Source organism: Belnapia sp. (assembly GCF_059504005.1).
In genome coordinates this window covers 1-54,534 of the sequence record NZ_JCACHU010000147.1, presented here as the reverse complement: position 1 = coordinate 54,534, position 54,534 = coordinate 1, and the positions used below count along the sequence as shown (strand labels likewise).

The 54,534-nt window shown below is 70.6% G+C and carries 56 protein-coding genes (1 of these 56 only partly in view); 25 read left to right on the top strand and 31 right to left on the bottom strand.

Annotated features, from left to right (window positions below; all coding sequences use genetic code 11):
• Both AC5JJ1_RS21215 and AC5JJ1_RS21210 read left to right on the top strand, forming a co-directional pair.
• On the top strand, positions 1–953 hold the 3' portion of the coding sequence (locus AC5JJ1_RS21215) for an ABC transporter substrate-binding protein (protein WP_495787104.1). Its footprint begins 625 nt before the window's first position; the window shows 953 of its 1,578 coding nt (coding positions 626–1,578); its start codon lies beyond the left edge, outside the window; it ends in the stop codon at positions 951–953.
• Between the two features lie 67 nt (positions 954–1,020).
• Positions 1,021–1,446, top strand: coding sequence for an ElaB/YgaM/YqjD family protein (locus tag AC5JJ1_RS21210; protein ID WP_495787103.1), 426 nt, complete (start codon positions 1,021–1,023; stop codon positions 1,444–1,446).
• Positions 1,447–1,509: 63 nt separating this feature from the next.
• On the opposite strand, the gene AC5JJ1_RS21205 is transcribed toward AC5JJ1_RS21210, so the two are convergent.
• Genes AC5JJ1_RS21205 through AC5JJ1_RS21195 form a run of 3 tightly spaced genes read right to left on the bottom strand, consistent with a single transcriptional unit; the run spans position 1,510 to position 4,110 of the window.
• On the bottom strand, positions 1,510–2,340 hold the full coding sequence (locus AC5JJ1_RS21205; protein ID WP_495787102.1) for a type 1 glutamine amidotransferase: 831 nt from the start codon (positions 2,338–2,340) through the stop codon (positions 1,510–1,512).
• An 8-nt stretch (positions 2,341–2,348) separates the two neighbouring features.
• Positions 2,349–3,119, bottom strand: coding sequence for a class II aldolase/adducin family protein (locus tag AC5JJ1_RS21200; protein ID WP_495787101.1), 771 nt, complete (start codon positions 3,117–3,119; stop codon positions 2,349–2,351).
• 1 nt (position 3,120) lies between these two features.
• Complete coding sequence (locus tag AC5JJ1_RS21195) at positions 3,121–4,110, bottom strand: 2-hydroxyacid dehydrogenase (RefSeq protein ID WP_495787100.1); 990 nt, start codon at positions 4,108–4,110, stop codon at positions 3,121–3,123.
• Positions 4,111–4,176: 66 nt separating this feature from the next.
• Here AC5JJ1_RS21195 and AC5JJ1_RS21190 point away from each other — a divergent pair, with 66 nt between their 5' ends.
• Both AC5JJ1_RS21190 and queE read left to right on the top strand, forming a co-directional pair.
• Positions 4,177–5,496 carry an NAD(P)/FAD-dependent oxidoreductase gene (locus tag AC5JJ1_RS21190; RefSeq protein WP_495787099.1) on the top strand — a complete coding sequence of 440 codons (1,320 nt, stop codon included), beginning with the start codon at positions 4,177–4,179 and terminating at the stop codon, positions 5,494–5,496.
• 224 nt (positions 5,497–5,720) lie between these two features.
• Positions 5,721–6,335 (top strand): 7-carboxy-7-deazaguanine synthase, encoded by a 615-nt coding sequence (queE, locus tag AC5JJ1_RS21185; RefSeq protein ID WP_495787098.1) that lies wholly within the window; start codon positions 5,721–5,723, stop codon positions 6,333–6,335.
• Between the two features lie 9 nt (positions 6,336–6,344).
• Here queE and parC read toward each other — a convergent pair whose 3' ends face one another.
• From parC to AC5JJ1_RS21165, 4 genes are all read right to left on the bottom strand, one after another.
• Positions 6,345–8,585 (bottom strand): DNA topoisomerase IV subunit A, encoded by a 2,241-nt coding sequence (gene parC / locus AC5JJ1_RS21180; protein WP_495787097.1) that lies wholly within the window; start codon positions 8,583–8,585, stop codon positions 6,345–6,347.
• Between the two features lie 36 nt (positions 8,586–8,621).
• Entirely contained in the window at positions 8,622–9,365 is a 744-nt protein-coding gene (recO, locus tag AC5JJ1_RS21175; protein WP_495787096.1) for a DNA repair protein RecO, read from the bottom strand.
• A gap of 68 nt (positions 9,366–9,433) precedes the next feature.
• The gene (gene htpG, locus AC5JJ1_RS21170) at positions 9,434–11,257 is read right to left on the bottom strand and encodes a molecular chaperone HtpG (RefSeq protein ID WP_495787095.1); all 1,824 of its coding nucleotides are present in this window, start codon (positions 11,255–11,257) and stop codon (positions 9,434–9,436) included.
• Between the two features lie 86 nt (positions 11,258–11,343).
• Positions 11,344–12,345 (bottom strand): LLM class flavin-dependent oxidoreductase, encoded by a 1,002-nt coding sequence (locus AC5JJ1_RS21165; protein ID WP_495787094.1) that lies wholly within the window; start codon positions 12,343–12,345, stop codon positions 11,344–11,346.
• A 285-nt stretch (positions 12,346–12,630) separates the two neighbouring features.
• On the opposite strand from AC5JJ1_RS21165, the gene AC5JJ1_RS21160 reads away from it, so the two are divergent.
• The 4 genes from AC5JJ1_RS21160 (at position 12,631) to AC5JJ1_RS21145 (ending at position 14,029) form a co-directional block, all read left to right on the top strand.
• Complete coding sequence (locus tag AC5JJ1_RS21160) at positions 12,631–12,954, top strand: hypothetical protein (RefSeq protein ID WP_495787093.1); 324 nt, start codon at positions 12,631–12,633, stop codon at positions 12,952–12,954.
• A complete protein-coding gene (locus tag AC5JJ1_RS21155) occupies positions 12,951–13,271 on the top strand; it encodes a DUF1488 family protein (protein WP_495750233.1) in 321 nt (106 codons plus the stop codon). Before AC5JJ1_RS21160 ends, AC5JJ1_RS21155 begins: the two co-directional genes overlap by 4 nt.
• Before the next feature lie 28 nt (positions 13,272–13,299).
• Positions 13,300–13,422, top strand: a complete 123-nt coding sequence (locus AC5JJ1_RS21150) for a hypothetical protein (RefSeq protein ID WP_495787092.1) — start codon at positions 13,300–13,302, stop codon at positions 13,420–13,422.
• A 475-nt stretch (positions 13,423–13,897) separates the two neighbouring features.
• Complete coding sequence (locus tag AC5JJ1_RS21145; RefSeq protein WP_495787091.1) at positions 13,898–14,029, top strand: hypothetical protein; 132 nt, start codon at positions 13,898–13,900, stop codon at positions 14,027–14,029.
• A gap of 56 nt (positions 14,030–14,085) precedes the next feature.
• On the opposite strand, the gene AC5JJ1_RS21140 is transcribed toward AC5JJ1_RS21145, so the two are convergent.
• Complete coding sequence (locus tag AC5JJ1_RS21140; RefSeq protein ID WP_495787090.1) at positions 14,086–15,324, bottom strand: MFS transporter; 1,239 nt, start codon at positions 15,322–15,324, stop codon at positions 14,086–14,088.
• A gap of 115 nt (positions 15,325–15,439) precedes the next feature.
• Here AC5JJ1_RS21140 and AC5JJ1_RS21135 point away from each other — a divergent pair, with 115 nt between their 5' ends.
• Positions 15,440–16,372, top strand: a complete 933-nt coding sequence (locus AC5JJ1_RS21135) for a hypothetical protein (protein ID WP_495787089.1) — start codon at positions 15,440–15,442, stop codon at positions 16,370–16,372.
• Positions 16,369–17,565: a CaiB/BaiF CoA transferase family protein gene (locus AC5JJ1_RS21130; RefSeq protein WP_495787088.1), complete on the top strand. Its 1,197-nt coding sequence runs from the start codon at positions 16,369–16,371 to the stop codon at positions 17,563–17,565. Before AC5JJ1_RS21135 ends, AC5JJ1_RS21130 begins: the two co-directional genes overlap by 4 nt.
• On the opposite strand, the gene AC5JJ1_RS21125 is transcribed toward AC5JJ1_RS21130, so the two are convergent.
• The 7 genes from AC5JJ1_RS21125 to AC5JJ1_RS21095 all read right to left on the bottom strand — a co-directional run bounded on the left by AC5JJ1_RS21125 (position 17,558) and on the right by AC5JJ1_RS21095 (position 24,976).
• The gene (locus tag AC5JJ1_RS21125; RefSeq protein ID WP_495787087.1) at positions 17,558–18,793 is read right to left on the bottom strand and encodes an MFS transporter; all 1,236 of its coding nucleotides are present in this window, start codon (positions 18,791–18,793) and stop codon (positions 17,558–17,560) included. The two genes, AC5JJ1_RS21130 and AC5JJ1_RS21125, sit on opposite strands and share 8 nt — an antisense overlap.
• A 177-nt stretch (positions 18,794–18,970) precedes the next feature.
• Positions 18,971–19,882 (bottom strand): GTPase Era, encoded by a 912-nt coding sequence (gene era, locus AC5JJ1_RS21120; RefSeq protein WP_495787086.1) that lies wholly within the window; start codon positions 19,880–19,882, stop codon positions 18,971–18,973.
• The gene (gene rnc / locus AC5JJ1_RS21115; RefSeq protein WP_495787085.1) at positions 19,879–20,568 is read right to left on the bottom strand and encodes a ribonuclease III; all 690 of its coding nucleotides are present in this window, start codon (positions 20,566–20,568) and stop codon (positions 19,879–19,881) included. Before rnc ends, era begins: the two co-directional genes overlap by 4 nt.
• Positions 20,569–20,572: 4 nt before the next feature.
• Positions 20,573–21,349: a signal peptidase I gene (lepB, locus tag AC5JJ1_RS21110; RefSeq protein WP_495787084.1), complete on the bottom strand. Its 777-nt coding sequence runs from the start codon at positions 21,347–21,349 to the stop codon at positions 20,573–20,575.
• 110 nt (positions 21,350–21,459) lie between these two features.
• On the bottom strand, positions 21,460–22,221 hold the full coding sequence (locus tag AC5JJ1_RS21105) for an SDR family oxidoreductase (RefSeq protein ID WP_495787083.1): 762 nt from the start codon (positions 22,219–22,221) through the stop codon (positions 21,460–21,462).
• Complete coding sequence (locus AC5JJ1_RS21100; protein ID WP_495787082.1) at positions 22,218–23,249, bottom strand: zinc-dependent alcohol dehydrogenase; 1,032 nt, start codon at positions 23,247–23,249, stop codon at positions 22,218–22,220. Before AC5JJ1_RS21100 ends, AC5JJ1_RS21105 begins: the two co-directional genes overlap by 4 nt.
• A complete protein-coding gene (locus AC5JJ1_RS21095; protein ID WP_495787081.1) occupies positions 23,249–24,976 on the bottom strand; it encodes an acetolactate synthase catalytic subunit in 1,728 nt (575 codons plus the stop codon). Before AC5JJ1_RS21095 ends, AC5JJ1_RS21100 begins: the two co-directional genes overlap by 1 nt.
• A 197-nt stretch (positions 24,977–25,173) precedes the next feature.
• Between AC5JJ1_RS21095 and AC5JJ1_RS21090 the strand changes: the two genes are divergently transcribed.
• Positions 25,174–25,368, top strand: coding sequence for a hypothetical protein (locus tag AC5JJ1_RS21090; RefSeq protein ID WP_495787080.1), 195 nt, complete (start codon positions 25,174–25,176; stop codon positions 25,366–25,368).
• A 29-nt stretch (positions 25,369–25,397) separates the two neighbouring features.
• On the opposite strand, the gene AC5JJ1_RS21085 is transcribed toward AC5JJ1_RS21090, so the two are convergent.
• The 4 genes from AC5JJ1_RS21085 to AC5JJ1_RS21070 are packed head-to-tail and all read right to left on the bottom strand — an operon-like array spanning position 25,398 to position 28,170.
• Positions 25,398–26,045 carry an NrsF family protein gene (locus tag AC5JJ1_RS21085; RefSeq protein WP_495787079.1) on the bottom strand — a complete coding sequence of 216 codons (648 nt, stop codon included), beginning with the start codon at positions 26,043–26,045 and terminating at the stop codon, positions 25,398–25,400.
• Entirely contained in the window at positions 26,046–26,597 is a 552-nt protein-coding gene (locus AC5JJ1_RS21080; RefSeq protein ID WP_495787078.1) for an RNA polymerase sigma factor, read from the bottom strand.
• Positions 26,594–27,979: an amidase gene (locus AC5JJ1_RS21075; RefSeq protein ID WP_495787077.1), complete on the bottom strand. Its 1,386-nt coding sequence runs from the start codon at positions 27,977–27,979 to the stop codon at positions 26,594–26,596. The genes AC5JJ1_RS21080 and AC5JJ1_RS21075 overlap by 4 nt, the downstream gene beginning before the upstream one ends.
• Complete coding sequence (locus tag AC5JJ1_RS21070) at positions 27,976–28,170, bottom strand: hypothetical protein (protein ID WP_495787076.1); 195 nt, start codon at positions 28,168–28,170, stop codon at positions 27,976–27,978. Before AC5JJ1_RS21070 ends, AC5JJ1_RS21075 begins: the two co-directional genes overlap by 4 nt.
• A gap of 197 nt (positions 28,171–28,367) precedes the next feature.
• Between AC5JJ1_RS21070 and AC5JJ1_RS21065 the strand changes: the two genes are divergently transcribed.
• The 5 genes from AC5JJ1_RS21065 to AC5JJ1_RS21045 are packed head-to-tail and all read left to right on the top strand — an operon-like array spanning position 28,368 to position 34,341.
• Positions 28,368–29,993: a thiamine pyrophosphate-requiring protein gene (locus AC5JJ1_RS21065; RefSeq protein WP_495787075.1), complete on the top strand. Its 1,626-nt coding sequence runs from the start codon at positions 28,368–28,370 to the stop codon at positions 29,991–29,993.
• A gap of 32 nt (positions 29,994–30,025) precedes the next feature.
• Positions 30,026–31,075, top strand: a complete 1,050-nt coding sequence (locus AC5JJ1_RS21060; protein WP_495787074.1) for an ABC transporter ATP-binding protein — start codon at positions 30,026–30,028, stop codon at positions 31,073–31,075.
• A gap of 29 nt (positions 31,076–31,104) precedes the next feature.
• Positions 31,105–32,433 carry an ABC transporter substrate-binding protein gene (locus tag AC5JJ1_RS21055; RefSeq protein ID WP_495787073.1) on the top strand — a complete coding sequence of 443 codons (1,329 nt, stop codon included), beginning with the start codon at positions 31,105–31,107 and terminating at the stop codon, positions 32,431–32,433.
• A gap of 50 nt (positions 32,434–32,483) precedes the next feature.
• Positions 32,484–33,440, top strand: a complete 957-nt coding sequence (locus AC5JJ1_RS21050; RefSeq protein WP_495787072.1) for a carbohydrate ABC transporter permease — start codon at positions 32,484–32,486, stop codon at positions 33,438–33,440.
• The gene (locus tag AC5JJ1_RS21045) at positions 33,433–34,341 is read left to right on the top strand and encodes a carbohydrate ABC transporter permease (protein ID WP_495787071.1); all 909 of its coding nucleotides are present in this window, start codon (positions 33,433–33,435) and stop codon (positions 34,339–34,341) included. The genes AC5JJ1_RS21050 and AC5JJ1_RS21045 overlap by 8 nt, the downstream gene beginning before the upstream one ends.
• Positions 34,342–34,442: 101 nt before the next feature.
• Here the strand turns inward: AC5JJ1_RS21045 and AC5JJ1_RS21040 are convergent, their stop codons facing one another.
• A complete protein-coding gene (locus AC5JJ1_RS21040; RefSeq protein WP_495787070.1) occupies positions 34,443–35,204 on the bottom strand; it encodes an SDR family oxidoreductase in 762 nt (253 codons plus the stop codon).
• 101 nt (positions 35,205–35,305) lie between these two features.
• Here AC5JJ1_RS21040 and AC5JJ1_RS21035 point away from each other — a divergent pair, with 101 nt between their 5' ends.
• The 3 genes from AC5JJ1_RS21035 to AC5JJ1_RS21025 all read left to right on the top strand — a co-directional run bounded on the left by AC5JJ1_RS21035 (position 35,306) and on the right by AC5JJ1_RS21025 (position 38,356).
• Complete coding sequence (locus AC5JJ1_RS21035) at positions 35,306–36,478, top strand: mandelate racemase/muconate lactonizing enzyme family protein (protein WP_495787069.1); 1,173 nt, start codon at positions 35,306–35,308, stop codon at positions 36,476–36,478.
• A 66-nt stretch (positions 36,479–36,544) separates the two neighbouring features.
• The gene (locus AC5JJ1_RS21030; RefSeq protein WP_495787068.1) at positions 36,545–37,591 is read left to right on the top strand and encodes a C-terminal binding protein; all 1,047 of its coding nucleotides are present in this window, start codon (positions 36,545–36,547) and stop codon (positions 37,589–37,591) included.
• Positions 37,592–37,603: 12 nt separating this feature from the next.
• A complete protein-coding gene (locus tag AC5JJ1_RS21025) occupies positions 37,604–38,356 on the top strand; it encodes an SDR family oxidoreductase (protein WP_495787067.1) in 753 nt (250 codons plus the stop codon).
• 3 nt (positions 38,357–38,359) lie between these two features.
• Here the strand turns inward: AC5JJ1_RS21025 and AC5JJ1_RS21020 are convergent, their stop codons facing one another.
• A complete protein-coding gene (locus tag AC5JJ1_RS21020) occupies positions 38,360–40,864 on the bottom strand; it encodes a hybrid sensor histidine kinase/response regulator (protein WP_495787066.1) in 2,505 nt (834 codons plus the stop codon).
• Positions 40,865–40,988: 124 nt separating this feature from the next.
• On the opposite strand from AC5JJ1_RS21020, the gene AC5JJ1_RS21015 reads away from it, so the two are divergent.
• Entirely contained in the window at positions 40,989–41,843 is an 855-nt protein-coding gene (locus tag AC5JJ1_RS21015) for a substrate-binding periplasmic protein (protein WP_495787065.1), read from the top strand.
• A 91-nt stretch (positions 41,844–41,934) separates the two neighbouring features.
• On the opposite strand, the gene AC5JJ1_RS21010 is transcribed toward AC5JJ1_RS21015, so the two are convergent.
• Complete coding sequence (locus AC5JJ1_RS21010) at positions 41,935–42,249, bottom strand: Hpt domain-containing protein (protein ID WP_495787064.1); 315 nt, start codon at positions 42,247–42,249, stop codon at positions 41,935–41,937.
• Positions 42,250–42,608: 359 nt separating this feature from the next.
• On the opposite strand from AC5JJ1_RS21010, the gene AC5JJ1_RS21005 reads away from it, so the two are divergent.
• Together AC5JJ1_RS21005 and AC5JJ1_RS21000 are read left to right on the top strand one after the other, a co-directional pair.
• Complete coding sequence (locus tag AC5JJ1_RS21005) at positions 42,609–43,820, top strand: NADP-dependent isocitrate dehydrogenase (protein WP_495787063.1); 1,212 nt, start codon at positions 42,609–42,611, stop codon at positions 43,818–43,820.
• A 70-nt stretch (positions 43,821–43,890) separates the two neighbouring features.
• Positions 43,891–44,568, top strand: coding sequence for a DUF599 domain-containing protein (locus AC5JJ1_RS21000; protein WP_495787062.1), 678 nt, complete (start codon positions 43,891–43,893; stop codon positions 44,566–44,568).
• A gap of 63 nt (positions 44,569–44,631) precedes the next feature.
• On the opposite strand, the gene alaS is transcribed toward AC5JJ1_RS21000, so the two are convergent.
• The 9 genes from alaS to AC5JJ1_RS20955 form a co-directional block, all read right to left on the bottom strand.
• The gene (gene alaS, locus AC5JJ1_RS20995) at positions 44,632–47,280 is read right to left on the bottom strand and encodes an alanine--tRNA ligase (protein WP_495787061.1); all 2,649 of its coding nucleotides are present in this window, start codon (positions 47,278–47,280) and stop codon (positions 44,632–44,634) included.
• Positions 47,281–47,377: 97 nt separating this feature from the next.
• Complete coding sequence (gene recA / locus AC5JJ1_RS20990) at positions 47,378–48,433, bottom strand: recombinase RecA (RefSeq protein WP_495787060.1); 1,056 nt, start codon at positions 48,431–48,433, stop codon at positions 47,378–47,380.
• 156 nt (positions 48,434–48,589) lie between these two features.
• Entirely contained in the window at positions 48,590–50,005 is a 1,416-nt protein-coding gene (locus AC5JJ1_RS20985) for a hybrid sensor histidine kinase/response regulator (protein WP_495787059.1), read from the bottom strand.
• Positions 49,998–51,047, bottom strand: coding sequence for an EscU/YscU/HrcU family type III secretion system export apparatus switch protein (locus AC5JJ1_RS20980; RefSeq protein WP_495787058.1), 1,050 nt, complete (start codon positions 51,045–51,047; stop codon positions 49,998–50,000). The genes AC5JJ1_RS20985 and AC5JJ1_RS20980 overlap by 8 nt, the downstream gene beginning before the upstream one ends.
• 3 nt (positions 51,048–51,050) lie before the next feature.
• Positions 51,051–51,806, bottom strand: a complete 756-nt coding sequence (locus AC5JJ1_RS20975; protein ID WP_495787057.1) for a flagellar biosynthetic protein FliR — start codon at positions 51,804–51,806, stop codon at positions 51,051–51,053.
• On the bottom strand, positions 51,803–52,075 hold the full coding sequence (locus tag AC5JJ1_RS20970) for a flagellar biosynthetic protein FliQ (protein WP_495787056.1): 273 nt from the start codon (positions 52,073–52,075) through the stop codon (positions 51,803–51,805). Before AC5JJ1_RS20970 ends, AC5JJ1_RS20975 begins: the two co-directional genes overlap by 4 nt.
• A 16-nt stretch (positions 52,076–52,091) precedes the next feature.
• The gene (gene fliE, locus AC5JJ1_RS20965) at positions 52,092–52,331 is read right to left on the bottom strand and encodes a flagellar hook-basal body complex protein FliE (protein ID WP_495787055.1); all 240 of its coding nucleotides are present in this window, start codon (positions 52,329–52,331) and stop codon (positions 52,092–52,094) included.
• A 50-nt stretch (positions 52,332–52,381) separates the two neighbouring features.
• On the bottom strand, positions 52,382–52,789 hold the full coding sequence (gene flgC, locus AC5JJ1_RS20960; RefSeq protein ID WP_495787054.1) for a flagellar basal body rod protein FlgC: 408 nt from the start codon (positions 52,787–52,789) through the stop codon (positions 52,382–52,384).
• Between the two features lie 20 nt (positions 52,790–52,809).
• Entirely contained in the window at positions 52,810–53,121 is a 312-nt protein-coding gene (locus AC5JJ1_RS20955; RefSeq protein ID WP_495787053.1) for a flagellar basal body protein, read from the bottom strand.
• Positions 53,122–53,278: 157 nt separating this feature from the next.
• Here AC5JJ1_RS20955 and AC5JJ1_RS20950 point away from each other — a divergent pair, with 157 nt between their 5' ends.
• The 3 genes from AC5JJ1_RS20950 to fliP are packed head-to-tail and all read left to right on the top strand — an operon-like array spanning position 53,279 to position 54,507.
• Positions 53,279–53,512 (top strand): hypothetical protein, encoded by a 234-nt coding sequence (locus tag AC5JJ1_RS20950; protein ID WP_495787052.1) that lies wholly within the window; start codon positions 53,279–53,281, stop codon positions 53,510–53,512.
• A 24-nt stretch (positions 53,513–53,536) separates the two neighbouring features.
• Complete coding sequence (locus AC5JJ1_RS20945) at positions 53,537–53,803, top strand: hypothetical protein (protein WP_495787051.1); 267 nt, start codon at positions 53,537–53,539, stop codon at positions 53,801–53,803.
• Positions 53,800–54,507: a flagellar type III secretion system pore protein FliP gene (gene fliP, locus AC5JJ1_RS20940; protein ID WP_495787050.1), complete on the top strand. Its 708-nt coding sequence runs from the start codon at positions 53,800–53,802 to the stop codon at positions 54,505–54,507. Before AC5JJ1_RS20945 ends, fliP begins: the two co-directional genes overlap by 4 nt.
• Positions 54,508–54,534 lie beyond the last annotated feature (27 nt).

Below are 54,534 nucleotides of genomic sequence, written 5' to 3'. Positions count from 1 at the left end.
ATCGCCCGCGGCCCGAGCCGGCCGACGGCCTCGCTGGCGGCAAGCGCGTGCTGGTCGAGCGCCTGGAATGGCTCGCCATGCCGGACCCGGCCACCGCCGCCGCCGCGCTTCAGTCCGGCGAGATCGACTTCCTCGAGAACCCCTCGCCCGACCTCATCCCGACGCTCGAGCGCAACCGCGCCATCCGCCTCTTCGCCCTCAACCCGGTCGGCTCGGTGGTCTGGCTCCGCCTCAACCACGCCCAGCCGCCCTTCAACGACCCGCGCGCTCGCCGCGCCCTGCTCCACCTCGTCAACCAGCAGGAGAACCTGCAGGCGATCGGCATCCGGTCCAGCGAACAAATCCCCTACTGCCCCGCCTATTTCCTCTGCGGCACGCCGCTGGAGAGCGCCGCCGGCGCCGAGGGCCTGCGCGAGGCCGACCCGGAACGCGCCCGCGCCCTGCTCCGCGAGGCCGGCTATGACAGCCGCCGGGTCATCTTCCTCAACGCCACCGACAGCCCCGCCAACAACGCGGTGACGCTGACCATGGCCGAGTCCTTCCGCCGCGCCGGCCTGAACATGGACGTCCCCGCCATGGACTGGGCAACCCTCACCCAGCGCCGCAACCGGCGCGAGCCGCCAGACCAGGGCGGCTGGAACCTCTTCGTCACCATCGCCAACGTCCTCGACGCCCAGAACCCGCTGACCAACCTCTATCTGGCGAGCCCCTGCGAGGGCGGCCTCGCCGGCTGGCCCTGCGACGAGGAGCTGGAGCGCCTCCGCCGCGCTTGGTGGGAGGAGCCGGACGCGACGAAGCGCCACGCCCTGCTCGAGCAGGTCCATGCCCGCGCCTACCAGGTCCTGCCCTACATCAATGCCGGCCAGTACCGCACGCTGAGCGCCCGCCGCGCCAATATCGAGGGCATCCGCCCCACCACCATCCCGGTCTTCTGGGGCGTCGAGAAGAAGTAGGCCGTCGCCAGGGCACCCTTCGCCGCTTCCCGCGTTTCATGCCGGAACGGAAGAGGAGACCACAGGCATGAGCGAGAACCGGATGGAAGGCAGCGGCGCCGCCGCCGTCGGCGCCCACAGCAAGGATGCGATGCAGTCCGGCAACATGCCGGGCGGCCGCCCCCAGGGCGTTGACCCCTCGGCGGTCGGCCACCGGCCGGCCGGCTCCGACGACACCATGCAGAAGGCCCGCGAGATGGCCGGCGAGGCCAAGGGCTTCGCCGACGACACCGTCTCCACCGCCCGCGGCATGGCGCAGGACTACGGCGCCCAGGCCGGGCAGATCGCCCGCCAGGCCGGCGACAGCCTCTCCGAGGCCGGCAGCCAGGCCTACCGCCAGAGCCAGCAGGCGGCCGACTACCTCAACGACCGCGTGCGGGAGGAGCCGCTTCTTGCCCTGCTTGGAGCCGGCGCGGTTGGGTTTGCCTTGGGACTTCTTATCGCAAGGCGTTGAGGAGGGCGTCGCCCTCCTCAAACTCCTCCCACCAAAGGCCGAAAGGCCCTTGGAAACCGGGAGCTAGCGGCGAGGCGGGACGTAGGCGCGGAGCCAGTTGCCGAGCTCCGCGGTGTGGCGGCGGCGGTCGAGCACTTCGGGGCCGATGCCGTAGCGCCAGGCGAGATCCTTCCGGCCCGGATCGGCCTCCAGCGCCAGCAGGTCGGCGGCATAGGTTTCGACATCGCCGAACCCATCCGCCGCCAACGCGGCCGCTTGCGTCCGCATCAGCGCCGCGACGCAGCCGAAGGTCATCTCGGGGTGGTACTGCACGCCGTGGAAGCTCCCGCCCCCTGGCGTCCGCACCGCCATTCCCTGCACCGCGCTCATCGCATTGCCGGCGAGCACCTCCGCCCCCGGCGGCGGCACCTCCACCTCATCGAGATGGGTGCACAGCGCCTCGAACACCGCCGGCCGCACGGCCATCACCGGATGCCGCTGCCCGGCCTCGGTCAGCGCGATCCCCCGCGCCACGCCCATCTCCCGCCCCCGCGGATTGACCCGCACCAGCCCGCCGAGCGCCGCCGCGGCTAGCTGCAAGCCCCAGCAGCTCCCCCAGACCGGCCGGTCCGTGGCGAAGAGCGCCCGCGCGAACTCGATCTGCCGCTCCACCTCCGGCCCGCCCGCCGGCACATGCAGCGGCGAGCCGGTCAGCACCACCCCGTCCGCATCGCCGGGCGTCATGCCGAGCGGCAGCGCCTCGCCATCCGCCAGGTTGAATTCGAGGCACCGTACATCCGGCGCGTGCAGCCGGAGCCCCGCCTCGAACATCTGCACATTGGAAGGCCCGCCCAGCGCCCGGTAGGCCTCGCCCCCGGCCGAGGGCGAGCAATCGGCGATCAGGATATGCCGCATGGTCCCGCTCAATCCTTGTAATCCGGCTGCTCCCGGTCGAGCTTCCGCTTGAGCGCCTGCCAGGGCAGCCAGCCCTTGGTCGGCCCCGTGCTGAACTGCGCCCGCGTCCGCGCCACGGTCTCCGCCGAGGGCAGCGCCAGGGGCACGCCGGAAGCCTGCGCCGCGAGCTGGATGCGGCAGCTCTGCTCCAGGTACCACATCCAGTAGAAGGCCTCCCGCACCGTCCGCCCGACCGTCATCAGCCCATGATGCCTGAGGATCATGCACGGCTTGTTGCCGAGGTCGCGCACCAGCCGCTCCCGCTCGGAAAGGTTGTCGTCGGCGGCCACCCCCTCATAGGCGTGGAAGGCGACGCGGCCATCGAACTCCATGCTGATCTGGTTGAGCGGGAGCAAGCCTCCCTGCTGCGCCGCGACGGCCATCCCGGCCAGCGTATGCGTATGCATCACGCATTGCGCATCCGGCTGGCCGAGATGCACCGCTGAATGGATGACGAAGCCCGCCGGGTTGACCGGCCAGTCCGTCTTCTGCGCCGGCTCCCCTTCGGCATCCACGACGACGAGGGAGGAGGCCGTGATCTCCTCGAAGAGCAGCCCATAGGGATTGACCAGGAACCGGTGCCCCTCCCCGGGCACCCGCACCGAGAGATGCGTGAAGACCAAGTCCGTCATCCCGAAGAGCGCGATCAGCCGGTAGGCGGCGGCGAGGTCCTCGCGGAGCTCCCGCTCATCGGGCACATGGTCCGGATCGGGCCGGACGGGCGGCGGCGGCAACGGCATCTCAATAACCCTTCTCATGGTCGAACAGGTTGGGCAGCCCCTCGCCCCGCTCGAAGCCGGCGATGGCGCGGGCGACGGCCGCCGCCCGCTCCGCCCGGCTCGGCAGGCTGGCGACATGCGCGGTGACGGTCGCCCGCGGATGGCCCCAGAGCGGATGGTCGGCCGGCAGCGGCTCCGGCTCGAAGACGTCGATCACCGCGCCGGAGAGCTGCCCGCCGTCCAGCGCCGCGACGATGTCCTCCAGCCGCTGCTGCATCCCCCGCCCCACGCCGACATAGCCCGCCCCGCGCGGCAGCCGCGCGAGGGTTTCCGCATTGATGATGCCCCTTGTCTCCGCCGTCGCCGGCAGCAGGCAGACGAGGATATCGCTCCCCCCGAGGAAGGCGTCCATCTCTCCGGGCCCGGCATGGCTCTCCACCCCCGGCAGCGCCTTCCGCCCCTTGGACCAGCCGATGACGCGGAAGCCGATGCCCCGCAGCATCAGCGCCGCCCGGCTGCCCATGCTGCCGAGCCCCATGATCCCGACCGTCCGCTGGCTCGCCCGGTAGGGCGGCTCGAAATCATCCCAGCGCCGCTCCGCCTGGGCGATCGCCATCCTTCGCGCATCCTTCAGCAGCGAGAGCGCAGCCCAGCAGACGAACTCCCCCATCCGCTCCGTCGCCTCGGGGATGCTCATCCGCACCAGCGGCACATGCCGCGGATAGGACGGGTCGGCCACGATGCCATCTACCCCCGCCCCGGAGCCGAAGACCACGCGCAGGTTAGGCATGGCGGCAAGCCGCCCCGGCTCCGGATCCCAGACCAGGGCGTAGCGCACCTCCTCCGGCCTGAGCCCCGGCTCCTCCCAGTAGCGGATGTCGAGCCCCGGCGCGCAGGCGGCGAAGCCCTCGCGCCATTCCGCCATGGCGGCCTCGCCCCCCGACTTCACCACCAGCACCGCCATCCGCCCTCGCCCCCTGAGTCGCCGCTGGCCGAGCATAATCCAGGCCATCCCCCTTGCACCCCCAGGCCCGAGGCCCGACCCTGGCCCGCCCGTCACCAGCCCGGGAGCCGCGCCATGCCCCACCCCGTCTTCGCCCCCGGCTTCAAGCTGAGGCCATGGTGGTGGGAGGCCGCCGAGCCGCCCCAGCGCGCCAACCCGCTGCCCGACCATGCCGCCATCGCCGTCATCGGCGGCGGCTATGCCGGGCTGTCGGCAGCCCTGACCCTCCGCCGCCTGGGCCAGCGCGTCACGGTGCTGGACGCCGAGCGCATCGGCTGGGGCGCCTCCTCGCGCAACGGCGGGATGGTCTCGGGTGGGCTGAAGATCGTCGGCCCGGCCCTCGAGGCAGCCCATGGCAGGGAGCGCGGCCGCGCCATCGCCCTCGCCGCCGCCGCCAGCCTCCCCTTCATCGAGGACACCATCGCCCGCGAGGGCATCGATTGCGACTACATCCGCTGCGGCCGCTTCGCCGCCGCCTGGTCGCCCCGGCACTACGACGCCATGGCGCGGAAGGCCGAGCTGCTGGAGGAGGTCACCGGCCTCCCCGCCCGCATGCTGCCAAAGTCCCGCCAGCGCGAGGCCCTCGGCAGCGACCACTATCATGGCGGCATGCTCGCCGCCGCGACCGGCAGCCTCCACCCCGGCAAGTATGCCCGCGGCCTGGCGGCGGCAGCTGAGCGCGCCGGCGCCCTTCTCGTCGACGGCGTCCGCGTCCAGAAGATCCGGGAGGAGGGCAGCGGCTTCCGCATCGCCACCGACCGCGGCGAGCTCCGCGCCGATGCCGTCCTCGTCACCACCAACGGCTATTCGCTCGACAAGCGCGGCACGGCCAGCCCCTGGCTCGCCCGCCGCCTGGTGCCGCTCAACAGCTACATCATCGCCACCGAGGAACTGGGCGAGGCCGAGATCGACCGCCTCTTCCCCGGCCGCCGGATGATCTCCGACAGCAAGCGCGTGCTGAACTATTTCCGCCCCTCGCCGGACGGCAAGCGCATCCTCTGGGGCGGCCGCGCCAGCTTCCGCGCTGCGACGGCGGAGGACACCGCCCCCGCCCTCCACGGCTACATGACCGAATGCTTCTCCGAGCTGGTGGGGGTGAAGATCACCCATGCCTGGACCGGCAACGTCGCCTTCACCTTCGACAGCCTGCCGCATATCGGCGTCGAGCGCGGCATCCACTATGCCGCCGGCTGCCAGGGCAGCGGCGTGGCGATGGCGACCTGGCTCGGCCACAATGTCGCGCTGAAGCTCGCCGGCGCGGCCAACGAGCCCTTCCCGCTCGACGGCCTCCCCTTCCCGACCCGCCCGCTCTACTCGGGCAACCCGAATTGGGTCCTGCCCTTCATCGGCGGCTGGTACCGCCTGCGCGACCGGATCGACCGCCGGGTCGCATAGGCCTTGCTTCGGGGCGGCCGTCGCGCTAGAGGAAAAATTGCCTAGGGCCTACCCGCGCCCGGCGGGAAAATGGGCCCTTCAAACCCTCAATCCTTCAAATCCCAGGCCGGAACCATTGCCCATCAACGGCTTGGGCATGGGCGGCTTGAAGCCTTCAAGGCCCCTCGGGCATTGACACCGCGCGGCCCCTGCCCGAAGGGACGGCCCGCACCGGAACCCCAGCCGTGTCCTACACCGTCCACGAGATCTTCCTGACCGCTCAGGGCGAGGGCGCCAATCTCGGCCGCACCGCCGTCTTCATCCGCTTCGCCGGCTGCAACCTCTGGTCCGGCCGTGATGAGGACCGCGCCGATGCCGTCTGCCGCTTCTGCGACACCGAATTCCGCGGCGGCACCCGCCACGACCGCGCCGGCCTGGTCGCCGCGGCCACAGCCCTCTGGCCAACCGGCGCCCCCGGCCGCTTCTGCGTCCTCACCGGCGGCGAGCCGCTGCTGCAGGTCGACGCGCCCTTGCTGGCGGCCCTGCGCACCGCCGGCTTCGCCATCGCCATCGAGACCAACGGCACCCAGCCCCTCCCCGGCCCGATCGACTGGGTCTGCGTCAGCCCCAAGGCCGGCGCGCCCCTCGCCCTGGCCGAGGCCGACGAGCTGAAGCTGGTCTATCCCCAGGCCGGCATGGACCCTGCCGAGTTCCGCGCCTTCCCGGCCCGGCAGCGCTGGCTCTCGCCGATGGACGGGCCCGCCCTCGCCGAGAACACCGCGGCGGCGGCGGCCTATTGCCTCCGCCACCCGGACTGGCGCCTCAACATTCAGGCCCACAAGGCCTGGGGCATCCGCTGAGGCCCGCCCCTATTCGAAGCGATTGGACTTCGGGAAGCCGTTCGGCGGCAGCTTGCCCGCCCCCGCCCGATTGCCGCGCCAGGCCGTGACATCCTGCTCCACCCGCACCCGGTCGCCGAGCCGCCAGCTCAGCCCCTCGCGCCGGGTGAAGACCTTGGCATCCGCGAGCCCGCCATCCTTGTAGGATTGCAGCTGCACGCCGCGCCCACGCGCCATCTCCGGCACCTGGTCGAGCGGGAAGAGCAGCAGCTTCCGGTTTTCGCCGATGACGGCGACCATGTCGCCCTCGGCCGGGACGCAGACCGCGGCCTCGCGGCCCGGCTCCAGCACCAGCACCTGCTTGCCCGTGCGCTTCTCCGCCAGCAGCTCGGCGCCGGGGACGATGAAGCCCCGCCCGTCCTGGCTCGCCACCAGGTAACGCAGGCCGTCTGCGGGGACGAAGAGCTCCAGCACCGCATCCTCGTTGGTCAGCTCGACCATGAGGCGCACCGGCTGCCCATCCCCCCGCCCGCGCGGGATGGCGTCCGCCTTGAGGGTGTAGGCCCGCCCATTGGTGGCGAAGAGGATCAGCCGGTCCGTGCTCTGCGCATGCACCATGCGAAAGAGCTCGTCGCCCTCCTTGAAGCGCAGCTCGGTCTCCGGCGGCAGATGCCCCTTCTGCGCCCGAATCCAGCCCTTCTCGGAGAGGATGACGGTGATCGGCTCCCTCTCGACGAAGGCCGCCTCATCCACCGTGACCGCCGGCAGCGCCCCGCCCGAGACCGTCCGCCGCGCCCCGAGCGCGCCCTCGCCGAAGGCCTTGCGCACCTCCTCGATTTCGGCCGCGATCGCGTTCCAGCGCCGCGCCTCGGAACCCATCAACCCCTGCAGCGCCTTCTGCTCCTTGGTGAGCTTGGTGTGCTCCCGCCGGATCTCCATCTCCTCGAGCTTGCGCAGCGCGCGCAGCCGCATGTCGAGGATGGCATTCGCCTGCATGTCGGTCAGCCCGAAGGCGGCCATCAGCGCCTCCTTCGGCTTGTCCTCCTCGCGGACGATGCGGATGACCTCGTCGAGGTTGAGATAGACGATGAGGTAACCATCGAGGATCTCGAGCCGCCGCGCGATCGCCGCCAGCCGGTGCTCGGTCCGCCGGACCAGCACCACATGCCGGTGGTCGAGCCAGGCGCGCAGCACCTCGCGCAGGCTCATCACCCGCGGCGTGCGGTCCGCATCCAGGACGTTGAGGTTGAGCGGGATGCGGTTCTCCAGCTGCGTCGCGCGGAACAGCGTCTCCATCAGCATCGCCGCATCGACGTTGCGCGTCTTCGGCTCGATGACGATGCGCACCTTGTCCGTGCTCTCGTCGCGGATGTCGCCGAGCAGCGGCAGCTTCTTCTCCTCCAGCAGCTGGGCGATCTGCTCGATCAGCTTCGCCTTGGCGACCTGGTAGGGAATCTCCTCGATGATGATCTGGTAGGCGCCAAGCTTGCCCTCCTCGCGCCGCCACCGCGCCCGCACGCGGAAGCCGCCGCGGCCGGTCTCATAGGCCTCGCGCAGCGCCTCGGCGCTCTCCACCAGCACGCCGCCGGTCGGGAAGTCCGGCCCCTGCACATGCCGCAGCAGGTCGTCGGTCCCGGCCTGCGGGTTGCGGATCAGCTCCAGCGCCGCGCCACAGAGCTCGCCCGCATTGTGCGGCGGGATGCTGGTCGCCATGCCGACGGCGATGCCCGTCGCGCCATTGGCCAGCAGGTTCGGGAAGGCCGCCGGCAGCACCACCGGCTCCTGCTCCTCGCCGTCATAGGTCTGGCGGAAGTCGACGGCATTCTCGTCGATGCCCTGCAGCAGCGCCTCGGCGACGATGGTGAGCCGCGCCTCCGTGTAGCGCATGGCCGCGGCGTTATCGCCGTCGATATTGCCGAAATTGCCCTGGCCATCGACCAGCGGGTAGCGCGCGGCGAAGTCCTGCGCCTGGCGCACCAGCGCCTCGTAGATCGAGGCGTCGCCATGCGGGTGGTACTTGCCCATCACGTCGCCGACGATGCGGGCGCATTTCTTGAACCCCGCCGCCGGGTCGAGCTTCAGCTGGTGCATCGCCCAGAGCAGGCGGCGGTGGACCGGCTTCAGCCCGTCCCGCACGTCCGGCAGGGAGCGGGACATGATGGTGGAGAGCGCATAGGCCAGGTAGCGTTCCGACAGCGCATCGGCGAGGCCGGTATCGCGCATGCCGCCGCCATCCGGGCCGGGGGGCAGGGTCTTGATGTCGTCGGGCATGTCTCGCCGTTTTCGTGCTTTGTTCTCGCCGGCAGTCTAGCCCAGACCGGCCGCCAAGGCCACCCGATCCTGCAGCATCCCACGCGCCGGCGGCATTCCGCCCGGACGGTGGCCGAAGGCGTCGCGGGCCAGGAAATGCCCGGTCAGCCGCAGCCCCGCCAGGCATTCCGCCGCCCCCACCGGCCCCGACTGGCCGAGCAGGAAGCGGGGCAGCGGCAGCAGCCGGTCGGCCCAGGGCCCGGCTGCCGCGGCGCTCACCGCCCGCCCGCTGCGGGGGGAAACCCAGGTGAGGTCCTCCGCCCCGCCCGTCACCGCGCAGCGGGCGAGGTCGAGCCCGTAGCCGAGCTCCGTCAGCAGCTCCGTCTCCCATTGCACATAGTCGGGCAGCGCCGCCAGCGCCCCCGCCGGCAGCCGGGCGATCAGCGCAACGAGCCCCTGGAAGCAGTGCGGATGCGGCTCCCGCTCCGGCAGCGCCCCCTCGGCGACCGAGCAGGCCGCCGAGAGCAGGGCGAGGCCGAGCGGGTCCTCCAGCGCCAGCGCTGCCGCCGGATGCACTAACTCGCCGGAGAGCGCGCCCAATTGGTCCGGCAGCCGCGCCACCCAGCGCGCCTCCACCAGATTCCCCTGCAGCCAGAGGGAGGACTGCGCCCGCGAGGCCCCGCCCTTGGCGAGGCCCGCATGCCGGCCCAGCGCCTCCGTCAGAAGGGTCACCACGGCGCCCGATTCGCCATGCGGCCGGGCGCCGAGGACGATGGCCGGGCCTTGCCACTCGGTGCTCATGTCGAGGGAGATGGTGCCGGGCCGTTGCGATGTCGAGGGAAAGGCGGTGCCTCTCCCTCACCCGCCGGTCATAGGCCGGCGGCGAGCATCCCCGCCACCTGCCGGGCGAAGCCGGCCGGGTCGCGCGGCACGTCCCCGTCCTGCAGCCGGGCGAGGTCGAGCAGCGTCCCCGCCTCGGACTTCAGCTCGCCCTCCATCCCGGCGAGCTTGCGGATGAGCGGATGGCGCGCGTTGATCTCGAGCACCGGCAGGCCGGCGCCGAAGCTCCGGCCGGCGCGGCGCAGCAGTCGCTGCATCTGCAGGTCCGGCCCGCCCTCGGGCGCGGCCAGCACCACGGCGCTGTCGACCAGCCGGTCCGTCGCCCGCACCTCGGAGACCTCGCCCTCCAGCGCCGCCTTCAGCAGCGGCAGGAGCCTCGCCACATCCGCGACCTCGCCCTCGGCCTCGGCGCCCGCGATCTTGGAGAGGTCGACCGCGCCCTGGGTGATGCTGCGGATCGGCTTGTCCTCGAAGCGGTCGAGCCGCTCCGGCCAGAAGGCATCCACCTGGTCGGAGAGGAGCAGCACCTCGACGCCGCGGGCGCGGAAGCCCTCGAGCTGGCTCGACTTCGCCAGCGCCTCGGCATCGTCGCCGACCAGGATGTAGATGGCCTCCTGCCCCTCCTTCATCCGGGAGACGTAGTCGGGCAGCGAGGTCCAGCCCTCGACGGCGGAGGAGCGGAAGCGCAGCAGGGGCGCGAGGTCCTTCCGGTACTCGCTGTCCTCCCAGACGCCCTCCTTCAGCACCTGGCCGAAATTCTCGAAGAAGCCGGCATAGGACTCGGCATCCTTGGCCTTCGCCTTCAGCTCCGACAGCACGCGGCCGGTGACGGCCTTGCGGATGCGGGCCAGCGCCGGCGTCGATTGCAGCATCTCGCGCGAGACGTTGAGCGGCAGGTCCTCGGTATCGACGACGCCCTGGATGAAGCGCAGCCAGGGCGGCAGCAGCCCTGCCTCCTCGGTGATGAACATGCGGCGGACATGCAGGCGGACGCGGCTCTCGCGCTCGCCCTCCACCGGCATGAATGGCTTCATCCCGGGGATGAAGAGGAGGGCCGCGAATTCCGTCGTGCCCTCGGCCCGCCAGTGCAGCGTCGCCCAGGGCTTGTCGAAGGCATGGGCGACGTGGCGGTAGAACTCGGCGTACTGCTCCTCGGTCACCTCGGCCTTGGGCTTCCGCCAGAGCGCGGTGCCCTCGTTGGCCGGCTCATCCTTGCCGTCCTGGGCGATGGTGATGGGGAGGGTAATGTGGTCCGCCCACTTCCGGATGATGGTCTGGAGGCGGATCGGCTCCAGGAACTCCTCCGCATCTGGCTTGATGTGGAGGGTGATGGTGGTGCCCGGCTCCTCGCGGCTTGCGAGGGCCAGGGTGAAGTCGCCCTGCCCGGCGGAGGCCCAGGCCCAGGCCTCCTCGGCGCCGGCGCGGCGGGAGACGACCTCGACCCGCTCGGCGACCATGAAGGCCGAGTAGAAGCCGACGCCGAACTGCCCGATCAGGCTCGGCCGCTCGCCCGGCTTGGCATCGGCCAGCGACTGGGTGAAGGCCCGGGTGCCGGAGCGGGCGATGGTGCCGAGATTCTTCGCCAGCTCCTCCTTCGCCATGCCGATGCCCTGGTCGCTGAGCGTCAGCGTCCGGGCTGCCTTGTCGGGCAGGATGCGGATGGCGGCGCCCTCGGGCAGGGCGGGGACCGACTGGGTTAGCGCCTCGAAGCGCCGCCGGTCCATCGCATCGGCGGCATTGGCCACCAGCTCGCGCAGGAAGATCTCGCGGTCCGAGTAAAGCGCATGGACAACCAGATCCAGCAGGCGCCCCACCTCGGCGCCGAATTCATGCCGCTCGACAGTCTCGCTCAAGCCTGGCTCGCTCACGCCTGATCCTCCGGGAAGGGATGCCTATCCGGCGGGGCGATATGCAAAAGCCGGGGCCGGGAATCAAGGGCTCAAGCGGCGGCCGCCATCTCCTGGTGCAGCCCGGCGAGGATCGTGAAGCTCCGCTTCCGCGCCTCATGGTCGTGGATCGCGGCCGTGACCATCAGCTCATCCGCCCCGGTCTCGGCGATGAAGTCCCGCAGGCCCTGCCGCACTGCCTCCGGCCCGCCGACGATCGAGCAGGCCAGCGCGTGCTCCAGCATCGCCCGCCCATGCGGGTCGAGCCGGGCCTCCATGTCCTCGACCGGCCGCGGCAGCTTGCCCGGCCGCCCGCGGCGGAGGTTGAGGAAGCTTTGCTGCAGCGAGGTGAAGAGGAAGCGCGCCTCCGCATCCGTCGGCGCCGCGAAGATATTGACCCCGAGCATCACATGCGGCCTAGCCAGCCGCGCCGAGGGCTTGAAGCGCTCCCGGTAGATCGCCATCGCCTCGCGCATCTGCGCCGGGGCGAAATGCGAGGCGAAGGCGTAAGGAAGGCCGAGCGCCGCGGCGAGCTGCGCCCCATAGGTCGAGGAACCGAGAATCCAGACCGGGACATCGAGCCCCTCCCCTGGCACCGCGCGGAGCGCCTGACCGGGCTGCGCGGGCTCGAAATAGGCCATCAGCTCCATTACGTCGCGCGGGAAGTCGTCCACCTCGCCGGCGAGATTCCGCCGGATCGCCATTGCCGCCCGCTGGTCGGAGCCCGGCGCCCGGCCGAGGCCGAGATCGACCCGGCCGGGATGCAGCGCGGCCAGCGTGCCGAACTGTTCGGCAACCATGATCGGCGCGTGGTTCGGCAGCATGATCCCGCCGGCGCCGATGCGGATGGTGCTGGTCGCCGCCGCGACATGCGCCAGCGCCACCGCCGTCGCCGCACTGGCGATGCCCGGCATGTTGTGGTGCTCGGCCATCCAGTAGCGGTTGTAGCCGAGCGCCTCCGCATGACGGGCGAGGTCGGCCGAGTTGCGCAACGCCTGGCCGGCCTCGCTGCCCTCGGGGATAGGGGAAAGGTCGAGGATGGAGAGCGGGATCATGCTGGTCATATGGGTCGGCCCGGGGACGCCTGGAACCCCACCTGCGCTCACCGCCGCAGGCCCTGGCGATCCGGCGGCCGGCAGCGGCCATCCCGGCAAGGTGCCGCCACCGTGATGATGGTTCCGACGCCAGCACAACCATCTCATACACCGAGAAGGTCTCAGCCCTGCTGCTGAGGATGGCCCGGCCACCCCTTCCGCCGGAGTAACGCTGCCGCCGAACGCACGGGAAGGACATGTCCTGACGTGGGCGCGCAGGCTTCGTCCCGATCCCGGAGGCCTTCAATGCTTATTCACGCACAACGGTCGGCGGCTATCTTCGCCAAGCCGTCCAATCCGGAAAAGGAGACGTTTTGGCGGTCTGGCCGGATCCATCCGCCGGAGCTCTGGCAGCGTGTGCCTGAGGCCCGCTCGATGCCGGCAGACCAGCGGGCCGGCATGGCCGTCGCTCCGATGCCGATGTCCGAGGACATGTCCGCCCATGGGCCGAGCGCCGCCGCTGCCGACAGCACCGCCCTCCATGACGCCGGTTTCGATGGCGACGTCGGTCGCGCCCTGTCGTGCGAGACGGCGGATGGCGGGCCGACGCGCCAGGACCGGCGCTCATGACGGACGGCGACATGAGCGGGATCGCCCCGGATGCCCGATGGGACGGCCGGCGCGTGCTCTTCGACGTGCAGCACGACATGCAGGTAGTGCTATGCGCCGTGTCACCTCTCGTCCTGCGCGAGCTGGTCCCCGGGCCATGCTTCAAGACGGAGGACGTGCTGAAACGCTTTAAGGCGGCCCGCATCCAGATCGAGGCCGCCGTGCACAGCAAGCTCCAGCGGCGGGTCTCGCCATGTCCGACGCCGCTCACGGTCTGGTCGAGTGACCTCGAGGACCATGCTGCCGCGATGCGTTCCGCGGCCAGGCTTGATTCATGAGGCGCTTTCCAAGGGACATTGCATTCAGATGACGATGACGCTCAGCTTGGTTGCGCTGATCCTGGTGCTCGGGGCGACATCGCTGGCCGCAGCCATGCGCCAGGCCCGGCGGGCGTCGCTGGTCCGGGCCGGCGAGGGCAGAAGCCGATGACGCCGGAGGCGCCCCCCATCCGTCCTTGCGCCGATGTGCCTGCAAGGCGCCCATGCTGGGGCTGATCAGGCGTAGACTCCGCGTCCTGCGGTACCGTCGCCGATGGAGCGAGCTCGCCGCAGCCGCCGCCAACCGGATGGACCGCGCGACCGCGCTGCATGAGAGGAACACGCCGGCGCAAGCCAGGGTCGGATCCCGGCCTCCGCCCCGTCGCCATCGCTTCTTCTGGTGAGCTTCGCGGTGGCGAAGGAAGACGACCCCGCCCGGTCTCGCCTCGGCCACCGCATGCTGGCTCGCCGAGCCCGCGAAACAAGGAACCCCGCAAATGCCAGTACAGGCCTATAGGGCATCGGCCGCTTATGCGGGCGCGCATATCGCCGCCAACAGATGGCTTTGGATCATTGCCTCCGCGGTCATCACGGCAGTGCTATGGGTACTGAATTGGAGGGACCCACAGTCGGGCATATGGTCCCACTTGGTGGTGCTCGCCGCCTTGGTTTGCAGTACGTTGGTGATGATTCAGAGCCAGGTGGGCTACGTGTCGCCCTATGCACCCAAGGATGATGAGGACGACGTCGTCGCCACCCCTCCCATCCCACGCGCCTGACGCCCAGGCCCGGCCTCCGCCTGTTCCGCAGCCTCCCGGCTTGGAGCGGGCCGGGATCAAGATTGCCAGATGGGCCGGGTCGGCGGCCTCCGGAGTTCCGCTCCCCCTCGCCAGACAAGCCAGGCCGCGATCGCCATGGTGACCGCGTTCCAAGCCAGCCCGTTGATCACCGCCATCCGGTAGGAAGCCGTGGCGTCGAAGATCGCCCCCGACATCCAGCCGCCCAGCGCCATTCCCACCAGGGTCGAGGACAGCACCAGCCCGACCCGCAGCCCGGCCTCCTTCGCCGGGAAGCTCTCCCGCACGATGATGGCGTAGCTCGGCACGATCCCGCCCTGGAACAGGCCGAACACGGCCGAGATGGCATAGAGCGAGGACAGCCCGTCGAAGGGCAGGAAGAGCGACAGGGCGACGGCCTGGAGCGTCGCCCCGAGCAGCAGCGTCTCCCGGCTGCCGATCCGGTCGAGGATCCAGCCGGAGGCGAGGCGGCTGACCACGCCGCAGGCGAGCATGAGCGAGAGCATCTCCGCCCCGCGCGCCGCGCCATAGCCAAGATCGACGCAATAGGCGACGATATGCACCTGCGGCATCGCCATCGCCACGCAGCAGGAGATGCCGGCGAACATCAGCAGCGCCTGCAGCGCATTCGGCGGCAGGCCGAAGGTGCCGCGGGTGCCGGCCGGCGCCGCGACCGGCACGGCCTGGGCCGGCGGCCGGCGCCGCAGCACGAGCGCCAGCGGCAGCATGGTGACGAGGCAGAGGATGCCGATGCCGATATGCGCCTGCCGCCAGCCCACGGTCTCGATGAAGTGCTGCAGCACCGGCGGCCAGAAGGCGCCCGCGAAGTAGTTGCCGCTGGCACAGAGCGAGACCGCCAGCCCCCGCCGCCGCGCGAACCAGAGCGAGGTATCGGCCACCAGCGGCCCGAAGGTGGCGCAGGAGCCGAGCAGCCCGATCAACAGGCCATATATGACCGCGAACTGCCCCATGCTGGCGGCGAAGGCGCTCGCCACGTAGCCGGCCGAGAGCGCCAGCGTGCCGAAGATCACCGGCACCATGACCCCGAACCGGTCCGCCGCCCGCCCCATCAGCACCCCGCCAATAGCGAAGCCGATGGTCGTCAGCGTGTAGGGCAGCGAGGCGTCGGCGCGCAGCGTGCCGAACTCCGCCTGCACCGCCGGCAACGCCACGACGATCGACCAGAGCCCGACCCCGCCCAGCGTGCTGAGCGCCACCGAGACGCCGAGCCGCATCCAGGCATAGCGCGAGTCCACGCCATCCGCCGTCGCAGCCATGCAGTTTCCTCCTGACATTCCACCCAGCATGCCAGGGACGCAGGCGCCAGGCGAGGCCCCGCGCTTGACCCGGGCTGCCCTGGGCTTAGCCTCACCCTCCAAGAGGAGACGAACCATGACCGCGGAGATCGACCGGGCGATGGGCTTCGCGCCCGACTACGACAGCCCCGTCCCCTATATGCAGCGCACCCGCGAGTATTACCGGGCGATCGGCTACGACCCCTATCGCTGGGCGCATTACCGCGAGGTGCCCTTCTCCCCGCTGCGCAGGCCGCTGACGGAGAGCCGCGTGACGCTCATCACCACCGCCGCCCCCTTCGACCCGGCCAAGGGCGACCAGGGCCCCGGCGCGCCCTACAATTCCTCCGCCAAATTCTACCAGGCCTATTCCGGCCGGATGGATGAGGAGCACGACCTCCGCATCTCGCACATCGCCTATGACCGGAAGCACAGCCCGGCGACCGACATGCGCGCCTGGTTCCCGCTCCAGGCGCTGCGCGATGCCGCCGCGGCCGGGCGCATCGGCGGGCTGACCGAGCATTTCCACGGCGCGCCTACCAACCGCAGCCACCGCCACACGGTGGAGACCGATTGCCCTGAGATCCTCGCCCGCTGCCTGCGCGACGGGGCGGAGGTCGCGGTGCTCGTTCCCAACTGCCCGGTCTGCCACCAGACCGTCAGCCTGACGGCGCGCTACCTGGAGCAGCACGGCATCCCGACCGTGGTGATGGGCTGCGCCAAGGACATCGTCGAACATTGCGGCGTGCCGCGCTTCCTGTTCGGCGACTTCCCGCTCGGCAATGCCGCCGGCCGCCCGCACGACCCGGCGAGCCAGGCGGCGACGCTGGAGCTTGCGCTGCGCCTGCTCGAGACCGCCATCGCCCCCCGCACCACCCTGCAATCGCCGCAGCGCTGGGACGAGACGGGGGAGTGGAAGCTCGACTACCTCAACCTCGAGCAGATCGGGCCGGAGGAGCTGGCGCGACGTAAGGAGGAGTTCCTCCGCCAGAAGGCCATCGCCCGCGACCTGCGCGAGAAGGCGGCATGAGCGCGCGCCCCTTCGAGGGCGTCCGCATCCTCGACTTCACGCAGGTCTTGGCCGGCCCCTTCGCCAGCTACCAGCTCGCCCTGCTCGGCGCCGATGTGGTGAAGGTCGAGCGCCGCGAGGGCGAGGACATGCGCCGCACCCCGCTCGCCCGCGATTGGGCGGAGCGCGGCATGGCCCCCGCCTGGCAGGCGGTGAACGGCAACAAGCGCAGCCTCACCCTCGACCTGCAGCGGCCGGAGGCGCGGGAGATCCTGCTCCGACTCGCCGCCGAGGCGGATGTGGTGATGGAGAATTTCCGCCCCGGCGTAATGGACCGGCTCGGCATCGGCTACGAGGCGCTGGCGGAGGTCAACCCGCGGCTCATCTTCTGCAGCGTCTCCGCCTTCGGCCAGACCGGGCCCGACCGGCTGGAGGCGGGCTATGACGGCCGCATCCAGGCCATGTCCGGCATCATGGCGATGACCGGCCATCCGGGCGGCGAGCCGCTGCGCGCCGGCTTCGCCGTCTGCGACCAGCTCTCCGGCATGACGGCGGCCTTCGCCGTCGCCTCGGCGCTGTTCCAGCGGACGCATACCGGCTGGGGCCAGCGGGTCGATGTGTCGATGCTGGAATCGACCCTCGCCTTCCTCGGCGGCCAGGTGGCGGACTGGACCGTCGCCGGCCACAGGCAGCAGCCCTGGGGCAACCAGGCGGTCAGCCGGCGCGCGACGGCCAACCTCTTCCGCGCCCGCGACGGGCACCTCCTCCTCGCCGTCAACACCGACCGGCAGTACGAGGCGCTCATGCGCGCCATCGGCCGCGCCGAGGCGCTGGAGGAGCCGCGCCTGGCCGACTGGTTCCTCCGCCTCGAGAACGCCGCCCTGCTGCGGGAGGTGATCGAGGGCGCGCTCACCGCCGCCGACGCCTCCGAGTGGGAGCGGCGGCTGAACGAGGCCGGCGCCCCCTGCGCCCGCATCTGGCGCGTCGACGAGGTGATCGACCATCGCCAGATCCGCGCCCGCGACGCCCTGCAGGAGGTGGAGACGCCCTGGGGCCGGCTGCGCTTCGCCACCACCGGCTTCCGCCTCGCCCATGGCGCGGCGCGGCTGGACCGGCCGGCGCCTGCGCTCGGCGCCGATGCCGAGGCGGTACTGGCGGCGGCGGGCTACGACCCGGCGCGGATCGCCGCCTTCCGCGAGGCGGGCGTCATCTAGCCCGCCGCCCCATCAGCACCACCCAGGCCGCGGCGAGCTGGATCACCGCCGCGGCGATGAAGAGCCAGGAGTCCCCCACCGTCCGAAGCAGCCCGAAGGCGGCTGGGGCGAAGGCATAGACCGCCTGGTTGCAGGCCGTGACCAGCGCCACCGCTCGCGCCGTATCGGCGGGCGCGAAATCCTGCTGCGCGATCAGCGGCGGCAGCGAGGCGGCATTGCCGAGCCCGAGCCCGAACAGCACGACTCCCAGCAGCAGCAGCGGCACCGCCGTCCCGCCTGCCGCCAGCAGCGCCAGCGACCCCACGACCTGCAGCGCGGAATTCGCCGCCGCCACCCGCCGGCGGTCCGCCTCCGGCGGCAGCAGCCAGCCGAACACCGTCCGCCCGGCGATGGCGCAGGCGGTCGCCAGCCCGGCCGCGAAGCCCGCCCCCTGCGCCCCCATCGCCGGCAGCAGCAGCGAGAAGAGATGCGCGATCAGCCCGATCTGGGCGAAGAGGACGAGCGAGGCCGCCACCGCCAGAGTAATGAAGCGCCGGTCCCGCCAGAGGGCCTGGCCCGGCAGCATCGCCGGCCCGGCCGGCACCACGGGGCCCGCCGCCCCGCCATCCGGGCGCTGGCCGAGCGAGGCCGGCGTCGGCGCGAAGTAGCGCCCCGACAGCCACCACAGCGCCAGCACCATCGCCCCGCCCACCAGCGCCGCGGCGCCCGTGAAGCCGAAGGCCGCGATCAGCGCCACCCAGAGCGGCGACATCAGGATGCCGCCGACACTCGCCCCGTTATAGGCCAGGCTCAGCGCGGCCGAGCGCCGCCGCGCGAACCAGGGCGAGACCATCGCATTGATCGCGGCGCCGCCGGTTGCCGCCCAGCCGAAGCCGCTCACCAGCGTCGCGGCGAAGAGCTGCCAAGGCTCCGCCGCCAGCGCCCAGCCGAGGAAGCCGAGCGCGGTCGCCACCGCCGCCACCCGCGTCACCGCGACGATGCCGAAGCGCCCGTGCAGCGCGGCCAGGTTGGCGACGACGACGGCGCCCAGAAGGAAATGGCTGGTCACGGCGGCCGAGACCAGCGCCACCGACCAGCCCCGCTTTGCCTGGATGGCATGCAGGAAGATCGGCGGCCCGTAGAAGCTCATCCCCCAGCCGAAGACCGCGACGGTGAAGGCCGCCCAGGCCACGCGCCAGCCGAAGAAGGACGGCTCCTGCGGGATGGCGGGCGTGGCGGCGAGCGACATCAGGTCTTCTCCAAGGGCGGCTGGCACACCCTGCCCGTCCCCGCCGGTGCCATGCTTCGCCGCCTTGCGAAGCCTGGAGCGCGCTCCGTTCGCGCCGGCTCACGGAACTCGCTCCAGGCTGTTGTTCTGGCGAGCAACTTACTCCGATCGGATGACTCCATCCGATCGGAGTTTGCTCTAGCCATCATCCTCCAGGCCCAGCGCCCGCAGCCGCCCACGCTCCTCGTCCCAGCCCGGCCGGTCCTTCACGTTGAGGAAGAGATGGACCCGCCGCTCCAGCAGCCCCTCCAGCTCGCGCCGCGCGCTCTGGCCGATCGCCTTGATGCGCGCCCCGCCATCGCCGATCAGGATTGCCTTCTGCGTCGCTCGGCCGACATAGACGGTGCAGTCAACCCGGACGCTGCCATCCTTCCGCTCCTGCCAGTTCTCGGTCTCGACCGTCGCATGGTGCGGCACCTCCTCATGGGTCTGGCGGAGGATCTGCTCGCGGACGATCTCGGCGACCAGCATGCGGTTGGGCAGGTCGGAGAGTTCGTCCTCCGGGAAGAGGTAGGGGCCGGGCGGCATGGCCTCGGCCAGGCGGTCGAGCAGGCGGTCGAGCCCCCTCGCCTTCTCGGCCGAGATCATGAAGGTCTCCTCGACCGCGAGCAGCGCGTTCAGCTCCTGCGCGAGCGGCAACAGCCGCGGCGGGTCGATCAGGTCCACCTTGTTGAGGGCCAGCCAAATCGGCCGCCGGTCTCTGGCCAGCCGCTCGACGATGGCGCGGACGGCATCCGTCAGGCCGGCGCGCGCATCGACGATCAGCAGCGTGCGGTCGGCATCCTGCGCCCCGCCCCAGGCGGCGGCGACCATCGCCCGGTCCAGCCGCCGCCTCGGGGCGAAGATGCCCGGCGTGTCGACCAGGACGATCTGTGCGCCCCGGTGCATCACCACCGCGCGGATGCGGAAGCGCGTGGTCTGCGGCTTCGGCGAGACGATGGTGACCTTGGCCCCGGCCAGCGCATTCACCAGCGTCGACTTGCCGGCATTCGGCGCGCCGACCACGGCCACCAGGCCGCAGCGGGGCCCCTCCTGCACGCTCTCGCTCATTCCTGCTCCAATTGGGCGAGCCAGGCCTCGGCCGCCACCTGCTCCGCCGCGCGCTTCGACTCCCCCATCCCCTCGGCCTCCCGCCCCGCCGCGCTCACCGCGACGACGAAGATCGGCTGGTGCGACGGGCCGGTCGAGGAGACCAGCCGGTATTCCGGCAGGCCGAGCCCCCGCCCGAGCGTGTATTCCTGCAGCCGGCTCTTGGCCGACATGGGCGGGCGCGGGTCGGCGCCCATCTGCGCCTCCCATTCCCGCCGCACCAGGGCGCGCGCCACGGGCAGCCCGCCATCGAGGTAGAGCGCGCCGAGCAGCGCCTCCATCGCATCGGCCAGCACATTGGCCCGCTCGCGCAGGCCGGCCCGCCCCTCCGATTGCGGCACCCGGAGCACGCCGGCGAGGCCGAGCCCCTCAGCGATGCGGGTCAGCGTGTCGCGCGCCACCAGCACGCCGAGCCGCTTGCCGAGGTCGCCCTCGCGCTCCTCGGGGAAGCGCTCGGAGAGCCATTCGGCGATCAGCAGGGCCAGTACCCGGTCGCCGAGGAATTCCAACCGCTCGTTGCTGTCGAGCTGGGCGCGCTTCGGGTCGGCGGCGGAGCGATGGGTGAGCGCCTGGGTCAGCAGCGCCGGCCGGGCAAATTGATGGCCGAGCCGGAGGGCGAAGGCCGTGAGGTCCCCCCCCGTCGTCATGCGATCAGCGGACCGCGGAGATCAGCCTGGACCAGCGGATAGCGAAGGGCCATGCCCAAACCTCCCACCAGGCGGCGGAGCCGTCGACCGAGAAGAAGATGAATTCCGCGCGGCCGACCAGGTTGTCGACCGGGATGAAGCCGACCGCATTCTGCACCCGGCTGTCCAGGCTGTTGTCGCGGTTGTCGCCCATGGCGAAGACATGGCCCTCGGGCACACGGTACTCGGTGGTGTTGTCGAGCGGCCCGTCATCCGACTGCTCGATGATCGGGTGCGTCCGCTCCGGCCCGCCCGCCGCGCCCGGCAGGGTCTCGCGGTAGAGGCGCACCGTCATCCGCGGCCCGTCGCCCTCGACCACATAGGGCCCGACCGCCTCGCGCTTGACGGCGGTGCCGTTGATGTAGAGCAGGCCGGCCCTCACCTGGATGCGGTCGCCGGGCAGGCCGATGATGCGCTTGATGTAGTCCTGGCTGGTATCGCGCGGCAGCTTGAAGACGGCGACGTCGCCCCGCGCCGGCAGGCTGCCGAAGATGCGGCCCTGGAACAGGTTCGGGCCGAAGGGCATCGAATAGCGCGAATAGCCGTAGGAATACTTCGAGACGAAGAGGTAGTCGCCCACCAGCAGCGTCGGGATCATGGAGCCGGAGGGAATGTTGAACGGCTCGAAGGCGACGGTACGGATGCCGACGGCGATCAGCCCGGCATAGACGACGGTCTTGATGCTCTCAAGCCAGCCGCCGCTCTTCTTCTTCGCCATGGAGGTGCTCAAGCTCTGACCCATCGGTGCAGGAGGGGGTTCGCCCGCGGGTCGGGTCCCCGGAAGCTGGGGATACGGCATCAGGCGGCGGGGATGAAGCCTGCCGGGGGGTGGGGTGTCAAGGAAGGCGCCGGTTACGGCATGTAGCTGCCGCCGCCGACATCGATGGTCGCGCCAGTCAGGTAGCCGGCCGCCTCGGAGGCGAGGAAAGCCGCCACTTCCGCCACATCCTCCGGCGTCCCCAGTCGACCGAGCGGGATATTGGCGGCGAAGGCGGCATTCGCGGCATCGGTGGTGCCGCGGGCCATCGGCGTGTCGATGCGGCCCGGGGCGATGCTGTTCACCGTGATTCCATCCGGGCCCAGCTCGGTCGCGAGGCTGCGCGCGAAGCCCATCAGCCCGGACTTGGCCGCGGTGTAGTGGGCGCCGGCGATCTGGCTCCTGGCCCGCGCCGCCTGACTGGTCAGCATGATGATCCGCCCCCAGCGCCGGGCCCGCAGCGGCGGCAGGCAGGCCTGGGAGACGAGGAAGGCGCCGGTGAGGTTCACGGCCAGCACCCGCCGCCACTCCTCGGCCGGCATCTCGCGGATGGGCCGCGCGCGGCCGTCTGGCCCCTTGGGCGAGATGCCCGCATTGTTGACGAGGATGCCGAGCCGCTCCCACCAGTCGCCGAGCGCCGCGGGCAGGCCGGCGGCGGCCGCCTCGTCCGCCACGTCAAGGGCGATGGCCCGCGCCTGGCCGCCCGCCGCGCCGATGGCCCCGGCCACCGCCTCCCGCTCCTCCAGCACATCGGCGACGACCACCGGGTGGCCGAGCGCCGCCAGCTTGTGGGCGATGGCCGCGCCGATGCCGCGCGCCGCGCCGGTGACCAGCGCCACCTTGTCCCCGTTGCTCATGGCGCGAGGATCACCTTGCTGGCCGCCCGCTGCTGGGCGAGCTCGAAGCCCTCGATCCCGCGCTCCAGCGGGAGGCGATGGGTGATCATCGGGCGGAAGGCCTCCGGCTCGGCGGCGAGATGCGCCATCACCCGGTCCCAGGTCTGCCGCGCGGCGCCATGGGTGGCGCGGAGCTGGTGGCGCATGCGGACGAATTCCGTCAGCGGCAGGGTCAGCGCCCCGGCATGGATGCCGGCGGCAACGATCACGCCCCCTTTCCGCAGCACCGACAGCCCCTCGTTGAGGCTCGCCGGCACGCCCGTCGCCTCCAGTACCACATCGACGGGGCGGCCGCCGGTCAGCGCCATCACCTGCTCCGCCAGCGGCGCCTCCGCTACATCGACCGTCTCGGTGAAGCCGAGCGCATGGAGCACCGCGAAGCGCGGCCCATCCGCCCGTCCGGCGACGATCACCCGCGCCGCGCCGGCCCGCCGCGCCATCAGCGCGATCGCCTGGCCGATGGTCCCCGGCCCCAGCACCAGCACCGTCTCGCCGAGCCCGACTTCGCCGGTCAGCACCGCCTCGGCGCCGACGCCGAGCGGCTCGGCCAGCGCGGCCAGCTCCGCATCCACCTCATCGGGCACCGCGACGCAGCACCGGGCGGGGATGCGGACGGTACGGGCGAAGCCGCCATCGCGCGTCAGCCCGATGCCCTCGCGCCGGGTGCAGTTGCGGGCGTCGTTCGCCTGGCAAGCGGCGCAATGGCCGCAGGCGACAAAGGGGATGACGGCGACCCGCACCCCCTCCGCCCAGCCGGAGCCGGTGCCGGCCCGCACCACCTGCCCCGCGAATTCATGGCCGAGGGTGAGCGGCATGTGCGGGGTCATGAACTCGTAGCCCCCCGTCCACTCATAGGCATGGACGTCGGAGCCGCAGATGCCGGCCGCCTCGACCTCGACCACCACCTCGCCGGGGCCCGGCGGCGGCGCCTCCGGCACCTCCTGGAATTCGAGGCCGAAGCCGGCCCCTGCCTTGCGCAGCGCCAGCATCAGAAGGGCTCCGGATAGTGGCCGGCATAGAAGGAAATGGGCGGCTTCGCATCCGGGTCGGTGAGGACATCGAGCAGCACCGGCCGCCGCGCCGCCAGCGCCTCAGCCAGCGCCGGGCCGATCTCGCCGCCCCGCGCGACCTGCCGGCCTTCCACCCCGCAGGCGCGGGCGATGGCGGCATGGTCGACCGAAGCGAAGAAGACGGCCTTGGTATGCTCGCCGAATTTCACCTCCTCGGCATGCTTCTGGTAGCCGAGGATGCCGTTGTTCAGCACCAGGGTGACGATCGGCAGCTCCATCCGCCGCAGCGTCTCGAGCTCCGCCCAGCTATGGGCGAAGCCGCCATCGCCGCAGAGGCAGACGACGCGCGCCTCGGGCGCCGCGATCTGCGCGCCGATCGCCATCGGCAGCCCCCAGCCCAGGCCGGCGATGCCGCGCGGCGTCAGGAAGCGCTGCCCCGGCCGCCGCGCCGTCAGGTAGTTGGCGATCCAGATGGAGGAGTAGGAGGCATCGGCGACGACGATGTCCTCCGGCGCGATCAGCCGGTCGAGCTCCGCCATCAGCCGCTCCGGCCGGCAGGGCGCGGCGTCGCGCGTGATGACGCCGTCGATGGTGCGGCGCCAGTCCGCGACCGCCCCGGCGATCTCCGCCTCGATCACCGGCCGGGCGGCGGCGCGGGCGGAGAGGTCGCGCCTCTCCAGCGCCTCGGTCAGCGCGGCGAGGGTGAGCTTGGCGTCGCCCACCAGCCGCATCGCCTCGTAGTTGCGCCCGACCTCCATCGGATCGGCATCGAGGTGGATGAAGCGCGTCTCCGGGCCGAAGAGTGTCCAGCTATCCGTGCCGTTCTGGTTCGTCCTGCTGCCGACCAGCAGCACTAGGTCGGCCCGCTCCACCATCGGGCGGAGCGCCGCCGTCCGCGCGCCCTGCCCCATGACGTAGCCGATGATGCCGAGCGTCAGCGGATAGGTCTCGTCCGCCGCGCCCTTGCCCATGACGGTGGTGGCGACCGGCAGGTGCGCCCGTTCCTGCAGCGCCGCCAGCTCCGCCGCCGCGCCGGAGAGATGCATCCCGCCCCCCGCGACCACCAGCGGATGCCGGGCCATCGCCAGCGCCTCCGCCGCCGCAGCGATGGCCGCCGGGTCGGCGAGGCTGCGGTCGAGCGGCACCTCGCCGAGCGAGAGGCGGCGCGGGCGCAGCGAGGCGAGCGGCGCCGCCTCGGTCAGCAGATCGGCCGGCACCAGCAGCACCGCCGGCCCCGGCCGGCCGGAGCAGGCGGCGGTGAAGGCCATGTCGACATAGTCGTCCAGCCGGTCCGCCCGGTCGAGGCGGCGGACCCACTTCGCCACCGGGGCGAAGAGGTTCATGTGGTCGAGCTCCTGGAAGGCGTTGCGGTCCGTCGCATCCCGCGTCACCTCCTGCACCAGGGCGAGGATAGGGATGCTGGCCTTCAGCGCCTCAGCCAGCGGCGCCACCAGCAGGGTCGCGGCCGGCCCGTTCTGCGCAGTGACGACGCCGACCTTGCGGGCGATCCGCGCATAGCCATCCGCCATGGCGCCGCCGGCATTCTCCTGGCGATAGACCTTCTGGTCGATGCCCGCATGCGGCGCGGCCAGGTGGAATGCGGAAGGCAGGCTCTGGCCGAAAGTCAGAGTCACCCCATGCCGGGCGAAGGCCTCCGCAAGGCGCAGGGCGACGGTGGCGTTCGCGGCGCTGGCATGGTCCGGCATGGTGCTTCCCCCTGTGGCCCTGTCGCGGGCTCGTGGCGGGATTGGATGGCCGAGGGCGGAGGGGCGTCAAGCCGGAGGCCGGACCGCGGGGCCCTGCCGACGCAAAACCCCCGCTTCTCCCAGGACCGGCCCGCTCGGCCCTCGGCCGCTCGCCCGTCGGGACGGGCACCTATGGCCGCCAGGCCCCACGGCCGCCGATGCTGCGGAGGGCGGCCATCGCCAGCCATGCCAGCCCCCATGGCGGCGACGACCGCGCCGTGATCGAGCTCGGCCATGGCGACGGCGTCCGGCTCAAAGGCGTGGTCGACAGCGTCCTGCCGGCAGCGGACCTCCTCTTGCGCATCATCGCCGGAAGCCTGAAGCATGCGACACGACAACACGCTCACGCATGACCCGTGATCCTGCGACCGCGGATCGTGCCCTAGGCCTGATGCCGTATGAAGAGCGGGCGCCCCAGCAAGGCCCCCGCCAGCACCAGCAGCAGCATGGCCCCGCCATGCCAGAGCAGCACCATCACCGCCGCATCCAGGTGGTGGAAGAGGCTGAGCCCCGCCGAGCAGAGCGCGGCCGAGGCGAGGCCGCCCAGCAGCAGCACCGGCACCGGCCGCACCGGCCCGGCATGCCGCAGCAGCCAGAACTGCGCCGCGGCCAGCGGTAGCCCGAGCGCCAGGATGAAGCGCAGGCAGCCCCAGCTCGTCCCGATCTGCCCGGACATGGGCCCAAGCCGCTCAAGATCCGCCAGGCACCCCCAGCCGAGGCTGCCGAGCCAGGCGAGCAGCGCCGGCACCGGCAGCAGCACCCAGCGCCAGCTTCGGTCCGGCCGGGCCAGCATCGCCGCCGCCACCGCCGCCAGCATGCCGGCGAGCACGGAAGCGAGCCATTGCCCGACCTCCTGCGGCATCAGCATCCGCTCATGCAGGTCGTGCCGCAGCCCATTCACCAGCACAGCAAGCGTGACCGCCCCGGCCGCCAGGCCAAGCCAGAGTGCCGCCTGCCGCGCGGGCGAGGCCATCCGCCGCACCGGCCGCAGCCCGGCCGCCAGCTCGCCGATCAGCTCCTCGCTCCGCACCTATTCCTCCACGCCCAGACGCCGCCGCAGGACCTTCATCGCCCGATGCGTCGCCACCTTCAGTGCGCCGACGGACATGCCGGACCGGGCGCTGGCCTCGGCCAGCGACAGGTCCTCCAGCTTGGCGAGGCGGAGCGCCGTCCGCTGCGCCGGGCTCAGCTCGGCGACCGCGGCCCGCAATTCGGTCGAAGCCACTCGTTCCTCCCCACGGTTCGCCGCAGGGGCCGCCAAGGTTTCCTCGAAATCCTCGAGCGGCGCCTCGCGCCCGCCGCGGCGCCCCTGCCGGCGCAGCCGGTCGATCGCCCGCCGCTCGCAGATGGCGACCAGCCAGGGCCGGATCGGCCGCGCCGGCTCGTAGGCGTGGCGGAGCCGGTGGATGGTGAGCAGCGCGTCCTGCACCGCATCCTCCGCCTCTGCCGGGTTGGCGATGCGCCGGCGCGCCACCGCCCGCAGCAGCGGCAGTGCCGCCCGCAGCAGCCGGTCATAGGCGGCGGCGTCGCCAGCCTGCGCCGCCGCCATCCAGGCCTCCCATTCCCCCTCCGTCCGGGTCACGCGGCCAGGGCGGGGCGCGTCGCACGCCAGGCATGGGCCGCCTCATAGGCATGGGCGGCGCGGAAGAGCAGCGGCTCGGCGAAAGGCTTGGCCACCAGCTGGAGGGCGACCGGCAGGCCGCCCTCGCCGAAGCCGGCCGGCACGGCGATGCCGGGCCAGCCGGTGACGTTGAAGGGGATGGTGAAATTGGGCCGCTCGAGGAAACCCCATTTCGGCACCTCCTCGATCCGCGGCGCCTCGCCCTGCGCGGCCGCGGTCAGCAGCAGGTCGCACCCTGCCGCGGCCGCCTCGGTCGCCGCGACCAGCGCGCGCCGCCGCTTCTGCGCTTGCAGGTAGTCGGCGCCCGAGAGCAGCCCGCCCAGCACCAGGCGGTCGCGCAGCAGCTCGCCATAGAGGTTCGGGTCCCGCCGCATCCAGGTCTCGTGCACGGCGAAGGCCTCGGCCAGCAGGATGATCCAGCCGCAGGCATTGAACTCGGCGAGCGAGGGCAGCGTCACGTCCCCCACCTCCGCCCCCTCGGCGCGGAAGAAGGCGGCCGCGCCCTCGATGCCGGCCAGCGTCGCCGGGCTCACCGGGAGGTCCGCCTCGTGGAAGTGCCGGATGACGCCGACGCGCAGCCCCCTCACGCCGCGGCCGAGCTCGCCACGGAAGTGCGGCACCGGCCGGTCGGCGCTGGCCGGGTCGGCCGGGTCGTGGCCGGCCATGGCCTGGAGCAGGATGGCGCAATCCTCCACAGTCCAGGCCATCGGCCCGGCATGGTCGAGGCTCTGCGCCAGCGGCAGGATGCCGGCGCGGGAGCAGAGCCCGTAGGTTGGCTTGATCCCGGTGATGCCGCAGAGCGCCGCCGGCCCGCGGATCGAGCCGCCGGTATCCGACCCCGTCCCGCCCAGCACCATCCCCGCGGCCACCGCCGCCCCAGTGCCGCTCGAGGAGCCGGCGGTGAAGTGCGCGGTGTTCCACGGGTTGCGCGCCGGGGGCCAGGGCAGGTCGAAGCTGGGGCCGCCGAAGGCGAATTCATGCGTCGCCAGCTTGCCGAAGGGGACGATGCCCGCCGCCGCCAGCTTGGCGACCGTCGTCGCATCGGCGCCGGGCACATGATCCTGCAGCACCCGCGAATGCGCCGTCGTCGGGATGCCAGCCGTGCCGTAGATGTCCTTGTGCGCGAAGGGGATGCCGTCCAGCGGCCCGCGCGGCCCGTCGCGCATGATCCGGGCCTCGGCCGCCCGCGCCGCCGCCCGCGCCTCCTCCGGCATCGGCCGGATGAAGGCATGGAGCTGCCCCTCGAGCCGCTCCACGCGCGCGAGGCAGGCCTCCGCCAGCTCCACCGGCGAGAGTTTGCGCGCGGCGATCAGCGCCGCCGCCTCGGCGATGCTGGGGATCACCGGCCCGTCCCCGCGGCGAAGGTCGTCGCCGGCTCGGCCTCCGCCTCCGGCAGGGGCGAGCGGATCAGCGCCTGCATGGCCGCCAGCCCCGGCAGCGCCGGTAGAATGCCCATCCGTTGCTCCGGGCTGAGCGGGATGCCGGCGCGTGCGAGCATCGCCTCCAGCTCGGCATCGGTGATCGGCTGCGGCATGCCTCGTCCTCCTCGACGGGATGTGACCCCCGAGTATGCCGCGATTCCGCGGCGCGGAAACCACCCCGCACAAGCCCCGGAGGCCCGGTTGCGCATCCGGCCCGGCGGGGGCTAGGCTGCCGCCCGGAGAACGAAAGCGGGGTCGGATGCCGGCGCCGCCATAAGGGCTGAACGCCCATCTCGGGGAGGATGACCCAATGAAGCTCGGCGACGCGATCGCAGAGATCATGAGGCGCGAGGGGATCGAGATCCTCACCGGCTACCCGGTGAACCATCTCATCGAGCACGCCGCCGCCCGGGACATCCGCCCCGTCATGGTCCGGCAGGAGCGGATCGGCCTGCACATGGCGGATGCCATCTCGCGCGTCACTTCCGGCCGCAAGCTCGGCGCCTTCTGCATGCAGCACGGGCCGGGCAGCGAGAATGCCTATGGCGGCGTCGCCCAGGCCTATGGCGAGAGCGTGCCGATCCTGGTGCTGCCCATGGGCTATCCGCGGCGCCTCGCCCATGTCGACCCTAATTTCAACTCGACCGCCGCGATGCGCGGTATCACCAAGAGCGCCGAGCCGATCACCCTCGCCGCCGAGGTGCCGAACATCCTCCGCCGCGCCTTCAGCAGGCTGCGCAACGGCCGCGGCGGGCCGGTGCTGGTCGAGATCCCGACCGACATGTGGAACGAGGAGGTGCCGGAGCCCCTCGACTACCAGCCGGTGCTGGCGACGCGCTACGGGCCCGACCCGGCCGATGTGAAGCGCGCCGCACGCATGCTAGCCGATGCGAAGCGGCCGGTGATCTATGCCGGCACGGGCGTGCATTGGGCCCGCGCCTGGCCGCAGCTGCAGGCGCTGGCCGAGCTGCTGGCGGCGCCGGTGACGACGAGCCTCGGCGGCAAGTCCTCCTTCAACGAGGACCACCCGCTGAGCCTCGGCTCCGGCGGCCTCGCCGTGCCGCGGCCGGTGCGCCACTTCCTCGACCAGGCGGATGTCATCCTCGGCATCGGCTGCTCCTTCACCGAGACCAATTTCGGCGTCCGCATCCCGCGCGGCCCGCGCATCATCCATGCGACGCTGGACCCGATGCACCTGAACAAGGATGTGCAGGCGGAGATCGGCCTCATCGGCGACGCGGCGCTGACGCTCGATGCGCTGCTCGCCGAACTCGCCGCCCATGCGCCGCGCGACCAGGCGCCGGTTGCGGCCGAGATCCAGTCCGTCCGCGAGCCCTGGCTCGCCGAATGGATGCCGAAGCTGATGCATAACGAAGCACCGCTGAACCCCTATCGCGTCCTCTGGGACCTGCAGCACACGGTCGACCGCGACAACACCATCATCACCCATGATGCCGGCAGCCCGCGGGACCAGCTCTCGCCCTTCTGGCGCTCGACCACGCCGCTTTCCTATCTCGGCTGGGGCAAGACGACGCAGCTCGGCTACGGGCTCGGCCTCGCCATGGGGGCGAAGCTGGCGGCGCCGGAGAAGCTCTGCATCAATGTCTGGGGCGATGCCGCCATCGGCTTTACGGGCATGGATTTCGAGACCTGCGTGCGCGAACGCATCCCCATCATGTCCGTGCTGCTGAACAATTTCTCCATGGCGATCGAGCTGAAGGTCATGCCGATCAGCACGGAGCGGTACCGCAGCACCGACATCTCCGGCGACTATGCGGCAATGGCCCGTGCCTTCGGCGGGCACGGCGAGCGCGTCACCGAGCCGGCCGAGATCGTGCCCGCCATCCGGCGCGGCATCGAGAAGACGCAGCAGGGCATCCCCGCGCTGCTGGAGTTCATCACCTCCAAGGAGACGCAGGTCTCCCGCTTTGCCTGAACAAGAACCGCCGCGCCCACCAGGGAGGACCAATGGCCACCGTCGAGATCCGCAATGTCCGGAAAGCCTTCGGCCCCGTGCAGGTGCTGCACGGCGTCAACGTCGATATCGCGGATGGGGAATTCGTGGTGCTGGTCGGGCCCTCGGGCTGCGGCAAGTCGACCCTGCTGCGCATGCTGGCGGGCCTCGAAAACATCACCAGCGGGGAGATCGCCATCGGCCCGCGCGTGGTGAACAACGTGCCGCCGAAGGACCGGGACATCGCCATGGTGTTCCAGAACTACGCGCTCTACCCGCACATGACCGTCTTCGACAACATGGCCTTCTCCATGAAGCTGGCCAAGGCGCCGAAGGAGGTGATGGAGCAGGAGGTCGGCCGGGCGGCGAAGATTCTTGGGCTGGAGGCGCTGCTGCAGCGCTACCCGCGCCAGCTTTCGGGCGGCCAGCGGCAGCGCGTGGCGATGGGCCGCGCCATCGTCCGCAACCCGCAGGTCTTCCTCTTCGACGAGCCGCTCTCCAACCTCGACGCCAAGCTGCGCGTGCAGATGCGCGCCGAGATCAAGGAGCTGCACCAGCGGCTGCGCGTCACCACCGTCTACGTCACCCACGACCAGATCGAGGCCATGACCATGGCCGACAAGATCGTCGTCATGAATGGCGGGAATGTGGAGCAGGCCGGCCCGCCGCTCGAACTCTATGACCGCCCCGCCAACCTCTTCGTCGCCGGCTTCATCGGCTCGCCGGCGATGAACCTGGTGAAGGGCGGCCTCGGCGAAGGCGGCTTCCAGGCCGAGGGCGGCGCCGTGCTGCCGCTGCCGGGGAGCCTGCGCGGCGAGGCGGGCATCTACGGCATCCGCCCCGAGCATATCCAGCTGCGCGAGGACGGCATCCCGGCCACCGTCGTCTTGGTGGAGCCGACCGGCTCCGAGACGCAGGTCATCGCCCGCATCGGCGAGACGCCGCTCACCTGCGCCTTCCGCGAGCGCGTCACCGCGCGCCCCGGCGAGACCATCCGCATCATGCCCGAGATGGGGCTGGTGCACCTTTTCGAAGCCGGCTCCGGCCGGCGGCTTGCCGCATAACCAACAAGACCACGGGGAAAACAAAGGGAATGCACATCATCCACCGGCGCGCCGCGCTGAAGCTCGGGCTTTCGGCTGCCGCCCTCGCCGCCTTCCGCGCCTCCGCCCAAACGCAGATCCAGGCCGCCGAGGTGCCGGAGCCGAACCTGCCGATCGAGAGCGGCGCCACGCTCCGCATGCTGCGCCCCGTCCGCTTCGTCCAGCCGGATGAGGAGGTGTTCCGCGCCAACGCCGCGAAGTTCACCCAGAAGACCGGCGTGCAGGTCCGCGTCGACTTCGTCGGCTGGGAGGACATCACCCAGCAGACGGCAGTGACGGCCAATACCGGCGCCGGGCCGGACATGATCATCGGCTTCGGCGACGCGCCGCATATCTATGTCGACAAGCTGGTCGAGCTGACCGACGTCGCCGACTATCTCGGCAAGCGCTATGGCGGCTGGCTGAGGCTGGCGCAGCGCTACGGCAAGAAGAATGCCAGCAACAGCTGGATCGGCCTGCCCTTCGGCGCGACGGCGGGCCCCACCATCTACCGCAAGTCAGCGGTGACGGCCGCCGGCTTCGACCGCGTGCCGGACGACCACGCCGCCTATCTCGACCTCTGCAAGAAGCTGAAGGCGGCGAACAAGCCGGCCGGCTTCGCCCTCGGCAATGCGGTGGGCGACGGCAACGGCTTCGCCAACTGGCTGGTCTGGTCGCATGGCGGCTACCTCGTCGACGAGGAGGGCAAGGTCGCCATCAACAGCAAGGAGACACTCAGCGCGCTGAACTACCTGAAGGAGCTGTACCCAACCTTCCTGCCGGGCACACTCTCCTGGGGCGATATCAGCAACAACCGCGCCTATGCGGCGAGCGAATGCTGGATGACGGCGAACGGCGTCTCGCTCTATTTCAGCGTGAAAAACGACCCGGCCACCGCCGCGATCGCCGAGGACAGCGAGCATCAGGTGCTGCCGAAGGGCATCCTGAGCGAGTCGCCCATGTCCGGCCTGACGCTGAACGCCATGCTGTTCAAGCACAGCCGCTACCCGAACGCCTCCAAGGCCTTCCTGCAATTCATGTTGGAGCGGGACCAGTACGACCCGTGGCTGAACGCCAACCTGGGCTATTGGGCGCATCCGCTGGCAAATTACGATGCGAGTGCGGTCTGGACCAGCGACCCGAAGGTCGCGCTGTTCAAGGACACGATGCGCAGCTCCTTCTACAACGGCTACAAGGGACCGCTGTCGGAAGCGACGGGCGCCGCGACCGCCGACTATGTGATGGTGCAGATGTGCGCCGCCGTCGCCTCGGGCCAGTCGACGCCCGAAGCCGCGGCGCGCGAGGCCGAGCGCCGCGCCCGTCGCTACTTCCGCCGCTGAGCCGCGCGGGCGGCGCCATACCGGCGCCGCCCCCGATCGGGGAGCCAAGCATGTCCGCCACCACCGCCCAGGTCTGGACCCGGCCGAACCAGCAGCCGAATTGGCTGGTCAGGCTCTTCGACTGGAAACCCTTCCTCGCCTTCGCCTGCCTGCTGCCGGCGGCGGGGCTGCTGCTGGTCTTCCTCACCTATCCGCTCGGCCTCGGCATCTGGCTCGCCTTCACCGACACCACCATCGGCCGCAGCGGCTACTGGGTGGGGCTCGAGAACTTCCAGTACCTGCTGGAAGACCCGTTGTGGTGGAACGCCGTCTTCTACAGCGTGTTCTATACCGGCATCGCGACGATCGGTAAGTTCGCCCTCGGCCTTTGGCTGGCGCTGCTGCTGAACAACCACCTGCCCTTCAAGTCGCTGCTCCGCGCCATCATCCTGCTGCCCTGGATCGTGCCAACGGTGCTGTCCGCCATCGCCTTCTGGTGGATCTACGACCCGCAATTCTCGATCATCTCCTTCCTGCTGGTCGACAAGCTCGGCGTGCTCGACCACTACATCGACTTCCTCGGCAGCGCCTGGCCGGCGCGCTTCTCGCTGATCGCGGCGAATATCTGGCGCGGCATCCCCTTCGTCGCCATCTCGCTGCTGGCGGGGCTGCAGACCATCTCGCCCTCACTCTACGAGGCAGCGCTGCTCGACGGCTCCACCGGATGGCAGCGCTTCCGCTACATCACCTTCCCGATGCTGATGCCGATCCTGGCCATCGTCATGACCTTCAGCATCATCTTCACCTTCACCGACTTCCAGCTGGTCTACGCCATCACCCGCGGCGGGCCGGTGAACTCGACGCATCTGCTGGCGACGCTCGCCTTCCAGCGCGGCATTCCCGGCGGGCAGCTCGGCGAGGGCGCGGCGATCGCCGTGTCGATGATCCCCTTCCTCGTCTTCGCAACGCTCTTCAGCTATTTCGGCCTGGCCCGGCGCAAGTGGCAGCAAGGAGAAGGCAATGACTGACGCCGCGGTACTGCCCGAGGCCACGCAGAGCAACGCCGCCACCGCCCAGCCGGAGGCGATGGCCTGGGACAGCAAGGCGCGCCGGATGGTGACGCTCTACCTGCCGCTCGCCTGCTTCGTCATCATCCTGCTGTTTCCGTTCTATTGGATGACGGTGACGGCGTTCAAGCCGAATGCCGAGCTCTTCGACTACAAGACCTACAACCCGTTCTGGATCGGCTCGCCGACGCTGGACCACATCAAGCACCTGCTGTTCAACACGGCCTATCCGCATTGGCTGGTGACGACGATGACGGTCGCGGTCTGCGCGACCTTCCTCTCGCTCTTCTCCTCCACGCTCGCGGCCTATGCGATCCAGCGGCTGCGCTTCAAGGGCAGCCAATATGTCGGGCTGGCGATCTACCTCGCCTATCTCGTCCCACCCTCCATCCTCTTCATCCCGCTGGCGACGATGGTCTTCCGCCTCGGCCTCTTCGACAGCCCGCTGGCGCTGATCCTCACCTACCCGACCTTCCTCGTGCCCTTCTGCACCTGGCTGCTGATCGGCTACTTCAAGTCGATCCCCTATGAGCTCGAGGAGTGCGCCCTCATCGATGGGGCGACGCGGCTGCAGATCCTCCGCCAGATCACCCTGCCGCTGGCGGTGCCGGGGCTGATCTCGGCCGGCATCTTCAGCTTCACGCTGTCCTGGAACGAGTTCATCTATGCGCTCGCCTTCATCCAGAGCAGCGAGAACAAGACCGTCCCCGTCGCCATCCTGACCGAGCTGGTCTCGGGTGACGTCTACCAATGGGGCGCGCTGATGGCGGGCAGCCTGCTCGGCTCGCTGCCGGTCGCCATCTTCTATTCCTTCTTCGTCGACTACTACGTCTCCTCCCTCACCGGTGCGGTGAAGGAGTAGCCGCCCAGCCCTGGTCCGCGATCAGCCGTGGACCGGGGCCGGCTTGGTGCTGGGTCGCGTGGTGCAACGGCTTCGGCCGCTCCAGCCTTTGCCGACCTTGCTCACAGCTTCCGGCCCAGGGCCGCGACATAGCCGCGGTTGTGGGTCGGGGTGAGCCAGACCTCGTTCATCGTCACATGCGGCGGCAGCGTTGCCACATAGAGCAGCAACTCGGCGCAATCCGCCGGCTGCAGCATCTGGTCGAGCTGCTCCTGGCTCAGCGGGTTCGGCCGCTTCTTCAGGATCTCGGTATTCACCTCGCCGGGGCAGAAGGCGGTGGAGCGGATGCCGTTGACGCATTCCTCCATGTTGATGCTGTGGCTCATGGCGACGACGCCGTGCTTCGCCGCCGAGTAGCCGCCGCCGCTCATCACTCCGACATGCCGCCCGGCCATGGAGGCGGTGTGGATCATCACCCCGCCACCCTGCTTCCGCATGATCGGCAGCACCGCCCGCGCGACATAGAAGGCGGAGGCGAGGTTGCCCTGGATCAGCTCGTCGATCCCCTCGGGGCTGATGCGGTCCCAGCCCCGCTCGGTGATGTTGAGCCCGGCATTGCTCACCAGCAGGTCGAGCCGCCCGACCTCGGCGCCGACCCAGTCGGCCACGCGCTGCACCTCGGCCGATTTCATCAGGTCGGCCGGCTGCACATGCGCCGTCCCGCCCGCGGCGCGGATCCGCCCGGCAACCTCCTCCAGCCTCTCCCTCCGCCGGCCGGTGATGACGACGGCGGCACCCTCCGCCGCGAAGCGCTCCGCCACCGCTTCGCCGATGCCGCTGCCGGCCCCGGTCACCCAGGCGATCTTCCCCGTGAGCTTGCTCATCGCATCCTCCCTCGATGCAGGGAGGCTAGCCGCGTCCCGCCGTCTTGTGGAGGCGCCGCTGCCATGCTTCGCTTGTGCCGGGTGAGGAAGCGGAGGAAGCGATGAAGATCGCCCGGGTCGAGACGCTGCGCGCGGATGCGGGCTGGCGCCTGTTCTCCTTCCTCAAGGTGACGACGGATGACGGCCTCGTCGGCTGGTCCGAGTACAATGAGAGCTTCGGCAGCACCGGCCTCTCCGCCGTCATCGAGGGCCTCTCGCCCCTCATCATCGGCCGCGACCCGACGCGATGGGAGGAGGTGACGGCCTGGCTCCATGTCATGACCCGCCAGTCGCGCGGCGGGCTGAACCAGCAGGCCATCGCCGCCATCGAGAATGCGCTGCTCGACATCGCGGCCCGTGCGCGGGGGATCTCCGTCGCCGCCCTCTTCGGCGGCCCGATCCGGGAGCGCATTCCCGTCTACTGGTCGCATTTCGGCAGCTACCGCGTCCGCAACGCCAAGCATATGGGCGTGCCGCCGCTGACCGATTACGACGAGGTCGCCCGCCACGCCGCCGAGGTGAAGGCGATGGGCTTCCGCGGCCTCAAGACCAACATCCTGATCCCCGGTCCGGACGGGCTGCTCTACCAGTACTCCCCCGGCTTCGGCCGCCATGCCGGCTGGCCGGAGCTGAACTGGGACAACCGGACGCTGGCCCAGCTCAAGCATCACCTGCGGACCATCCGCGAGGCGGTCGGGCCGGAGATGGGCCTCCATCTCGACACCAACTTCCACTTCCGCACCGAGGGCTTCCAGCGAGTGGCCGAGGCCGTTGCGGAATTCGACCTCACCTGGCTCGAGATCGACCAGCACGACGCGGCGGCGCTGGCCACGATCAAGCGCATGGCCCCCTGCCCCATCGCCTCCTGCGAGACGCTGCACGGCCGCCGCGAGTTCCGCCCCTTCCTCGAGCACTACGCCATGGATGTCGGCATCGTCGACGTCATCTGGAACGGCCTCGGCGAGTCGGTGAGGATCGCCGCGATGTGCGACGTCTACGAGGTCAATTGCGCGCCGCATAATTTCTACGGCAACCTGTGCAGCATGATCAGCGCCGCCTTCAGCGCCTGCATCCCGAATTTCCGCGTCATGGAGATCGACATCGACAGCGTCTCCTGGCGCGACGAGTTCACGCCGCCGCCGGTGATCGAGAATGGCGAGCTGGTGCTGCCGACCGGCCCCGGCTGGGGCGTCGAGGTGAACGAGGCCGCGATCCGCGCGCGGCCGCCGAAGTAGCGGCCCGATGGCCGAAGGCGCCGCGGCGCCGCAGGCCTCCATCGGTCCGCCCAAGCGAGAGAGGGAATGATGGCCAAATACAGGATCGTCACGCCGGCCGGCGCCAGCTTCACCGTCGCCGGCGGCGGCTATGCGCTGGAGAGCGAGGCGCTGGAGGGCCTCGATGCCGAGATCGTCGAGGCGCCGACCGATACCGCCGGCTTCATCGCCGCCGCCAAGGATGCCGATGCCATCTATGCCAAGGGCATTCCGATCACCCGAGAGATCATCGACAGCCTGGAGCGCTGCAAGGTCATCACCCTCGGCTCCGTTGGCGTCGACAGCGTCGACGTGAAGGCGGCGACGGAGCGCGGCATCCCCGTCACCAATATCCCCGACACCTTCATCGAGGAAGTCGCGGACCATGCGATGACCCTGCTCCTCGCCGGCTTCCGCCGCCTGATCGAGCAGGACAAGATGGTCCGCGACGGCCGCTGGAAGGAAGGCCGCTCGGCCCTGCTCAAGATCCCCCGGCTGATGGGCCAGACCCTCGGCTTCATCTCCTTCGGCCGCGTCGCCCGCGCCGTCGCCCGCCGCGCCGCGCCCTTCGGCCTCAGGATGATGGCCTATGACCCCTTCGTCGAGGAGATGCAGATCTCCGAGTACGGGGTGCAGCCGGCGACGCTCGCCGAGGTGCTCACGCAGTCCGACTTCGTCAGCATGCACGCCCCTGCCCGGCCGGAGGTGCACCACATGCTGAAGGAGCAGCATTTCCGGCAGATGAAGCCCTCCGCGATCTTCATCAATACCGGCCGCGGCCCGACGGTGGACGAGTCGGCGCTGATCAAGGCGCTGCAGGAGGGCTGGATCGCCCACGCCGCCCTCGACGTGCTGGAAACCGAACCGCCCTCGCACAACAACCCGCTGCTGCGCATGGAGAACGTGACGCTGACCGCCCATGTCGCCTCCGCCTCCGCACGCTTCGACGAGGCACGGAAACGCCGCGTCGGCAGCGAGCTGGCCCTCGTCCTCCAGGGCAAGTGGCCGATGAGCTGCGTCAACCCGGCCGTGCTGCAGAACACCGCGCTCCGCCGCTGGCAACCGATCGGCATGGGCCGCGGCCCGAACAGCTAGGAGGGATCAGGCATGACCACGAAATACGCCGTCGTCACCGGCGCGGGATCGGGCGTCGGCCGCGCCGCGGCGCTGGCCCTGCTGGGCGGCGGCTGGACCGTCGCGCTTGCCGGCCGCCGCCAGGACGCCTTGCAGGAGACGGCCGGGATGGCCGGGGACGCCGCCCCGCGCGCCATCCCCGTCCCCACCGATGTGGGCGATCCGCAATCGGTCAACGCGCTGTTCGGCAGGCTGAACTCCGATTGGGGCCGGCTCGACTTCCTGTTCAACAATGCCGGCGGCAACGTCCCCGCCGGACCGATTGAGGATCTTGCCTATGAGGACTGGGCCCGCGTCGTCCAGGTGAACCTCACGGGCAGCTTCCTCTGTGCCCAGGCCGCCTTCCGCATCATGAAGCAGCAGCAGCCCCAGGGCGGCCGCATCGTCAACAACGGCAGCATCAGCGCGCATGTGCCGCGGCCGGACAGCGTCGCCTATACCTCGACCAAGCACGCCATCACCGGCCTGACCAAGACGCTGGCGCTGGACGGCCGCGCCTTCGACATCGTCAGCGGCCAGGTCGATATCGGCAATGCCGCGACGCCGATGACGGCCCGCATGGCCCGCGGCGTGAAGCAGGCGAATGGCGAGATGAAGGTGGAGCCCACCTTCGACGTCGCCCATGTCGGCAGCACCATCCTGATGATGGCGAACCTGCCGCTGGATGCGAACATCCAGTTCGTCACCATCGCCGCCTCGAAGATGCCCTGGATCGCCCGGGGCTGAGCCTCAGGCCTGCCTGGCCGGCTCGATCATCCCGAGCAGGGCCAGCAGCGCCGCCCGCTTCACCGGCTTGCCGAGATACTCGTCCATCCCGGCATCCCGGCATTGCTGCTCGAAGACGGGACCGACGGCGGCAGTCAGGCCGATGATCCTGGTCCGCCGGTTCGGCCCGGTGCCGCGGCGGATCTGCCGCGTCGCCTCCAGCCCGTCCATCACCGGCATCTGCAGGTCCATCAGGATCGCATCGAAGGGCTCGCGCCGCGCCACCGCCACCGCCTCGGCGCCGTCCGGCGCCACCTCCACCTTGCAGCCGGCGCGTTGCAGGATGGTCCGCATAACGAGCTGGTTGGTGGCATTGTCCTCGACCAGCAGCAGCTTGAGCCCCAGCGCCTCCATCGCGGGCGCGGCGGCCGGCGCAGGCCGCGCCGCCTCCGCTCCCAGCGCCTGCACCAGCGCGTCGCGGAAGCGCGTCGGCAGCGCGGGCTTCAGCAGCACCGCATCGACCAGCCCGGCCGCCGGCGGGTCGCGCAAGGCCTCGCCGGCATTGGCGCAGAGGATGACGGCCACGGACCCATCGCCTGCGGCCCGAAGCCGCCGCGCCAGGTCGGGCCCGTCCTCACCCGGCAGGTCGGCATCGATGAGGACCGCGGCGAAGGGCCGTCCCGCCGCCCGCCCGTCCGCCAGCGCCGCCAGGGCGGCCGCCCCGGCCTCCACCGCGGCGGACTCCGCCCCCAGCACCATCAGCTGGCGCGTCAGGATCTCCCGGTTGAGCGCCTGGTCGTCCACCACCAGGACCCGCCGGCCGGCGAGCGGCCGCGACTCGCGGGCCTCGCCCGCCGCCTCCGGCGCCATCCCCACCAGGAGGTCGAAGCGGAAGACGCTGCCGCCGCCCGGCCGCTGCGCCGCGCCGATGCTCCCGCCCATCCCCTCCACCAGCTTTCGGCAGATGGCGAGGCCCAGCCCCGTCCCGCCGTATTTCCGGCTGATCGAGGCATCCGCCTGGGTGAAGCGCTCGAAGAGCAGCGGGATCGTCGCCGGGTCCAGCCCGATCCCGGTGTCGCTCACCCGGCAGGAGAGGCGCCACTCATCCTCCTCCCGCTCGGCCGACAGCCCCAGCTCGATCCAGCCGGCCTCGGTGAACTTCACCGCATTGCCGACCAGGTTGAACAGCAGCTGCCGGAAGCGCCCAGGGTCGCCCACCACCCGCGCCGGCATGCTCGGCGAGAGCGAGCAGACCAGCTCCACCCCGCTCGCCGCCACCTTCGGCGCGAAGAGCTCGACGATGGTGGACAGCTCCGCCTCGATGTTGAAGGGCACCTCCTCCCGCTCCATCATCCCCGCCTCGAGCTTCGAGAAGTCGAGGATGTCGTTCAGCACCATCAGCAGGTGCTCCGCCGAGCCGGCGATGGTCTGCGCATAGCGCCGCTGCACCGGGTCCAGCTCGGTGTCGAGCAGCAGGCTCGACATGCCGATGACGCCGTTCATCGGCGTGCGGATCTCATGGCTCATGGCGGCAAGGAAGTCCTCCTTCGCCCGGCTGGCGGCGACCGCCTCCTGCTCGCTGCGCGCCAGCCGGCTGCCCTGGCGCTGCAGCTTCTCGGCGAGCCGCACCATCATCCAGAGTGCCGCCAGCGTGGCGACCGCCGCCGCCCCGACGCCGCCGCCCAGCACCAGCCCCAGCTGGCGGAGCGCGGCGAAGGCATCCCCCCGCGCCCGCGCCACCTCGACGACGAAGCTGCCCTGCCGCGTCACCGCGAAGCTGGCGATCACCGGCCTGCCGTCCTGGTCGAGCCCATGGAAGGTGCCGAGCTCCCGCCGCGGCAGGAAGTCGCGGAACAGCCAGGCGCTGGAATGGAGCTGCCCGACCCCGTGGGTGCTGCCATCCGAGCGGGTGAGGAGCTGTCCGTTCGTCGAATGCAGCCGCACCGTGACCCCGAAGGCCTCCGCATAGCGGCGCGAGACGCCGTTGAAGTAGTCGGGGTTGAGCAGCGCCACCGCCGCCCCCTCGAACTCCCCGCGCGGCGAGCGCAGGGCCCGGGCCAGCGGGATGGTCCAGAGCCGGCTCTCGAGGATCGCCGCCTGTCCCGTGCCGAGATAGCGCCCCGCCTCCGGCGCCCCGAGCCGGATCGGCTGCCCGCCGAAGCGCAGCACCCGGAACCACTCGCGCTCCCCGACCGTCAGCTCGCGCAGCTGATCGACCGTCGCCTGCGTCACCCGCCCGGCCGCGTCCGTCACCACCAGCGCCCGGATCTGCGCCAGGTCGCGCAGCCGGTTGGACATGGTCTCGGCGAAGCCGGCCGGGCTTGCCTCCCGCGGGCTTTCGGCGAGGTCGTTCAGGATCAGCTCGACGGTCTGCGTCGCCCGGGTGAGCTGGTCGGAGAGGGCTGCGGCGACGCTCTGGGTGAGCTTCTCCGCCTCGGCCAGCGCATCCTGCTGGCCCCGCTGGAGGACGATGCCGTAAATCACGGTGAGGCAGGCGGCGACCAGGGCAACCGCCGCGCCGAACAGCAACCACGGCCGCGGCTCCGCCGGCTTGGGGGCACCAAGACGAAGGGACCGGCGGATGAGTGCGTCCAGTTTGACGAAAGGGTGCATTGCGGCATCCCTTATTGCACTATCGGTATTGTTTTTCGAGATGAATGGGGCCCAAGGGCAGGCGCAGACCCAGCCCCCGGCCCGGGCCGGCGCCCCGTCCGCCGCCCGGCCGCCCGCCGCGGCAGCCGCCCCGCCCCGCCCCGCCGCCCTGTCCGCCGAGCCGCCGGCCCCGCCCGACCGGCTTGCCCTCATCCGCAGCCGGGGCGAGCTCGCGGTCTGCATCTGGCCAGACTACTTCGCGGTCAGCTACCGCAACCCGCGCAACAGCGAGCTGGAGGGGCTCGACATCGACATGGCGCGGGCCCTGGCCAACCGCCTGCTGGTGCAGCCGCGCTTTCTCGACACCAATTTCGCCGAGTTCCTGGACAAGCTCGAGGCCGGCGCCTGCGACATCGCCATGATGGGCGTCGGCATCTCGGCCGCCCGCCAGCAACGCGTCGCCTTCTCCAAGCCCTACATGACCAGCGCCGTCTATGCGGTGACGACGCGCGAGAGCAACCGCATCACCCGCTGGGACGACCTCGACACCGTCGGCACCGTGGTCGCCGTCGCCGCCGGCACGCTGATGGAGCCGCTGATGCGCCGCAGCCTGAAGGCGGCGGAGCTGCTGGTCGTCCGCCCGCCCCGCACCCTTGAATCCGAGGTCCAGGCCGGCCGCGCCGACCTCTTCATGAGCGACTATCCCTATACCCGCCGCATGCTGGCGGTGCATGGCTGGGCCCGGGTGATCGAGCCGCCCGACCGCTTCGGCGAGGCCCTTTACGCTTATGCCGTGCCACGCGGCGATGCGCCTTGGCTCGCCGAGGTGAATGGCTTCCTCACCATCGCCAAGGTCGACGGCACGCTGGCCCGCGCCGGCGCGCGGCATGGGCTGGCTGCCGCCCTGGTCTACTGACCATCCGCTTGCCCGGCGGCGTGACCGCCAGGGGCCGCAACGGCGGACGGGCTAGAGGCAGGAGGACGACCCCCGCCTCGGTGGCGAAGGATCAGGAGCTGGCCTGGCCGAGCGCCGCCAGCGCCTTCGCCACCTCGCCCGGCAACCGGCCGAGCGCGCCGTGCATCCCGTCGGCGTCCTGCCGGCGCGCCGCCGTCTCCACCACCAGCAGATCCTCGGCCAGCACGCCGAGACCGAAATTGGCGGCGACGCCCCGCAGCGCATGAGCCTCCGTCAGCACGGTACGGACATCCCCGGCCGCGGCGGCGGCCTGGATGCGCGGATGCCGCTCCCGTAGCTCATCGGCGCAGAGGCTGGCTAGCACGGGGCCGTGGCGGGCGGCGAGGAAGGCTTGGTCGTTCGGCATGGCGGCAATTTCCCGGCCGGGCTGGAAGCCGGCTTGGGTTGTGCCCTGGCTTCGATCGAGCATGCGCGTACCTCCAACCGGAAGGCCCGGCGCAGGCACCGGACCCCAGAACTCCCGATGCCGCCTCGGGTTCGCGCCGGGATGCCGAAAAGCGAGGGCACCCTATCCCGGCACGGCGTCCCGATGACCATTCAACACGCGGCACGCGATTAAACACGAAATCGTCACTACCAACAAGTGTGTTGACACTGAAACGAACCTGGTCCGGCCGGCGGGCTTGCCGGCAGGCGGGCCGGGTGCGATGTTCCCGCCGCCCTAACACCCCGCGGCGCCTTGCGCGGGAGACCATCGAGGACAGCATGGCCAAGATCCAGGTGAAGACTCCCGTCGTCGAGCTCGACGGGGACGAGATGACCCGCATCATCTGGGGGTTCATCAAGGAGAAGCTCATCCTCCCCTACCTGGATGTGGACCTGAAGTACTACGACCTCGGCATCGAGTACCGCGACCAGACCGATGACCAAGTAACGGTCGATTCCGCCAATGCCATCAAGCAGTACGGCGTCGGCGTGAAATGCGCGACCATCACCCCGGACGAGGCGCGGGTGAAGGAGTTCGGCCTGAAGAAGATGTGGCGCAGCCCGAACGGCACCATCCGCAACATCCTCGACGGCACCATCTTCCGCGAGCCGATCATTTGCAGGAACGTGCCTCGCTTGGTGCCGCACTGGTCGAAGCCGATCGTCGTCGGCCGCCATGCCTATGGCGACATCTACCGCGCCGTCGAGATGAAGGTGCCCGGCCCGGGGACCGTGAAGATGGTCTATACCGGCGCCGACGGCCAGGCGCACGAGGTCGGCGAGTTCGCCTTCAAGGCGGGCGGCGTCGCCATGATGCAGCACAACCTGAACACGTCGATCGAGGGCTTCGCCCGCGCCAGCTTCAACTACGGCCTGGCGCGCAACTACTCGGTCTATTTCAGCCACAAGAACACGATCCTCAAGGCCTATGACGGCAACTTCAAGGACATCTTCCGTGCCATCTACGACGCCGAGTTCAAGGCGGAGTTCGAGAAGCGCGGCCTGACCTACGAGGACCGGCTGATCGACGACATGGTCGCCTCCGCGCTGAAGTGGGAGGGCGGCTATATCTGGGCCTGCAAGAACTACGACGGCGACGTGCAGTCGGACATCGTGGCGCAGGGCTTCGGCTCGCTCGGGCTGATGACCTCCGTCCTGCTCTCGCCCGACGGCAACACCGTGGAGTCCGAGGCGGCGCACGGCACGGTCACGCGCCACTACCGTGAGCACCAGAAGGGCCGCGAGACCAGCACCAACCCGATCGCCTCGATCTTTGCCTGGACTCGGGGTCTCGCCTATCGCGGCAAGTTCGACAACACGCCGGACGTGACCGGCTTCGCCGAAACGCTGGAGCGGGTCTGCATCGAGACCGTCGAGAGCGGCTCCATGACCAAGGACCTCGCCATCCTCATCGGCAAGGACCAGCCCTGGCTGAACACCCAGGCCTTCCTCGCTAAGATCGACGAGAACCTGAAGAAGGCCATGGGCTGAGCCCTCCTGCATCCATCGACCGAGGGCGGGCCCGCAACGGCCCGCCTTTTTTGTGCGCTATATCGACCGCATGCACTCCCTGACCCCGCTCGACTGGCTGGCGCTGGCCATCTTCCTCGCCTGCTGGGCCGCCTATTCCGGGCTGGTGGACCGTCACCCAGCGCTTCGCCGCCGCAGCGTGATCGCGGCCATGGACGAGCACCGCCGGCGCTGGATGCGCGTGTTGGTGACGCGGGACAACCGCATCATGGACACGAACATCATCGGCAACCTGATGAACAGCACCAGCTTCCTCGCCAATACCGCCATCTTCATCCTCGGCGGCCTGGTGGCGTTGCTGGGGAGCCCCGAGCTCGGCGCCCGGGTCTTCGGCGCGCTGCCCTTCGCCACTGCGCCCGATCCGGCCGCCTGGGAGATGAAGATCGCGCTGCTGCTGCTGATCTTCGTCCGCGCCTTCTTCGAGCTGACCTGGGCGCTCCGGCAGTTCAACTACTGCTCAATCGTCATGGGCGGCATTTCGCATGATGAGGCGGACGAGGCGCGCCCGCTCCAGGCGGAGGTCGCGGCCAAGGTCGCCAATCGTGCCGCCGGCCATTTCAACAGCGGCCTCCGCGCCTATTACTTCGGCCTGGCGGCGCTGGCCTGGATCCTGCACCCCTTGGCCCTGATCCTGGCCAGCCTGCTGGTGGTCCGCGAGCTCTACCGCCGCGAATTCCGCTCGGTGGTCCGGGAGGCTTTGCGCAGCTGACTCAAGGGCTCCAAGGGCCCTGCGGCCCTTGGCGGGAGGAGCTTGAGGAGGGCAGCGCCCTCCTCAACCGGCCAGTGCGGCCCTGACGGCGTCCAATGCCGCATCGGCCAAACCCGCATCCGGCCCGCCCGCCTGCGCCATCTCCGGCCTTCCGCCGCCGCCCTTGCCGCCGGCCGCCGCGCTCGCCGCCCGCACCAGGGACACCGCATCCGCCTTGCCCCGCGCCGCATCGCCGAGCCCGACGACGATGCTCGCCTTGCCCTCCGCGGTGGAGACCAGCGCCGCCACATCCGCCGTGCCGCCCTTGAGGATGGCCTCGGCCACGCCCTTCAGGTCGCGCGCCGGGATGTCGCCCAGGTTGCGCAGCGCCACGCGCAGCCCGCCAATGCTTTCGGCCTCGGCCGCCGCCCCGCCCGTCGCCAGCTTCTTCCGCAACTCGCTGACCTCGCGCTCCAGCCGCCGCCGCTCCTCGACCAGGGCCGCGACCCGGGCCGGCACCTCCGCCGGTGCGACGCGCAGCGCCTGCGCCGTCTCCGTGAGCTGCCGCGCCTGATCCTCAACAAGGGCCAGCGCCGCCTCCCCCGTTACCGCCTCGACCCGCCGGACGCCGGCGGAGACCGCCCCCTCGGAGACGATCTTGAACAACCCGATATCGCCCGTCCGCCGCACATGCGTGCCGCCGCAAAGCTCGAGCGAGTAGACGCCCTGCTTCTCGGTCGCCGCCGGGTCATGCCCCATGCCGACGACCCGGACCTCATCGCCGTATTTCTCGCCGAACAGCGCCATGGCGCCGACGCCGACCGCCTGTTCCGGCGTCATCAGCCGCGTCGTCACCTCGGCATTCTCGCGGACACGGGCATTCACCTCCGCCTCGGCCCAGGCGATGTCCTCCGCCGTCATTGGCGTCGGCTGGGAGACGTCGAAGCGCAGCCGGTCCGGCGCGTTGAGCGAGCCCTTCTGCGCCACATGGCTGCCGAGCCGCCGCCGCAGCGCCTCGTGCAGCAGGTGCGTCGCGCTGTGATGCGCGCGGATCGCGCCCCGCCGCGCATGGTCCACCTCAGCCAGCACAGCGAGCCCCGGCCGCGCCTCGCCATGCGCCACCGTGCCGTAGTGGACGAAGAGGTCGCCCAGCTTCTTTTGGGTATCGCGCACGACGATCCGGCAGGCCTCGCCCGCCGAGATCAGTCCGGCATCGCCGACCTGGCCGCCGCTCTCGGCATAGAAGGGCGTCTGATTGAGGACGACGGCGACCTCCATCCCAGGCCCGGCGCCCTCCACCGGCCGGCCGTCGGCGATGACGGCGAGGATCTCGCCCTCCGCGCTTTCCGTGCTGTAGCCGAGGAACTCGCTGGCCCCGACCCGCTCCTTGATGTCGAACCAAACGGCATCCGTCGCCGCCTCGCCGCTGCCGGCCCAGGCGGCGCGCGCACGGCGCCGCTGCTCCGCCATCGCTGCCTCGAAGCCGGCGACATCGACGCCGCGCCCCTCGGCCCGCAGCGCGTCCTGCGTCAGGTCGAGCGGGAAGCCATAGGTGTCGTAGAGCCGGAACGCTACTTCGCCCGGCAGCACGCCGCCCTCGCCGAGCCTCGCGCTCTCCTCCGCCAGCAGGCCGAGCCCGCGCTCGAGCAGGCTGCGGAAGCGCGTCTCCTCCAACTTGAAGGTCTCGGTGACCAGCGCCTCAGCGCGCACGATCTCGGGGTAGGCGGCCCCCATCTGCCGGATCAGGGCCGGCACCAGCCGGTTCAGCAGCGGCTCCCGCGAGCCCATCATATGCGCATGCCGCATGGCCCGCCGCAGGATGCGCCGCAGCACATAGCCCCGTCCCTCGTTGGAGGGCATGACGCCATCCGCCATCAGGAAGGTGCCGGCCCGCAGATGGTCGGCGACCACGCGATGGCTGGTCTTCCACCGCCCGTCCGGGTCCGTGCCGGTCGCCTCCGCCGAGGCGAGGATCAGCGCCCTGAGCGTATCAGTGTCGTAGTTGTCGTGCTTGCCCTGCAGGATGGCGGCGAAGCGCTCCAGCCCCATGCCGGTGTCGATCGAGGGCCGCGGCAGCGGCACGCGGGTGCCGGGCGGCCCCTCCTCGAACTGCATGAAGACGAGGTTCCAGATCTCGATGAACCGGTCGCCGTCCTCCCCCGGACTGCCCGGCGGCCCGCCCGGGATATGCTCGCCATGGTCGTAGAAGATCTCGGAGCACGGCCCGCAGGGCCCGGTATCCCCCATGCGCCAGAAATTGTCGCTGGTCGGGATACGGATGATCCGGCTGTCCGGCAGCCCGGCGATCTTCTTCCAGTAGACCGGCGCCTCCTCATCCTCCGAGAAGACGGTGACGAGCAGCTTCTCCTTCGGCAGGCCAAAGTCCCGGGTCAGCAGCTCCCAGGCATGGGCGATCGCCTGTTCCTTGAAGTAGTCGCCGAAGGAGAAATTCCCCAGCATCTCGAAGAAGGTATGGTGCCGAGCCGTATAGCCGACATTATCGAGATCGTTGTGCTTGCCGCCGGCGCGGACGCATTTCTGCGCCGTCGTGGCCCGGCTATAGGCCCGCCTCTCCTGGCCAGTGAAGACGTTCTTGAACTGGACCATGCCGCTGTTGGCGAACATCAGCGTCGGGTCGTTCCGCGGCACCAGCGGGGAGCTTTCGACCACCTGATGCCCGTTGCGGGCGAAATAGCCGAGGAAGGTCGCGCGGATATCGTTGCTGCTGGTCATCGCCGGTGCCGGTCCTGTCTGCCGCCCCGCCGCATCCCGGCCGCGGGGCCTCGACGCCTCCTACCGCGCAGGGCAGGAGGCGTCGAGAGGCGCCGGCTTACTCGGCCGGCGCCGCCTCGTCCTCGCTCTCCGCCGACTCGCTCTCGCCCGTCAGCATGGCATTGGCGACGATGCCGGCCTGGCCCCGCACCTTGGCCTCGATGGAAGCGCCCATGGCCGGGTTGTCCCGGAGGAACTGCTTGGCATTCTCCCGGCCCTGGCCGATGCGCTGGCCCTCGGCACTGAACCAGGCGCCCGACTTCTCGACGACGCCGGCCTTCACGCCGAGATCGACCAGCTCGCCGACCTTGGAGATGCCCTCGCCATACATGATGTCGAACTCGACCTGTCGGAACGGCGGCGCCATCTTGTTCTTCACCACCTTCACCCGGGTCTGGTTGCCGACCACGCTCTCCCGGTCCTTGATGGCGCCGATACGGCGGATCTCCATGCGGATGGAGGCATAGAACTTCAGCGCGTTGCCGCCCGTCGTCGTCTCCGGGTTGCCGAACATGACGCCGATCTTGAGCCGGATCTGGTTCAGGAAGATCAGCAGGCAGTTCGAGCGGGAAACGGTGCCCGTCAGCTTGCGCAGCGCCTGGGACATCAGCCGGGCATGCAGGCCGACATGGCTGTCACCCATCTCGCCCTCGAGCTCGGCCCGCGGCACCAGGGCGGCCACACTGTCGACCACCAGCACGTCGATCGCGCCCGACCGCACCAGCGTGTCGCAGATCTCGAGCGCCTGCTCGCCGGCATCCGGCTGGCTGATCAGCAGGTTGTCGATATCGACGCCGAGCTTCTTGGCATAGCCTGGGTCGAGCGCATGCTCCGCATCGATGAAGGCGCAGGTGCCGCCCTTCTTCTGGGCCTCCGCGATCATGTGCAGCGCAAGCGTGGTCTTGCCCGAGCTTTCCGGCCCGTAGATCTCGATGATGCGGCCCTTCGGCACGCCGCCGATGCCGAGCGCGATATCCAGGCCGAGCGAGCCGGTCGAAATCACCTCGATATCGCCATCCATGGCCTGGCGAGCGCCCATCTTCATGATGGACCCCTTGCCGAAGGCCCGCTCGATCTGGCTGAGCGCGGCGTCGAGCGCCTTTCCCTTATCCATTCTGGCTTTCCCGTCCTGGCCCCGGTTCACCCGCCCACGCTACACACAAAGAGCTTGGAATGAAACAGGATCGAAACTAACGCCACCGCCCCGCGATGGCACCCCCAGAGTATGGGCATGGCGTCGCCTGAAAACAAGAACATTTGGAAAACATCATCACGCCGCGACGGGCTGCCGGTGCGCCGCCGCCAGCGCCGCCAGCAGCTCGGCCGGGGTGTAAGGCTTGGCCAGCAGCTGGAAGCCCTCGGCCGCCAACTCCTCCCGCAAGCCGACATAACCGGAGGTCAGCACCACCGGCAGCCCCGGCCAGCGGTGACGCAGCCGCCGCGCCAGCTCCAGCCCGTCCATGCCCGGAAGGGCGATGTCGCTCACCAGCATCCCCGGCGCCGGCGCCTGTTCCAGTAGGTCGAGCGCCCCCTCGACACTCTCGGCGAGCAGCAGCGCATGCCCCGTGCGTTCGAGCAGCCGCTCCGCCAGCCGCCGCAGCACCATTTCGTCCTCGACCAGCAGCACCGGCCCCTGCTCCGCTGCAACCGGTCCCGGCGCCTCCACCTGGACGCAAGGCAGATAGATGCGGAAACAGGAGCCCCGGCCCGGCTCGCTCTCCACCGCAACCCGTCCGTTCGCTTCGGTGACGATATCCCGGACCGTCGCCAGGCCGAGGCCGGTACCGCCTTCGGCCTCCCGCGTGGTGAAGAACCGCTCGAAGAGCCGCGGCAGCGCCTCCGGCGATATGCCCCGCCCGGTATCCCGCACCTCCAGCACCACCTCGCCCCTCGCCTGCCGCGTGACGATGCCGAGGCGGCCCCCATCCGGCATCGCTTCCCCCGCATTCGCCGCCAGGTTCAGCAGCAGCTGATCCAGCTGGACCGCCCCGAGCCGGACCTTCGCCTCAGGGGCATCCAGCTCCAGCTCCAGCCGAACGCCCGCTCGCAGGAGCCGCCGCAGCATGAGGGCGAGCGCCTCGACCGCGGCATCGAGCCCCAGCAGCCCCGGCGCAACCCGCCCGGGCCGAAGGAAAGCCAGAAGCTCGCCGACCATCGCCGAACCCCGGCGTGCCGCGTCCTCGATTCCCTGCAACTCCGCCAAGGCCGCCGGCGACAAACCCTCGGCACGCATTGCATCCGCACTGCCTCGGATGGCCGCCAGCAGGTTGTTGATGTCGTGCACCACCCCACCAGTGAGGCGCCCGAGCAGCTCCAGCCGCCCCGTCGCCGCCAGCCGCGTCTCGACCCGCCGCTCGGCGCTGCGGTCGACGACCCGCAGCAGCGTCTCCCCATGCGGCAGGGTCTCGGCCATGAGGTCCCATTCGGCATCGCCACCCGCAGGCGGCGAGGCGCGCAAGCTAGCCGTACCAACGCCCGCCAGAAGCGCCACAAGCGCCGGCCGATCCGCCGCCGCGACCAGCCTGGTCGCCGGCCAGCCGGGCTCGATCCTCATTCCCGCCATCCGCACAAGCATCGGATTCGCGGCAACGACCACCCCTCCCGGGTCGAGCAGCGCCAGCCCCTCCGGCGCCGCGGCGAAGAGGGTCCGGAACGCTGCCTGGAGGTCGGCCTGCGGCTCAGCCATGACGCTGGCCCTGCATCCGCCAGACATAGGCAATGATCTCGGCGACGGCCTGCCAATGCTCGGCCGGGATCTCGCTATCCACCTCCATCCGCCAGAGTGCCCGGGCCAGCGGCGGGTTCTCGACGATCGGCACGCCGTGCTCGGCTGCCGCGACCCGGATTCGCGCTGCCATGGCATCCACCCCCTTCGCCACCATCTTCGGCGCCGAAAGCTGCCCCGATGCATAAGAAAGAGCGGCAGCGTAATGAGTTAGGTTCGTTACGACATCCGTTGCTTTCTGCACCGCCGCCAGCATCCGCCGCCGTGCCCTCTGCTCGCGGATTTGCCGTAGCCGCCCCTTGATGTGCGGATCGCCCTCGCTCTCCCGGTATTCCTGCCGCAGTTCCTCGCGGCTCATCCGCATCCGCCGCAGATGGCGCCAGCGCACCCAAAGCAGGTCCAGCAGCGCAATCGCCCCGAAGACGAAGAGCGCCACAACCGCCAGCCGCAAGCCGCCCCGACCGACCTCGCTGAGAAGCATGGCAGTCGGCTGGTGCAAAGCTGTCTGCAACACCGACAGGTCCATCGCCTGCCAGAGCGCGTCCCCGATCAGAACCAGCTTCACCAGGGTACGCGCCAGCTCCGCCAGCCCGTCCGTCCCAAGAAGCCGCTTCAGGCCCGCGGCCGGGCTGAGCCGCTCGAGTTGCGGCGCCAGGGCCTCCAGCCGCAGCACGCCCCCGGTCTGCGCCAAGCTCGCCAAGGCTGCCGCCAGCGTCACCAGCCCGAGCACCGGCAGGAGGGTGAGCGCGGACTGCTTCAGCAGGGCCGGCGCGAGGACCGCTCCCTCCCCCGGCATCTCCAACAGGGCGCGCATCAGCCGCAGCCACTCAGTCCCGAGCGGAGGCAGCGCCAGGAATGCCGCCAGCGTCCCTGCTAGCAGGGTGGCGAAGCCAACCGCCTCCCGCGACAGCGGCGACTGCCCTTCCTCCCGCGCCCGATGGAGCCGCCGTTGCGTCGGCGCTTCCGTCCGGTCCTCGGCGGATGTCGAGTCCCCTTCCGCCATCGCCTAACCGACCAGGGTTAGGGAAACGCGGGCGACCTCCAGCCAGACCGCCATCATGGCCGGCAGCATCAAGCGGAGCAGCAGCAGCCCCACCAGGATCTGCCCCGGCGCCGCCATGGTGAAGACCTGCACCTTCGGCGCCACCCGCGCCAGCAGGCCAAGCCCGAGATTCCCGAGCATCGCCGCCAGCACCAAGGGCCCGGCCAGGCGCAGCGCGAGCGCCAGGCTCTCCGCCACCGCCTGCGCCACCGCTTCCGCACCGCGCCCGAGCGGCAAGGGCGCCCCGGGCGGCAAGGCCGAATAACTGTCCGCAAGCGCCTGCAAGGGCAGCGCATAGAGCCCCGTCGACAAGACGAGCACCGCCGCCAGCAAGGCAAAGAGGCGGCCGGTTGCCAGGGACTGCGCCCCAAGCACTGGATCCGTCTGCAAGGGACTGGCGAGCCCGACCATCAAACCCACCACCTGCCCGGCTTGCCCAAGCGCGAGCGCGACCAGCCGCGCCAGCATCCCAAGCCAGAGGCCGACTACCATCTCCGTCAGCATCAGGCGCAGCAGCTCAGGCAGTTCCGCTGGCAATGGCGGCAGCCCAGGCGCCAGGCCTGGGAGCAGGACCGCCACCAGCGCGAGCAGAAGCGCAAGGCGAATGCCGGCCGGCACGTCCTGTTCCCCAAGCCCTGGCAGCAGCAGCATGGCCCCGCCGAGCCGCGCCACCAGCAGCATGGCCCCGAAGGCCAGGCCAGGCAGCGCCTCCAGCATCATGGCTGCCCGCCGATGGCAATCATCCGATCGAAAAGCGAGGCCGCATATCCGCGCATCGCTCCCGCCATGGCCGGACCAAGCATCAGCAGGACCAGCCCGAGCACGACCAGCTTCGGCAGGAAAGCCAGTGTCGGCTCCTGCACCTGGGTCAGTGCCTGAACGACGGACACCGCCAGGCCGATCGCCAGCATCGCCAGCAAGGGCGGGCCGGCCAGATGCAGCGCCATCCACAGCGCTTCCCGCACCGCCAGCACGGACTGGTTGTCCACCTCAACGCCTCCCGCGTCAGATCGGCATCCGCATCACGTCCTGGTAGGCGGACACCACCCGGTCCCGCAGCGCCACCGCCGTCTGCAAGGCGAGTTCCGCCCGCGACACCGCCATCACCACATCCGAGACGCTGCCCTGGCCGAGCAGCGCCTGCGTGCTCGCCGCGTCGGCGCTCCGCCCCATCTCGACCGCGCCCTCCACTGCCCGCTGCAAGGTCGCGCCGAAGCCGCTCTCCGCCGCAGGCTCTGGCGCCACGGCCGCACGATAGGCTGCGGCAGCCTGAAGCGGCGCGACCGCGCCCGGCATCAGCGCAGCGCCTCAATCGTGCGCGTCAGCATTCCGCGCGTGGTCTCGAGCTCCGCAAGATTAGCGCTGTAGCTCCGCTGCGCCTCCCGCATGTCCATCATCTCGACAAGGCCGTCGACATTGGGCCGCTTCACATAGCCGGCCGCATCAGCCGCCGGATGCGAAGGGTCGTGCAGTTGAGGGAAATCCCCCGGCGCCGTCCCGATCCGCCGCACCCGGACCATCTCCGCCCTGAGGCTGCGGTCCAGCCGGTTGGCGAAGGTGACCGTCTTCCGCCGATACGGGTCAGCCCCCGGCGACTGGCCGGTGCTTTCCTTATTGGCCAGGTTCTCCGCCACCACGCGCAAGCGGGTTGCCTGCGCCTGCATGCCGGCGGCGGAAATCCGCAATGCGCTGTCGAGGTCCATGATCAGCTCTCCCTGCCGCCTTACTGTGACCGGCCGAGCGCGGTCCGGAACAGCCCCATCCAGCGCCGATGAAGCCCGGTCGCCAGCGCATGCGCCGTATCGGCATCGGCCACCTTCATCGCCTCGCGGTCGAGCGAGACGGCATTGCCGTTCGGTGCCCGGTCCGTCGCGCTTCGGTCGGGCTTGGCCCGCGCTGCGCCGCCGCTGCCGGTGAGATGCAGTGCGCTCGTCCGCGTCAGGCCAAAGGCCCCAGCGAGGCTCTTGCGGAAACCGTCTACGTCGCGCGGCTGGTAGCCGGGGGTGTCGGCGTTGGCGATGTTCTGCGCCAGCACCCGCTACGCTCTTCGAGCCAGCCGATGCGGCGTTCCGCCAGGGCGATGGTGGGTGTGCGCGTCAGGTCCATGCCATGACTTTGCGCACCGGATCCCGAAGCTTCCGTGAACCCCGGTTCTAAGCCTTCCTTAACCCCTGGCTGCGCAGACTTGCTTCATGACGCAAGCCACCCTTGCCGCGATCGAAGCCTTGCACGACACCGTGGTGATGGCGCGCGCCCTCGCCGCGAACGGCCGGTCCATCGATCTTGCCGGCCTCGATACCGAGGCTGCCACCCTCTGCGCCACGGTAAGCCAGCTTCCCCGCCACCGAGCCCGGCAGCTGCGGCCAGCGCTCGAAGCCTTGGCGCAGGAGGTCGCAAGCCTCGCCGCCGCCTTGCCTCCGCCCTGAACCCCCCTGCTGGCAGGATGCCGCATGACGATCGAGACCGGACCATGGTTGCAGGCCGCCGGGGCGCTTGCCGCCATCTTGCTGTTGCTGGCCTTCGGTGCCCGCGGCTTGCGCCGGAGCGCCTTCGCCGCCCGCCCGCACCGCCGGATTGCGGTGCAGGAAGTGCTTGCCCTCGACTCGCGCCGCCGCGTCCTCCTCCTCCGCTGCGACGAACGGGAGGTGCTGCTGCTCACCGGCGGCAGCCAGGACGCCGTCCTAGGCTGGCTTCCCGCCCGCGGTGAAGTCGCATGAACCGCCTCGCCCTAGCGCTGCCGCTCGCGGCCCTCGCCCTGCCGGCTGCGGCGCAGAGCGTGAACATCGACCTCGGCACCGGCGGCCAGTCCGGCGCTACGATGCGCCTCGTTCAGCTGGCGGGGCTGATCGGCCTGCTATCCCTGGCCCCGTCGCTGCTGGTGATGGCGACCGCCTTCACCCGCATCGCCATCGTGCTGTCCCTGCTGCGCAGCGCCATCGACGCCCAGGGCGTGCCGCCGAACCCGGTGCTGATCGGCCTTGCCCTCTCCCTGACCCTGTTCGTCATGCAGCCGGCCATGGAGGCCAGCTGGCAGAGCGGCCTCGTGCCGATGATGGAAGGCCGGATCGGCGAAATCGAAGGCCTCGCCGCCAGCGTCGAGCCGTTTCGCAGCTTCATGGCCAACCAAGTGCGCGAAGGCGACCTGGCGCTGTTCCTCGACCTCGCCAACCTCCCGCCCGTGCCGGAGAATGCCCGACCCGATCAGCTGCCCTGGCGTGCCCTGCTGCCTGCTTTCCTCGTCGGCGAGCTGAAGCGCGCCTTCGAGATCGGTTTCCTGGTCTTTCTGCCCTTCCTTGTCATCGAAATGGTGGTGGCGAGCCTGCTGATGTCGCTCGGGATGATGATGCTGCCGCCGAACGTCGTGTCACTGCCGTTCAAGCTGATCTTCTTCGTCCTATTGACCCTCACTGAAAGGGAGTAAGCTGCTGCGGTCAGCACGTCCGAGAGG

Bases quoted from the DNA above. Each gene is read 5' to 3' on its own strand.
- AC5JJ1_RS21040 (WP_495787070.1), bottom strand. From the start codon at position 35,204: ATGAGCAAGCTCACGGGGAAGATCGCCTGGGTGACCGGGGCCGGCAGC.
- AC5JJ1_RS21060 (WP_495787074.1), top strand. From the start codon at position 30,026: ATGGCCACCGTCGAGATCCGCAATGTCCGGAAAGCCTTCGGCCCCGTG.
- AC5JJ1_RS21050 (WP_495787072.1), top strand. From the start codon at position 32,484: ATGTCCGCCACCACCGCCCAGGTCTGGACCCGGCCGAACCAGCAGCCG.
- AC5JJ1_RS21210 (WP_495787103.1), top strand. From the start codon at position 1,021: ATGAGCGAGAACCGGATGGAAGGCAGCGGCGCCGCCGCCGTCGGCGCC.
- AC5JJ1_RS21205 (WP_495787102.1), bottom strand. From the start codon at position 2,340: ATGCGGCATATCCTGATCGCCGATTGCTCGCCCTCGGCCGGGGGCGAG.
- AC5JJ1_RS21165 (WP_495787094.1), bottom strand. From the start codon at position 12,345: ATGATCCCGCTCTCCATCCTCGACCTTTCCCCTATCCCCGAGGGCAGC.
- AC5JJ1_RS21090 (WP_495787080.1), top strand. From the start codon at position 25,174: ATGCTGCGGAGGGCGGCCATCGCCAGCCATGCCAGCCCCCATGGCGGC.
- lepB (WP_495787084.1), bottom strand. From the start codon at position 21,349: ATGGGTCAGAGCTTGAGCACCTCCATGGCGAAGAAGAAGAGCGGCGGC.
- fliP (WP_495787050.1), top strand. From the start codon at position 53,800: ATGAACCGCCTCGCCCTAGCGCTGCCGCTCGCGGCCCTCGCCCTGCCG.
- AC5JJ1_RS21095 (WP_495787081.1), bottom strand. From the start codon at position 24,976: ATGCCGGACCATGCCAGCGCCGCGAACGCCACCGTCGCCCTGCGCCTT.
- AC5JJ1_RS21160 (WP_495787093.1), top strand. From the start codon at position 12,631: ATGCTTATTCACGCACAACGGTCGGCGGCTATCTTCGCCAAGCCGTCC.
- recA (WP_495787060.1), bottom strand. From the start codon at position 48,433: ATGGATAAGGGAAAGGCGCTCGACGCCGCGCTCAGCCAGATCGAGCGG.
- alaS (WP_495787061.1), bottom strand. From the start codon at position 47,280: ATGACCAGCAGCAACGATATCCGCGCGACCTTCCTCGGCTATTTCGCC.
- AC5JJ1_RS21005 (WP_495787063.1), top strand. From the start codon at position 42,609: ATGGCCAAGATCCAGGTGAAGACTCCCGTCGTCGAGCTCGACGGGGAC.
- recO (WP_495787096.1), bottom strand. From the start codon at position 9,365: ATGAGCACCGAGTGGCAAGGCCCGGCCATCGTCCTCGGCGCCCGGCCG.
- era (WP_495787086.1), bottom strand. From the start codon at position 19,882: ATGAGCGAGAGCGTGCAGGAGGGGCCCCGCTGCGGCCTGGTGGCCGTG.
- AC5JJ1_RS21015 (WP_495787065.1), top strand. From the start codon at position 40,989: ATGAATGGGGCCCAAGGGCAGGCGCAGACCCAGCCCCCGGCCCGGGCC.
- AC5JJ1_RS21025 (WP_495787067.1), top strand. From the start codon at position 37,604: ATGACCACGAAATACGCCGTCGTCACCGGCGCGGGATCGGGCGTCGGC.
- AC5JJ1_RS21055 (WP_495787073.1), top strand. From the start codon at position 31,105: ATGCACATCATCCACCGGCGCGCCGCGCTGAAGCTCGGGCTTTCGGCT.
- AC5JJ1_RS21000 (WP_495787062.1), top strand. From the start codon at position 43,891: ATGCACTCCCTGACCCCGCTCGACTGGCTGGCGCTGGCCATCTTCCTC.
- AC5JJ1_RS20980 (WP_495787058.1), bottom strand. From the start codon at position 51,047: ATGGCGGAAGGGGACTCGACATCCGCCGAGGACCGGACGGAAGCGCCG.
- AC5JJ1_RS21140 (WP_495787090.1), bottom strand. From the start codon at position 15,324: ATGGCTGCGACGGCGGATGGCGTGGACTCGCGCTATGCCTGGATGCGG.
- AC5JJ1_RS21010 (WP_495787064.1), bottom strand. From the start codon at position 42,249: ATGCCGAACGACCAAGCCTTCCTCGCCGCCCGCCACGGCCCCGTGCTA.
- AC5JJ1_RS20945 (WP_495787051.1), top strand. From the start codon at position 53,537: ATGACGATCGAGACCGGACCATGGTTGCAGGCCGCCGGGGCGCTTGCC.
- AC5JJ1_RS21030 (WP_495787068.1), top strand. From the start codon at position 36,545: ATGATGGCCAAATACAGGATCGTCACGCCGGCCGGCGCCAGCTTCACC.
- AC5JJ1_RS21200 (WP_495787101.1), bottom strand. From the start codon at position 3,119: ATGCCGTTGCCGCCGCCGCCCGTCCGGCCCGATCCGGACCATGTGCCC.
- AC5JJ1_RS20975 (WP_495787057.1), bottom strand. From the start codon at position 51,806: ATGATGCTGGAGGCGCTGCCTGGCCTGGCCTTCGGGGCCATGCTGCTG.
- AC5JJ1_RS21195 (WP_495787100.1), bottom strand. From the start codon at position 4,110: ATGGCCTGGATTATGCTCGGCCAGCGGCGACTCAGGGGGCGAGGGCGG.
- AC5JJ1_RS20985 (WP_495787059.1), bottom strand. From the start codon at position 50,005: ATGGCTGAGCCGCAGGCCGACCTCCAGGCAGCGTTCCGGACCCTCTTC.
- AC5JJ1_RS21150 (WP_495787092.1), top strand. From the start codon at position 13,300: ATGACGATGACGCTCAGCTTGGTTGCGCTGATCCTGGTGCTCGGGGCG.
- AC5JJ1_RS21135 (WP_495787089.1), top strand. From the start codon at position 15,440: ATGACCGCGGAGATCGACCGGGCGATGGGCTTCGCGCCCGACTACGAC.
- AC5JJ1_RS21065 (WP_495787075.1), top strand. From the start codon at position 28,368: ATGAAGCTCGGCGACGCGATCGCAGAGATCATGAGGCGCGAGGGGATC.
- AC5JJ1_RS21035 (WP_495787069.1), top strand. From the start codon at position 35,306: ATGAAGATCGCCCGGGTCGAGACGCTGCGCGCGGATGCGGGCTGGCGC.
- AC5JJ1_RS20950 (WP_495787052.1), top strand. From the start codon at position 53,279: ATGACGCAAGCCACCCTTGCCGCGATCGAAGCCTTGCACGACACCGTG.
- AC5JJ1_RS21190 (WP_495787099.1), top strand. From the start codon at position 4,177: ATGCCCCACCCCGTCTTCGCCCCCGGCTTCAAGCTGAGGCCATGGTGG.
- AC5JJ1_RS21100 (WP_495787082.1), bottom strand. From the start codon at position 23,249: ATGCTGGCGCTGCGCAAGGCAGGGGCCGGCTTCGGCCTCGAATTCCAG.
- AC5JJ1_RS21070 (WP_495787076.1), bottom strand. From the start codon at position 28,170: ATGCCGCAGCCGATCACCGATGCCGAGCTGGAGGCGATGCTCGCACGC.
- AC5JJ1_RS21155 (WP_495750233.1), top strand. From the start codon at position 12,951: ATGACGGACGGCGACATGAGCGGGATCGCCCCGGATGCCCGATGGGAC.
- flgC (WP_495787054.1), bottom strand. From the start codon at position 52,789: ATGGACCTCGACAGCGCATTGCGGATTTCCGCCGCCGGCATGCAGGCG.
- parC (WP_495787097.1), bottom strand. From the start codon at position 8,585: ATGCCCGACGACATCAAGACCCTGCCCCCCGGCCCGGATGGCGGCGGC.
- AC5JJ1_RS21130 (WP_495787088.1), top strand. From the start codon at position 16,369: ATGAGCGCGCGCCCCTTCGAGGGCGTCCGCATCCTCGACTTCACGCAG.
- AC5JJ1_RS21125 (WP_495787087.1), bottom strand. From the start codon at position 18,793: ATGTCGCTCGCCGCCACGCCCGCCATCCCGCAGGAGCCGTCCTTCTTC.
- AC5JJ1_RS21105 (WP_495787083.1), bottom strand. From the start codon at position 22,221: ATGAGCAACGGGGACAAGGTGGCGCTGGTCACCGGCGCGGCGCGCGGC.
- rnc (WP_495787085.1), bottom strand. From the start codon at position 20,568: ATGACGACGGGGGGGGACCTCACGGCCTTCGCCCTCCGGCTCGGCCAT.
- AC5JJ1_RS21045 (WP_495787071.1), top strand. From the start codon at position 33,433: ATGACTGACGCCGCGGTACTGCCCGAGGCCACGCAGAGCAACGCCGCC.